Origin of the sequence: uncultured Nostoc sp. (assembly GCF_964247315.1) — a bacterium.
In the GTDB taxonomy this organism is placed as follows: Bacteria; Cyanobacteriota; Cyanobacteriia; order Cyanobacteriales; family Nostocaceae; genus Nostoc.
Genome location: NZ_CAXTTT010000069.1, coordinates 1 through 40422, shown reverse-complemented (window position 1 = coordinate 40422; position 40422 = coordinate 1). Strand labels below are relative to the sequence as shown.

Here is a 40422-nt window from a genome sequence, read left to right as displayed (position 1 = left end):
TGCCTACCTTAATGGATTAATCTTTGCTCCCTAAATAAAAAGTGGGATGCTCCCTGTGCCACGCTACATTAATTACCGTTGTAATATCATGATTGCGAATTGCTTGTGCAACATCATTACTGGAAATTTCTACCTCTTGAGAGCGGATTATTTTCTTGCAAAAAGGCTTTATACCCTCAATATCACTACTCGGACGCACAAGTGCTAATATGACAAAATCTTGTGTTTGAGAAAACCTACGGCATAGCGCTCCGCCAATATAGCCGGCTGCACCTACAATCAAGACATTTTTAACGGAAGAGCTTTTTTCGGATGAAAATTCTTTGTTGTTTGACATATTTGAAAGTTGTAGCTAATCAAGCTTTTTATATTTTTAAAATAGTGGTTAAGACAAATTCAATACCCGTAGTAAACAATAGTACTAGTATAAAAGAAATGCGTGGGGATTTATATGTATGTAACTAACTTACAATCTTTAGGTTCACGATCGCAAGGCCGATAAATGCGAAATATCAAGTTTTACCTTTGCTTTAATCGTTGAATTAGTCAAACATTTAACTTGCAGCATTAATGAGGTTTAGCTAAGAAAATGCTTAACTTAGATCGTGGCTTTGATTACCATAAATACCTGAGAAAAAGCTGAGAATTAACTAAATTTTCTCAAGGGATAAATTTATGAAAATTATGGCTTCGTTTCAGATAGGCTTCAGTCCTAACAGAGATACTTTGGATGTTCGGGATAACTCAAACATCAGTAGTGTTAGAACCGAAGGTTTTATTTGATTTCAATGTAGATGCGATGCCTACGGCGGCAAGCTACGCAGTAGCAAGAATCTGATGAGTTCTCTACAAGAAAGCATCTTCTTTACCCCAATAGCCTTTATGAATCTGCTTGTAACTTAGTTTCCTCCGATCAATCAATACAAAAAGAACTATCCAAAGGACGAAAAAAGACTATGAACTGGAAAACACTTTCTTTAATTGCTGGTTTGATTTTAACTACCAGTCTCACTGCTTGCTCTAGCAGTCCTGCAAGCAAGAATCAAATTGCTCCTGAAGCCTCTCCTGCCATGAGCAAAGATAAAGCTGGTGATGCAATGGGTAAAGATAAAGCTGGCGGTGCAATGGGCAAAGATGCGATGGGTAAAGATAAAGCTGGTGATGCAATGAAGCAATCGCCTGCTTCCACCAAGCCTTAGCCACAACTAGCTTTGCATCTCACTTTTCTTCTACTAGGTACTAGGGACTGGTAAACCAAGAAAATCCTAATTCTAATCCCTATACTTTGGTGCTTTGACATCAACAGGAGAAATTCTGATGAATCACAATCTGCTCCATCGGCGTCAGTTACTTTTTTATCTTGGGTTAGGGGTTGTTGGAATCGGTGCAGCCACAACATTTTCCAACTTCAGAAAAGTGAATGCCCCTTCTATCTCTCCTGCAAAAAGTAATAATACGCAAAACTCGGAAGCTATTGCCGTGAAAACTCCCGCAGGCAAGAGTTTGCCAGAGTTTCAAGGGATAAGTCAGTGGCTTAATTCTACACCTTTGTCAATAGCTGACCTCAAAGGTAGTGTTGTGTTGATACAGTTTTGGACTTTTGCTTGTATTAACTGCCAGCGTACACTGCCCTACATCACTAGATGGCATCGACAGTATGAGTCACAGGGACTCAAGGTGATTGGCATCCACGCACCAGAGTTTGCTTTTGAGCGAGATACGAACAACATTAAAAAGGCGTTACAACAACACCAAATTACCTATCCGGTTCCAGTTGATAACGAATATAAAACTTGGAACGCTTACGAAAATCAGTATTGGCCCCATCTGTTTTTAGCTGACCGTCAGGGTTTGTTGCAATATGACCATATTGGTGAAGGGGCATACGAAAAAATAGAGCAAACTATTCGTCAGCTATTGGGGTAGAAGGAATGATGACGACTTCTACTTTATCAATCAGTCTGGCTTTCTTGGGAGGAGTTTTGAATGTGCTTTCACCCTGTGTTTTACCGATTTTGCCTGTGCTATTGGGGCGATGTCTGACGACAAGCCGCTCTGTGTCTACGTTCCAATCCTATACTTACGGCCCAGTAGCACTGGTAGCAGGATTAATTGCTGGTTTTGCACTGGCAGGTAGTTTGCTAGGTGTAACAGCAAACTGGTTTACAGGCTTGGTTAATTTATTACGGAATGGAGCGATCGCACTGCTTTTATTTTTGGGATTACTGGCAATTTTTCCCACCTGGAGTTACCGAATATTTAGTTATATTCCAGTTGGCAAGTGGGCTAAAAAACCTGCACGAATCGGACTCATGGGAGAGTTTTGGCTAGGGACTCAATTGGGGCTTTTGTGGACTCCCTGTGCTGGGCCGGTTTTGGGAGGAATTTTAGTACTAGCAGCAGTTAATCATCAAGTCACAAGTGCATTTTGGCTACTGGTTGCTTATGGAATCGGAGCAGGTTTGCCTCTGTTGGCGATCGCCTACGGTGGGCGAGTACTCAGCCAAAGAATCCTCAATATCCGCTTCCATAGTGCAGCTTTGCAACGGATTGGTGGCGTGGCGATCGCGGCTACAGCAATTGCGATTCTTCTCGGTTGGGATGTCAAGATACAACTTTGGCTGGCTCCATTCTTTCCTACTCAATCTCTGTAAGACAGCCATGAGGGAATAATTTGTAATTCGTAATTCGTAATTCGTAATTGAAGAACAGAGCAACTAATTTTAGTTATAGAAAATAAAAAAGGCATAGCATCTTTATTTCAGATACAACGGATTTATCCATACGGTTTTTTAACTACGAATTACGAATTATTATGACCTCATCTAAACGTAAAGTCCGCTCAACACCAAGTCAAACTTTCCTATCAAAGACCTTTCACTGGATTAATATCATCAGTCTCATCTTGATGATCGCTAGCGGACTGCAAATCTATAATGCTAATCCGGTATTTGGAGGGCGTGAAGGTTGGCATTTTCCTGACTTTCTGTTGCTAGGAGGCTGGCTAGCAGGTGGCAGAAACTGGCATTTTGCTGCTATGTGGCTGTTTTCGCTAAATTTACTTTGGTATGGACTTTATATCTTTATAACTCGTCGTTGGCAACGTCGGTTTGCCGATCGCGGTGACTTAAAAGCATTGCAAGTCAGCCAGAACCCAAAGCGCAAAAACTACGCATGGCATCGGCTAGTTTATACTGCTATCATTCCAGTGCTACTGTTGGCAATTTTGAGCGGTCTGGCGATGTACAAACCTGCCCAATTGCATTGGCTTTCTGGGCTGTTTGGTAGTTGGCAAACTCTACGCGCTGTTCACTTTATCACTGTTCCCACTGTCATACTGTTTACAGTTGCTCATTCTTTACTTGCCCTGAAGGTAGGAAGCATCCGTTTAGTGAAATCTATGTTTTTGTAGAGGTTTTATGAGTCTGATTCTTCCCAAACGTACCTTATCCCGTCGTCGGTTACTGCAAGTATCTGGACTTTCAGGGGTAGGCTTTCTTCTTAGTGGCTGTGGGACAAATTTATTCTCAGATAATCTGCGGCAAATATCTGAGCCACTGAATGAACGTCTAGAAGCACTTTTATTAACTCAAAAACCTATACCTGAATTTTCTGTCAGTGCCATAGAAGCAGATAAATTGCTGGTTAATACCTTTGACTTCACCCCACAAATCGATCCGGCACAGTTTCGCTTAATAATTGATGGTGAGGTCAATAATGCGATGCAATTGAGCATGGCAGATATTCAAAAACTTCCCTTGACTTCAATGGTGATTCGCCATGTCTGTGTTGAAGGCTGGGCTGCGATCGTTCAATGGGGAGGCGTGCGATTGCGAGACTTAGTAGCGCTGGTACAGCCGAAATCAAACGTCCGCTATGTCTACTTCAAATCTGCTGATGGCTACTATGAAAGCTGGGATATTGCCTCTGCTGTGCATCCGCAAACTCTCATGGCTTATCAAAAGAATGGACAACCTTTATCGGCTGATAATGGTGCGCCCATGCGTCTAGCATCCCCAATTAAACTGGGCTATAAGCAAAGCAAGTGGGTAACTCAAATTACCTTTGTCAGTAATTTGTTACCTATTAAAGGCTATTGGGAAGATCAAGGCTATGAGTGGTTTGCAGGGCTATGAGGCAAGCAGGAGAAGCAGGGGGAGCAGGGGAAGATAGGGGAGATAAGAGAGAAAATTTTACCTTGTCCTCCTTGTTTTGCTTGTCCCTGTGTAATGAGGTTCATTGGAGAACCGAATGCGTTTAATTACTAGAGGTGAATTACTTGTAATATGTGATTGCGATCGCAACAAAGTGGAGTGAATCGTCAGGGTTTGAGATTGCGACGCTGCGATCGCAATTGATTTGTGTTTAACGGCAAATGATATAGCAAGGGACTGGGGAAGGTGGGGCCCCCTCTGGGGATAAGGGTTAATGGGGACTGGGTGAAAAGTCTTTTTGTGTCTAAGTTTTATCATCTATCGATGTCCTAATCACCAAGGCTTTTGCTATAATTACAGCCTTTGAGTACTTGCTCCCGACGGTTGGGCAAAAGGGGCGGTAAATACTGAGCGATATAAATATGTTGTATATCTATTGACGATTCATTGGAAATATTTAACTATTTAAATCCAATGATCAGCAACAAATATACAACATTAACTACTCAATCTGAATGAACATATTTAGTTTGGGTGATTTTGATTGCCAACAAAGGCAAAAAATTAAATGCTCATCCGATCTGAATGACAAAATTCAATGAAAGCAAGTCATCTAAACAAAGTTATTCAGGGAATAACACATTATCAATAACATGAATAACACCATTGTCAGCTTCCACATCCGGAGTCACAATGTAAGCATCATTCACCTTAACATTATTCTCAGTATTAACTTTGATATCTGTTCCCTGGGTTGTTGTTAGCTTTTGCGACTGATTTAGTTCACTTGCATTAATCTTGCCAGAAACCACATGATATTCTAAAACCTGTCTTAACTTAATCACATCCTCTAGGAGTTCTTCTACGGCTCCTGATGGGAGTTTGGAAAAGGCTTCGTCTGTTGGTGCAAAGACAGTAAATGGGCCATCTCCCTTAAGTGCAGTATCAAGACCAGCGGTAGTAATAGCTGTTACTAAGGTGTTGAAAGAACCTGCATTAATTGCAGTATCTATAATATCTGGCATCTGATGTCACCTCAATTGTGTAAAAACTTGATGTTAAGAGATTTAGCACATAAGTGTATGTTTAGACTATAGGTCAATCCTGTGCCACTGCCGACCATCGCGCGCCAACAAATCATCTGCTGCCAATGGCCCCCACGAGCCTGCTGCATAGTTGGGAAAGTTTTCAGGTGGCGTGGTTGCCCAAGCCTCTAGAATAGGAGTGACGACACTCCAGCCCAGTTCTACGTTGTCCGATCGCTGAAACAAAGTCGCATCACCGATCATGCAGTCGTATAGCAAGGTTTCATAGCCAGTACTCTGGATCTTGCCAAAGTAGTCAGTGTAGCAAAAGTCCATTTCTACCGCATCCATTGCCATCGCGGGACCAGGCACCTTTGCACCAAATTGGAGGTGAATTCCTTCCTCTGGTTGAATGCGGATGGTCAAAAAATTAGGCGTGAGACGCTCAATCGAGGTTTGGCGAAATAATAGTGAAGGTACTTGCTTAAACTGAATTGCAATTTCAGTCACACGTTTAGCCAAACGCTTGCCCGTTCGGAGATAAAACGGCACTCCTGCCCAGCGCCAGTTGTCGATGTTCAGCTTTAAGGCAGCATAAGTTTCAGTGGTAGAGTCTGACGCAACTCGTGGCTCTGAGCGATAAGCAGGCACTTGGGTATCCTTCACCGTTGCCGCACCATATTGTCCCCGTACAGTATGAGTTTGCACAGTTTCAGCAGTGAGCGGCACGATCGACTTCAATAGTTTTGACTTTTCATCACGCACCTCATCGGCTGAAAACGAAACCGGCGGTTCCATCGCCGTCATTGCCAGCAGTTGAAACAGATGGTTTTGCATCATGTCCCGCACTGCGCCTGTACCTTCATAGAAGTTGCCTCTGCCTTCGACTCCAACCGTTTCGGCTACGGTAATCTGGACGTGATCGATATGTTCGCGATTCCAAATCGGTTCAAACAAGCCATTACCAAACCGAAACACCAGAATATTTTGTACAGTCTCTTTGCCCAGGTAGTGATCGATGCGGTAAATCTGTTTTTCCTGAAGGACAGCAGCGATAGATTTATTCAGGGCACGAGCCGAGTCCAAATCGTGCCCAAACGGTTTCTCGATGATAACTCGCCGCCAGCGATCGCTCTCTTGGCGCACTAATCCGGCTGCGCCAAGCTGTGTAATGATGTCGCAAAAGAAGTTAGAGCCAGTTGCCAGGTAGAACAAATAGTTTCCCTGAGTGCCACAGTCTCGATCGATTTGAGTTAGTAAGTCTTGTAACTGATGGTAAGTGTCAGCCTCCTGAAACTCACCAGCAAGATAGTACAGTCGCTGCTCAAGCGGTTGCCAGAGCTTCTCGTCTACGGGAACCGTTGCGAACTCATGAATGTCTTGAGCGAGTTTGCTACGAAAATCGTCCTGACTCATTGAAGTGTGTGCGACTCCAACGATCGCAAATTCTTGCGGCAGCAAATTGCTTTGTTTGAGGTTGTAGAGGGCGGGAAGCAGCAGACGTTTGGTTAAATCTCCTGCTGCTCCAAAGATAACGAGCACACAGGGTTCTGCCGGACGGATTGAGGCTTCAACAGAAACCTGGGGCGTGGTGGCAGCCGTCATGATATAAATCTCCGCATGTTCTTCAAGATGTCCACCAAACTATAGCGCATTGCAGACAGCAGTTTATCTGGAAACATTGCAGTGACTTATGCTAAATAGTTATTATCCATCACGGCAGGTCGGTTTGATACATCATAAAGCAGTCCTGATGATCAAACTCTCAGTTCTATTATGATTTAATTGTTTTTGATTAACTTAACACCTTGCAGAACGGGGCAGCATAAATTTCTCGCCCTCTGCTGCAAATTTACCGCGAACCATCAGCACAGTTTCATCAAAAATATGGGTGAATGCTTGCACATCTTTGACATCCAGAAGTTCTGGACTAAAGTAAATCACTACTTCTTCAATGGGTTGAGGTATCTTACTAAGAATATTCTTCAAAGAGCATATCTGCGTTGTAACTAAATCGAAAAGATGAAGTCGGTTATCTTCTATCTCCATGCAGGCGATTAAATCTAAATCTTCTGCATAGTATAAGGGACGACTTCCTTCATTGACAAAAAACACAGGTTTTTCGTTGACTACGCCAACTATATTAGAGACAGGTGCGCGTGTTTCTAAAAGTCTGTGTAGCAATGTATAATCTTTGGTATCTGTAAAATCCAGTATTCTGAAGCTATCAGTGCTACCTGTGAAGTTACACTTAACCTTGAAGATATGTTCTTCGATAACACGAAAGCCAAAAGGTAAGTAAAACTCTGGTTGTGGTGTCGTCAGTACTAGGGTTTCGTAAAGGCGATCGCGATCGCAATACCCTAGCACTTCCTCCATCACTTCACGGTAATACCCTCTTCTGCGAAATTCTGCACGGGTAGCTACTCCATGAATTCCTCCCACAGTGAGCCTTTGTCCCATAATTTGCATAGGAATTTCTAACACTCCCACATGGGTAATAGCTACATCATCATGAAAGCGCATAAACGGAGTTGAAGCTGTTTCCCAGGATGCACCTAGTTTTTTTGCACATTCTGCTAAACTGCTGAGTCCGGGAAATGTAACTTCCACCAAGTCGAAAAGCTTATCGCTTAAGCTGGGATCGTCAGAGAATGACTGTTTGAAACGATACTGGCTCATACTTGAAGTATTACTATCAATTCCAGCAAATCCAGAAAAAGGGAAATTATAAATGGGTAGCAAGGGCGTAAGGTGTTACGCCTCTAACGTTTAACCCAATATTCCTCAAGCCTGAGTCTCTTCAAATAAGACTAAGCCATACTTATTGCCAGTAGGCAAAAAGCCAATTCCTCGATAAGCTGCTTGGGCTGCTTGGTTATTATCACCTGTAAACAGGATGGCACGTTTTACTCCCTGCGATCGCGCATCTAACAATGAGCCTGCTACTACACTTTTGGCGTAGCCTTTACCCCGCAGCGCTGGTGGTGTCCAGACTCCACCGATTTGCACAATATCAGGTAAGCTGGCATTGAAAGCAGAGTAGGAAACTAGGGTATCTCCTGCTACCAAAACCCAATGCATAGCCGTAGCTTGACGTGCTTCAATTACGAGACGGCTAGCTGTTGTTAAACTGGGGATATCTCTTTGTCCTAAAGTTTCTACACTATAAGCAGCACACCATTGAGTGAGTAATTCCAATTCATTTGGATGTGGCAAACGACACTGTACCTTTGCTGATGCTAAAGCTTGAGGTATTTGCAAGTTACGCAGTGCTAAAGATAAGAATATCTCCGGCTCATCAAGCTGAGTTGGTCGGTTGCTAAATCCCAAAATGCTTTTTGTCGCTTCGACTTGTGCTGCTGGGCCACTAATGCCAGAAATAGCACGTCCAGATTGTGCCACAGCTGCTTGCACCACCTCTAGCAAATGTATAGGGGCTTGGACTACTATCATCCCATTCCAAAAGTGGGCTGCAACTGCCACTATATTTTCATCTATGTAAGCTGCTATGTAAGTTCCTTGAAATCTTGCACCTTGGTCAAGCAATCCCGCAGCTCGCCAATTAGAGCGCAAAAACATAGAAGTATCAGTGTGTTGCAAGAGAAATGCTTCTAGCGATACTTCATCTCCAGGTTGCAGAATTCTCAAAATAGGCACAAAAACCTCCTGATAATTGAAAGGGACACAGATTAGGTTGTGTCCCTAAATGAAGCTACTTCAAGATGTTAAGACTGCCGATAACAGGCAAACTCCATTGAAAAAGTAGCCATGCCAGAAGTAAGCGATGTCTGACGACAAGCCGCTTCTCTACGAGAGGCTCCGCCAACGCGTTTACGCAATTGTGTAGAATACTCAAACATTCGCGCTCACGGTACTTCAGCTTGTTCAAGGGACAAACAGTCACCGACTGAGTGGTGACATATTTTGTATTATAAATGTAGTATATAAAAAATAAAAGGTTGATAATAGAGAAAAACCGTTGATATTTGCCCTAGCTGACGTTTAAAATAGGTATTCAAGCGGAGGAAATGAAAGCTTGAAATTGATATTGGTAGCTCCCGACTCTTTGTTGTGTGCAGCCTTTCAACAGAATTTTAATTATTTACCCAATGTAGAAATAGTGAATAACTATTTCGAGTGGTTGCCAGATTTTGATTGTATGGTCAGCCCTGCTAACTCTTTCGGAATGATGGATGGTGGCATTGATGCGGCAATTATCCGTTTTTTTGGTCATTCCTTAATGGCAAGAGTCCAGCAGCGTATTCTTGAGGATTATTTGGGCGAACAGCCTGTGGGAACATCAATGATTGTGGAAACAGGTCATCACAAACATTCTTTTTTGGCTCATACACCGACTATGCGAGTTCCTATGATTATTGCTGGGACAGATATTCCTTATATTGCGATGTGGGCAATGCTGTTAGCAGTTCGCCAGCATAATCAACACGCTGGGCAAAAAATTAACACCATTGCCTGTCCTGGATTGGGTACAGGAATAGGACGAGTGCCATATACTGAAGCTGCTAGACAGATGGCATTAGCTTACGATCATTTTCTCTACCCACCCAAGCATCTTAATTGCATAGTTGCGGCTGAAAGACAACTTCAGATATGGGAAGGAGGAGATTTTAAAACACTAATTCAGTAATCTTGAAAGAACCTCTCCCCAGGGCAAACGCATCTAAATTACTCTTGATCACAACCAAGGTTAAGAACCAACGAAAAAATCAGCATTTATCGTTTGGTTTAGTTTCCCAAGCTCAAAGTGATCGCTTCAACCTGTGTCAATAAGCAACAATTAATGCGACTATTTGGGAGCTTATTGAAAATACAATCCTTTTGTTGACATGATGCGGCCGCCCTGAACCTCTCCCCCTTCCCTCTTGTGTACACACAAGTCTGAAAAAATTTACTCATCTGGGTTGAAGCGTAGGTTTTAACCTTAATTAATAAATAGATAATTGTATAAAAATAAAAAATGACTGGTCAAATTAGTGATGGATTAATTTATAAAAGTCAAATATTCTGCATTGTAGGTGTTGATGGTGTAGGATTATTTGAGCCAACGCAACACGGTTTTTCTCCTCAATCGGTTACAACAGCTTGCTGGCGAGGCTATTGTTGCACTTATAACGTAATAGAAGAAATACTTTACTTAAAAGAATTAATTATCACTCTAAGCTTAAAACAAAAACTTATTGTAAAACACGGGAGAGCAAGAGATTTTCTGGGTGTCTTTCCTTGTCTTCGAGATACACCTGTGGGTCATCCTAGTACTATTTATGATGAACTCAATCATCTTGTTGAATTTACAGGAAGCTTATTAGTAGCCAAGAATTTTATTAAGAGCTTATATGTTCATCTTGGCTTTCAACCTGCTTATAAATATGAGGAAGTTCATGAACTTATCTTTAAGAGTGGTTATCTGATGCAAAGTATTAACCGCTCCAAAGAAATGGCAGAAATTCGCCAAAAAATTATTCCACCATTTAATTTCTATGACCAATGGCATCTTACATGGAGAGGTAAAGACGGTTCGTAAGTAAAATAATCTAAAATTTAAAAATTAAAATCTAAAATTGAATGCCAAATAAACGCTTCTATCACATTGGCTTTGGGCAAGACGATTTAGGTTCGTCGCCTCCCAGTATTGCCTTATTATCCGGCGACCCAGAGCGATCGCACCTAATTGCTGAAACTTATCTACAAGATGTAGGCTTGTTGTCAGAAAATCGCGGACTCAATAGCTATGTAGAATACTTACCGAATGGTCGCAGTATCTTATCAGCTACAAGTGGTATGGGTACGCCTTCATTAAGTATTGTGGTTAATGAGTTGGTACAAGTAAGAATCAGGCAAATTATTCGCATAGGAACTTGTGGTTCCATTCAATCTTATATACCAGTCGGTAGCGTTGTTATTAGCAGTGCAGCATTGTGTCGCCAAGGTGCAGCAAATGATATTGCACCTGTGGAATATCCAGCCGCAGCCGATCCTTTTCTGACACTCGCTTTAGTTAAAGCTGCACGAGAATTAGAGGTTGAACATTACATCGGAATTACAGCATCAGTTGATACTTTTTACGAGGGACAAGAACGCACTGATTCAGCCAATCCAAATTTAATGCGATCGCTGCATGGCATTACAGAAGAATATCGGCGCTTGAATATCTTGAATTACGAGATGGAATGCGGCACACTATTCAAAATGGCAGGAGTGTATAATTTTGCTGCTGCTGCTATTTGCGGTGTAGTTGCTTCGCGTACTGATAGTGAAAATATCATCTTATACCAATTCTTTATAAGCTTGCACTAAATGATTATCTCTCTCTTGCTTGGCGTTCTTGGCTTTCTTGGCGGTTCGTTTTTCAAGATTAAGTGCATCTTCATGGAGAATTGGTATTAGAACAAAGAGATGTCGCTGTTAAAAATGCGATCGCAACTGCTGTAAATGCAGCAGCAAGCTTTGAGTAAGCTAACAAATCTCTTGTATCAACTTCTTAGTATGTTGGATTGAATTTGCTCTAAGTATTTTTATCGTGTCTTTACCTAATCTTTAATTTATTAATCAGTAATTATCGGTAATATATATTAAGTAAGATGCAATTTCAGGTTGATTGAGACATATTATATAAAAACTTTATTAGCTAATTTAAAACTACAAAAATTGCTTAAAAGTATCTCGTTTTCAATAGATAGAATTTGAATTTTTATTTATTAATTAAGAAAAACTCATTTTTATTGGCATTTTCAATCAGGTGAGGTACAAGTATGCAAATAGACCTAACCCCCTTCCCGCTTCGGCAAGGGGGAACAATTCAAAGCCTCTCTCCTTTTAGGAGAGAGGTCAAAATTGTACCTCACTGGGTCGAGAACCGCTATATATTAGAAAACTGTGCTTTTAATATTTTACAGCCGCCATGATGAATTTAGCTATTAAGAGTAATCACAAAAATTGGAGAGCAGTATAACATGAAGAATGCTTGGAGGCGTTGGATTAAGACCGTTAAACTAGCTGCGATTGCACTAATGCCGACGCTGATATTTTTAGCATTCTTTCATCGGGCAACAGCAGACGATCCAGGAGCGTGTTACATGATAACTTCCTCTGGTAAAACCGTTGAATTGGGAAGGATTTGTGGCAATATCATAGCCGCACCTTCAGACAATAAAGTTTTTAGAGTCTCAATCAAACGCCGTTTTGGTGGAACTCCTGTGATTGATGTCACCTTCAACGACAAAAAAACTTTTGAAATGATTATAGATACAGGTGCTAGTGGAACCATTATCACTCAAGATATGGCGAATACACTTAAACTACAGGCTACAGGTACAATGCAAGCCCAAATTGCTGATGGTAGTGAAGTAAAATTCTCAACCAGTAAGGTAGAATCTATTGCAGTAGGTGGAGTTACAGCCAACAATCTTCAAGTGGCGATCGCACCAAAAGCCAGCATCGGCTTATTAGGGCATGATTTCTTTGGTAACTATGATATTAAGATTCTGGAAACCGAAGTTGAATTTCATCACCGCTAAGTTGTAATACCATTCAGATATTTGCGACTTATAAAGATTTTACTTGCTGCATAGAAGATTTCCGAAAACAGCTGATATGACATTGTAGTTAGCCAAGTACTTTTACATACAAGGACAGACAACCTATGTCAGTTGAAGGTATTGACGTTGCTGAATTCAGTGGGAATATTGATTGGGAAAAAGTGAAAAGTCAAGGTATTTACTTTGCTTTTGCTAGAGTCAACGATGGTATCGCCCATCCAGACAAACTATTTACTAATTACTGGCCTGCGATTAAGAAAGCTGGGATTATCCGAGGTGCATATTTCTTCTTTCGTCCCACTAAAGATATCAATCAACAGGTTAGATTTTTTGCCCAAGGCTTAGAAATATAGCGGTTCTCGCTTGGGTGCAGTACACAGTTTTGACCTCTCTCCTTTTAGGAGAGAGGCTTTGAATCTTACTCCCCAACGTTAGAAGGAAAGGGCCTGTTCTTGTTAGGTCTGTATTCCATGCAATTGGGAATCGCTATAGAACCAGGCGATCTCCCTCCAGTTATAGACATTGAACCAGCTTCCAGTTGGGATGAATTGAATCTGACACAGAGGCTTGACCATGTTGCAGAGTCCTTAAATGCAGTGGAAACTGCAACAGGTTACAAGCCGATCATCTACACAGCACCTAACTTTTGGCAAGAGAAGTTGGGAAACACCAAGCGGTTTGCTGACTACGATCTGTGGATTGCACATTTTGATACAGATACTCCTACTATTCCTGGTGGTTGGGAACTTCACACCTTTCACCAATACCGAGAAAACCAAACTGGTTTTCCAGGTATATCGGGTGATGTAGATCGGAATAGATTCAACGGTGCTTTGGATCGTCTCCAGGCTTTAACCGTTCCCGCGGTTCCACTTTTGGAAGGTCGCATCGGCCCGAAGGTGAAGAAGTTACAGCAGGCTTTAAAAAAAGTTGCCCAAGACTCAAGTCACCCAGAATTCGATCCAGGATCGCCAGATGGTATTTTTGGCCAGGGTACCAAAAAGGCTGTTATAGCTTATCAGCAAGCCAACAGTCTCACAGCTAATGGCATTGTTGCCCCTGAAGATAAATTAGCGATCGCTTAAGTTAAGCTTGATTGTCAAAAAAATGTTGATGGCTTGCACTAACGCGATTAATCATGTATCTAAGTTACGTTTAATGTGAATTAAGCTTTGAAACCCTTGTAATTTCTTAGGTAATCCCAAAACTATGATTTTGAGCGAATCTAGAAACCCTTATAGAATAAGCGGCGTTTCTAATTCACATCAGACGTAAGTTATACGAACCCAAAAAAAGCATTTTTGACAACTAAATACTACTATTAAGTAACCGTCAATTAAACTATGGGAGTGGTTTGTAGTTGCATTTCTACAAACTCTCCCCCAAATCAATCTTGACAATCTACTATTCCCGGTTCACATACCCTAATTATCAGCAAGAGATTTCTTTGGCAACGATGACATCAAGATTCTGGAGAAAGAGGGCGAATTTGATCGCCGCTAATGCTTGCAGTTTGTCAATTCTTTAGGTTTGTATATTGAAATTATTTCAGCCTGCCCGTTTCTCTCAAGAGTTACTCAGCATTTCGGAAGCAGCTTAAGAGCGTTATAGAATAGAAATAAACCTTACATAACATTACGCTGATTCAGCAGAATTGCCCATGACCACTTCTAAACGCCACTATCACATCACTACTTTCGGTTGTCAGATGAATAAAGCTGACTCAGAGCGCATGGCTGGCGTTTTGGAAGACATGGGCTTTGAGTGGTGTCAAGACCCGAATCATGCAGATGTGATTCTCTACAACACCTGTACAATTCGGGATAATGCTGAACAAAAGGTATATTCCTATCTTGGCAGACAAGCGAAGCGTAAACACGAGCAGCCTGACTTAACCCTCATTGTTGCTGGTTGTGTTGCCCAGCAAGAAGGAGAAGCGCTGTTGCGGCGAGTCCCAGAATTAGATTTGGTAATGGGGCCACAACATGCCAACCGTCTGAAAGATTTGCTGGAGTCAGTATTTGAGGGTAATCAAGTTGTAGCAACCGAAGCAGTTCACATTATTGAAGATATCACCCAGCCGCGACGGGATAGTACAGTTACAGCTTGGGTGAATGTAATTTACGGCTGTAACGAACGCTGCACCTATTGCGTGGTTCCTAACGTGCGCGGTGTCGAACAATCTCGCACACCGTCAGCTATCCGGGCTGAAATGGAAGAATTAGGACGACAAGGTTACAAAGAAATTACTCTACTCGGTCAAAATATTGATGCTTACGGCAGAGATTTACCTGGAGTCACATCAGAAGGTCGGCATCTACACAACTTTACAGATTTGCTTTATTACGTGCATGATGTGTCGGGGATTGAAAGGCTAAGATTTGCTACTAGCCACCCCCGTTATTTTACCGAAAGATTAATTAAAGCTTGTGCTGAGTTGCCCAAGGTGTGCGAACACTTCCACATTCCTTTTCAATCTGGGGATAATGAACTTTTAAAGGCGATGGCGCGGGGTTATACCCATGAGAAATATCGCCGGATTATCGATACCATTCGGCGGTATATGCCAGATGCCTCGATTAGTGCCGATGTAATTGTCGGTTTTCCTGGGGAGACAGAAGCACAGTTTGAAAATACCCTGAAACTGGTGGAAGATATTGGCTTTGATATGTTGAATACAGCAGCATATTCGCCGCGTCCAGGCACACCAGCCGCTTTGTGGGACAATCAACTGAGTGAAGAAATTAAAAGCGATCGCCTGCAACGGCTCAATCATCTGGGAAACTTGAAAGTAGCAGAGCGATCGCAACGTTACTTTGGACGCATTGAAGAAGTTTTAGTAGAAGACCAAAATCCTAAAGATCCAACCCAGGTAATGGGACGCACTGGTGGTAATCGTTTGACCTTTTTTAACGGTAACATCAAAGAACTAAAAGGGCAGTTAGTGAAGGTAAAAATTACCGAAGTTCGCCCTTTTAGTTTGACGGGTGAACCAGTTGAAGTAAGGCAAACTATTTTGCAGTAAGAACCATTTGAAGATTATACCCCTGACTTATGATGAAGTTACCGCAAACGATTCCAGTTCTTCTTTTTGGGGCTAGCTTGGCTGTAATTTCCCCTCAAAGTGCTGCTTTTAGCGTTCGAGAGGTAGCGATTGTTGCTCAAAAATCAAACGATTTGCCAATGGTCAAATCAGCTGGACTGTCCCCCGATATGGATGTGCCTTGGTCGAAAGCCGTAAGAATTGTTGACCCCTTTGAAGGGGAGTTTGTTGGAGTTTTTGATCGCAATTCTTTAGGTGGCCGCTTGTACCGTGAGGGTTCAAAGCAAGTTATTAGTTTGTGGACTCCTTCGAGCATTCGAGTACTCGTAACAGTAAATTCGGATCAAGCAAGGTCTTCTTTCTATACAGCAGGTCGTGTGTATCCCAGACCTGACTATTTTAGATTTGTCACGACTAAAAAAGTTGATAAGCTTTTGCTCAAGGTCAGAAAAAAAGTTTTTCAATTAGACGGTTCAACTGGCACATTTGCTGTCAGTAAAGAATTAGCCACTACTTTGAAAAATGCTCCAGATGAGAACTTAGATATCAGACTAGTCTTGGAAGGAGGTCAAACTGTTGATAGTGAAATTGGCAAAGGGACAGTAGAAGCTTGGCGAACTATTTATTAAGCGATTACATTTTTCAGCCAAGTATGTTCTATGTTTAATAAAGGAAAAATCTCTCCGTTCTCATCAGAAATTTATTTGGTACAACTTGTTTGTAGATCAATACGCTTGGGTTAAGGATAACTGTAGGTTGGGTTTCACTTCGTTTAACCCAACAAACCACCGAAAATGTTGGTTTACCCTTCTCCTTTGGAGACGCTACGCGAACGGGAAGCAAGCTACGTTCCTCAAACGCCACTTGCTTCAAGTTGCGAAACCACAAGGGCGCAGTGGCTCCCCAACCTACGCAGTTTAAAGTTTTTAGCGCTAACTCAAGCGTATTGGTTTATAGATTTAATGATAACGAACATTGTTAGAAGCAAGACTGATTAATTCTTCTACATTGTTTGAGATTGTATTGCAAATAGTATTTAAAGGTAAGTCATTAGGATCAAACCCAAAAGGTTCTTCAATTTCTGAGCCAATTTGTTCAATACTTAATAATGTAAAACTTACAAAAGCCATTACTATACCAGTCCACCAATTTAAAAAACTCACAATTTCTAAAGGTAATATAAGACAAAACATTAATAAAAGTTGTCTGAGTTTAATAGTATATATTAAAGGCAGCGGCGTTTTTAAAATGCGTTCGCAACCGCCTAAAATATCTACTAAATCATCTACACAATTGTGTAAAGTAGTCAGTTGATAGACATTTAGACAATTTTGGTCATGCTGATATTGCAAGTAATCTCCTATCCAATAAGCAATTTGTAATGGAGGATGATTAGTTTCTTGAAGTTGTAAATATTGTTTTTCAGACATTAATGATGCCAACTGAGTGTCTAAAGGCACTGACCTTAGATGTAACTTCATTGCAACTGCAAAAGCAGTTACTAACCGAAGCATTGCTTCTTTTTCTAATTTGTCTTGTGGTGTCTTTTCTTTAACTATTATCGAAATTCCACGAGTTAAATTACGCGATGTATTTACTAAAGCTCCCCATAGTTGACGACCTTCCCAAAATCTATCATGGGCTGTATTCGTCCGAAAGACTAATAGTAATGTAAAACCAATATTAAAACTTAAAACAGCATTGGTAAGAATATTGCTGGAATCTGAAAATGCTATTGGTAATCCTAAATGATCTAAAAATGATATAAAAATACCATATATGGTACAAAAAATTACCCAAGGAAGAATAATAGAGATAATTGACCTTTCAAGCCGAAGAGTTACTTGAAACCAGTTCAAATTTTCACCTTTGTAAAGATGATACTTTTCTCTTAAAGAGTTTTTAGAATTATTTTGAAAATAGTTAAATTGTTTCATGTTGTTAATACCAATTCTTTAGAAATATGTGCCAAATTATATAAAAAATGAACTGCGTAGACGCAAAGCAGTTTCCCGCAGGGTAAGGCGCATTCGCGTTGCGTCTCGTCAGAGAAGGACACAAAGGAAAAAAGAAAATTTGGCGCAGCCTCACAAAGAAATGGTATAAAGTTTGAGGATTACATTAATTAATAAACTAACTTTTTTAGCTAAATATATCTTGCTTAAGCCAGATATATGCAAGATGTAAGTTTCCATATAGTCACTGTAGTGGAACTATAATAAACACAAGTTATAGTTTTAACATTGAAATTTATTTATGTAAACTATCTTTAGGTAGGGAAATCCAATTATTCACCACAACCTTGATTTTCTGCTTTTATTGATAAAAAATCGTGGTATTTCAGGTAAAAGCGATCTTACTGCTAATAAGGCTGATGGTGTTAAAACTAGGCGCGATCGCATGAGCTAGGCTAGGCAATCTTAACAGTGCAGATACAGACAAAGGACTATTTGACGCGATCAAATTATTTCAATCAATTATTACTGATTGCAGTAATATTAATGGTGATAGATAAGTTTAATCTTTAAACTCTTTTCAACCAGGCAGTAGGTGAAAAAATTTATAGTTTCTGTCCTGCATAAATCGATCGCACTTCGCCATTACGTCGGACGACTGCTTCGCCATTACTGACATCTACTAGCGTCCAACCGCTGGAGCCGATACCTTCACCCATATTGATGCGGCGAGTCACGCCATCAATTTTAAACAAAGCGGCAGATTTGTTGCCCAACTCTAGCAATCCCTCTAAGGTATTACTCGGAACTTCTGCGATCGCAGTTGGCGGATATACTTGTTCCTGGGTAATAGTTGGTTCTGACTCTGGTGCGAGTGCAGCGCGTAATGGAACTACTGGTAATGCAGGCAGAGGCTTAGGTGTTTGGCGCACGGTAATGGGTGCAGTTTTGGCTGCCACAGGTTTGAGTTCGGCTCGGACAGCAGCAGCTAACATATTAACAGTTACAGGTTTGGCAGCTTGTCGCACTGTATTCAGGGCAGTTTTCACAACATTAGGTTGAGATCCCTGCAATACACTGGCAACTTGTGGTAAAAGTGTGGGAGTCCCTGGAATGGCAGGAAGGGCATAGCGCATTGGTGACGGCGCTTGATAAACGGGGACGTAGATGCGCTCAACAACGCTTCCAGAACGGTTGGGTGCTGGTGGTGTATTGTTAGCTAAAAGTGGAAGTGCTGGTAGATTAGCAGTTGCTTGCTGGCCACCAAGGGCTATTTGGTTAGTATTTGCCTGACTGGAGAATCCTGGATTGAAAGATTTTTGATTGCTTTTTGCTTCTTGCTTGTCTATAACTGCCAGTGCTTGGAGCATATAGTCAACTAATTCTGCCTCAATTTCTGTTTTTACGGGCAATCGTGACTGCGGTTGCGGCACTATCAGCGTTGATTCGGGCAATTTGGTATTTAAAAGATATACGACTCCAGACTGCACCAAGTAGATTGTACTAGCGATCGCCACGCCTAAAGTTGTTGCTACAATCAGCAGTTTGCCCAAAACCGAACTAGTTTTCTGACGCTTTCTACTAACTGGTTTAACAGTAGCGGGATCAAATGCAACGGTACTCAATTGCTTGTGATTATCTTGAGTAAATGAATGTACTGCTTGGTTCAGTGTGTTCGGTAAGATAATCTGTGGCATCGTAACTGTTTGCAGAGGCACGTATTCTGGAGGCGATTGGCGTTGAGCTTGGGCGGAAATTCCAGCAACAGAGTGGCTCGAGCTGTTCTGACTACTGTCCCTAACAGTTTGAGAAAGTAAATTACCACTAGCATCCAGAATGTAGTCGATATCGGCAAAGAGTTCATCCATTAAGCCATCAGCATAGTTTTCTATCGACCAAGGCTCGTTGGTGATTAAGTCCTCTGATGGTTCTGGTACTATGAGACGGGTGCTGGCTTCTTGTAACATAGACGTTCTGGGTTGTTGCTTGGAAGAGTAAACGCCACCCCTACTGCCTGAAATTAGGATTATAGAGGAGGTAGCAGGTAGAGGACAGGTTTTACTGACAAAAAATAAGTAGGAATAAAAACTTCGAGTTTGGGTAATTACCCGGTTTAAAAAGAAGAATTGTATTGAAACGTGTTGAGCGAGATACAAAGAGTGGAGCCGCTCCGTCTCCGGTCTTGCTCCAATCCTATGCAGTTGCGCGTGGGTTACTCCTGCCTTTTGCCTCCTAAATAATCAAACATCCAATCCTCCATCTTAATTGAGATAAGTTGATTGAGTGTTGGTATTAAACTCAACTTTCATCTGGGGATTGTTGATGATGCCACTACTAATCTTTATGTCATCTATCATACCAATCTCTCTCTACTACTATACTCAGTCTTTATCAAGCTTGTGTTAAGCTAACGCTGGAAACGCTGACTGGTTCTTGGTTCTACGCAATTCTAAATATAATAATAAGGCGTTAATATCGGCTGGGTTTACACCACCTATACGTGCAGCTTGACCAAGAGTAAGTGGTTTTACGTGAGTCAGCTTTTCCCGTGCCTCTTTAGAAAGAGTATCAATTGTTGTGTAGTCTAAATCCCCAGGTAACTGGCGGTGAGCTTGGCGGGCAATTTGGTCAATCTGATTTTGTTGCCTAGCGAGATAGCCAGAATACTTGATGTCAATTTCTGCACCTTCTTTTTCGGCCCGGTTGAGGTTAGGGTTTCCCAGTCCGAACCTGTCGAGGTCAATGTAATGCAATCCTGGACGGCGCAACAAGTCATTGAGGGTAATTGAACCTTTAATTGCTTGTTGGGTATCAGATGCGATCGCTATGCCAATTTCATCATGTTCTTTAACTCGTATGGTTTGCAATCTTTGTTTTTCTGTGGTGATATTACCCTGTTTTTGGATAAACATATCCCAGCGGCGATCGTCAATTAAACCAATTTCTCGTCCCAAGGGTGTCAAACGTTGGTCGGCATTGTCAGAACGCAATAGCAATCGGTACTCTGACCTACTGGTGAGCATCCGGTAAGGTTCCCGCAGGTCTTTTGTACACAGGTCATCAACTAGCGTCCCAATGTAACTTTGTTCGCGGGCAAACACAATCATTTCTTGAGAGCGAACAAATCGAGCGGCGTTAATTCCCGCCACCAGCCCTTGAGCAGCAGCTTCTTCATAACCTGTAGTGCCGTTAATCTGCCCAGCACAAAACAGCCCCGCAATCTTTTTAGTCATTAGTGTGGGGTAACACTGAGTTGCTGGTAAATAGTCATATTCCACTGCATAGGCGGGACGCAGCATCACACATTTTTCCAAACCGGGGAGAGTCCGCAACATTTGCAACTGCAAATTTTCTGGCAACCCTGTAGAAAACCCTTGAATATAAAGTTCGGGTATATCCCTTCCTTCCGGTTCAATAAAGATTTGATGGCTTTCTTTATCGGCAAAGCGGACAATCTTATCTTCAATACTGGGACAATAACGCGGCCCTTTGGCTTCCACCCAACCGCCATAAACTGGCGACAGGTGTAAATTTTCCTGAATCAGGCGATGGGTTTCGGCGGTTGTGCGGGTGATGTAGCAAGGCATCTGTTCCCGTTCAACCCACACATCTGGGTCAAAGCTAAACCAGCGCACATCTTCATCTCCTGGCTGGATAAGCATTTTACTGTAATCTACCGATCGCTTATCTACCCGTGCTGGAGTTCCAGTTTTCAGTCTGCCGGTTTCAAATCCCAGGCGATTTAGGGTTTGTGTCAATCCTTCAGCCGCAAATTCTCCAGCCCGTCCAGCTGGCATTGATTTGTTACCAACCCAAATTTTGCCTCCCAGGAAGGTGCCAGTTGTTAAGATGACTGCTTTACATTGGAACCCTACACCAAAATAAGTTTCAACGCCGATAACTTCATTGTTAGCGCCCAGCACCAAATCTGTTGCCATACTTTCGCGGATTGTCAAGTTTTCTTGATTCTCGACAATATTTTTCATCACTGCTGCATATTCGCGCTTATCAGTCTGGGCGCGTAATGCCCAAACAGCAGGCCCCCGTGAAGAGTTGAGGATACGTTTTTGCAGATAGGTGCGGTCTGCTACTTTACCAATTTCTCCGCCGAGTGCATCTACCTCATGAGTCAACTGAGATTTGGCTGGGCCACCTACTGCTGGGTTACAAGGTTGCCAAGCGATTTTATCCAAGTTGAGCGTCAATAGCAGGGTACGACAACCGAGGCGTGCAGAGGCGAGAGCTGCTTCGCAACCGGAGTGACCTGCACCGACGACTATGACATCAAAAGCGTCTTGGAATTCAACGGAATTGTGCATGGTCATACTTACAGGATCGGCAAGCTTAGAGTTCTTTTCAATTTTAACTGTTCCAGTGGTTTCATGGATGTAACTTTCTAATAAACAAGTTATCAAACTTATTAGTACTCAATTAAAGGCAAGGTTCTATTTTTTAACTTTAGTAGTAAGTGGAAAATATCATCCTTTTAAAATTTGTGACAACGTTCCGGGTTGTTGAACACAGCTATTGTTCGTATTGTTAGCCAACATAAATTAATTTATGACTGGTATATATTAGATATTTTCTCTAACTTCTATGAAACTATAGCTTAATGCTGATAAATCATCTGTAGTTTTAAGTCATTAATAATAGATACTTTTCAAAATCTTCTTAATTTTATTTTTGAATCGTTAAGCAATTCTTTAAAATGAAACTCACCTTCAGAACTCAAAAAAATATTACTAGGTTTATTAGAAAAATAAGTTTTATCAGTATCGTTATATTGATGATTTTTGTATTAGTAGCTAGCAATGAGATTACCCACCACAAAGTTGCTATAACTGCTCAACCATTACAACAATGCTTGAGTAATGATTCATTACCTTGTACAAATAGTTCTAAAAATACAACATCAGAACCATTTATTCCCGATCCCAAATTAAATCCTCAACAGCGTTTTTTATCTGCGATCGCCAGAAAATTACCCACAATTCCCCAGCCTGGTACTTATGAATATACTTTGCTACGAAGCTATGGTGCAGTATTTGTAAATCCAGATATTGGGATTAAATTACCGCAAAAAGATATCTTTGTTAATGAACAAGAAACCCAAGATTTTCAAGCTACTTTAACAATGGGTCATGTTGATGGTACTAACGACTGCTTTTTACAAAAACCTGCGGCTGATGCTTTAAATAAAGCACGAACTCAGCAACAAATTCCGCTAAAATCTGGTTATGGCTCTGGTGATTGTACTCGCACTTTTAACACGAATTTAAAATTTTGGAATAAATATGCTAATAATCAAGTTTTGGCAAAAGTTCAACAAGGTAAAGAAACAAAAATTCTCGGTTTAGTTGCACCTCCCGGAACTTCACAACATCTTTGGGGATTAGCAATTGATTTACGCGTAGGTAGTAAAGAACAGAGAAAAGCTCTTAATCAAAATGGTTGGTTTCAAACTGTACAAAATGATCTTCCACATTGGACTTATGTGGGTTTAAGTGAAGAGAATTTACCTCTGTTTGGTTTTAACAAACAAGTTGTCCAGGGCATTACTTATTGGATTACGCCACTTTAATTATTAATATCATTTAACACACAATTAGACGTGCTTTAGATTTTTTACGCAATCAAACAGACATGATATAACTCCCTGCACTTATACATAAGCATCAAGTTTTTATAAGTAATTGAATAGATTGAATAAATTTAAAAAGAAAATCCAGTTAGTCTCTACAAAAAGTAGAGGGAGTTTGGCAAATAAAACTTTTTTTATCTTTAGCTCCGTTCTTCAACTCTTGTAAAAGTAGTTTTTACAAGAGTTGAACAAAGAGTATCTTAACGACTGTTATTCATTAGCAATCGTAAAGCCTTCATACTGAACAGGTGCTGTTGCCAAAGCATTTGGTAAAGTAACGTTACCAAGTAAGGTGGCGGTTGCAAAGCCAGCGCCATTAGTACCTGTGGCACTACCTAAACCTAGACCTGATGCAGCAAGTTCATCTTGGTAGCCTGTGATCTCATAAACAGCACCAGTTTCCAGCCAACCGATCAATCTTTGAGAACCTAAGTTAGTAAATGATAAATCAGAATCTGCGTTGACATTCAAAGGTTGCCCTGAAGAATTTCTCAGAGCAATCGGCGCAGATAGCTGACCAGTGAGTAAATCAACTTTATAAAGATTGTTCCCATTTCCATCAGAGGTATGGAAATCGCTAGCAAAAGCGCGAGTGTTACCAGGATTGAGATTGTCGATAGCTAATCCATCGGCAAATTTTCCAGGGTTGGTAGGTTGAGTTCCTTGTATTTGTGCAGCAGTAGTAGGTGCGCCAAAAGCGTCTACAAGGCTAATAGTTCCAGGATTACCTGTAGTAATTTTATAAAGTGAGCTTCCTACTGGTTCTCCACCAAGATTAGCAGTTTTATTTCCTGAAATGTTGTACAGAGCATTTTGTTGTTTACTAAAGTCAGCACCTGACTCAAATCCAAAACGATGTAGGTTAGATGGTGTACGAGTTGGTGAAACCGTGGCTGGAGCAAAAGGCTGATCTACATTATTAACGACAATAACTGCTGGATCAATTGGATTTGGAGGATTAGTAGCCCGTGCTTCGTTAACTGCAATTACCCTTCCGGTAGTAGGGTTAGTTGCCAAACCTTCTAGATCTGCGTTAGTAACAGTACCTGCAATATTGACTGTACCTACTTTTGTAGGGGTAATAGAACCTCCAGGTGCAGAAGGTATCAAAAAGCGGTAAACATCAAGTTGCTTACCATTACTAGCGTTTGAGTCACGATCTTCTCCAATGGTATAGCCGTAAAGAGCCATGAGAATTTTCTCCTTATTGAAACCTGTTAAACTTTTGGGAACACTCCAAATATGCAAACTGCTATCTGACTAAAAGCTTGTACGACACAAACAAAGCTAACCTTCCCAGGTTGAGATTTAAAATTAGTCTGCGTTATCTTACTTTGCTTATATAGCAGAGAAATTTGCAAAACTGAAATACTGCTAAACTTTTGACTGTAAACAAGCTAAGATAACTTAACTCAAGATTGTTGTAATTACTATTTATTTGCTCAATTTCTGAAAGTAGGATATGTAAGAACTTGATGTCAGAGGTAGAAATCTCAAAACTACATCAGGTTACACTCTCAGACATTTTTTGGGAACCAATTATTCCCAAACTAGATTACAATGAGCCGAGGTTAAGCATCTTTAATTTGCTCGTTAAAAGTCAAAATTTTAGGTTGTAAATTGTATTTGGAGTTATCTTACACAAGACTATATTTGACTAATGTTAAGGTTTAATAACATATTGGTTAAGGTTTAGTAGTTGCTGAATGTTTTCACTCGCTGATATACTTATTCCATTATTTCAACAAAAAAAGCACATCGGGGCAAAGTAATATAGAAGTAGGCTTTATGCTTGTGAAACCGCTACCGATTACCTCTGAGGTTGCATAGAGCAATTTACTCAATCTTTTTGTCTTGCCAAGTCTGATTTTGTAGAGTTTCACAAAGAAAGAGAATTTTACTAGATAAAATACCAAAGTTAATTAATACATTTGGCAAAAGTATTAGTACAGGCAGAACTTGATTGATTTAATAGCTATTAAACAATTTATCTTTGCAGGCGATCGCTCTTATCCTGCTTACTTAAAAATTCCTTTATCGAAAAGAATTAAATAAGATTTCAAGGACAAAGTTAAAAAGAAGACTCATCTTTCTAATTTTCACCTTTAACCTGATTCTGCCAGAAAGTTAACGGCTTTTTGTGAAGGACGAAATCAGACTTTTTCTATGGCATAAAAGCACAGCACAAAACCGGAGACATTTCTATTGCTCCGGGCTTTTCTTCATATATTGCAACTTAGATGCAATCGAATTGCTCCTCTAGTTTCAGCAAAATATTAATTAGAAAGTGGATTTATTATTACTTCACTTCACTGGGTTCAAATTTAGTTACCTTACCTTTTTTAATGGCAACAATCACATCGTAATGCACACAATAAGAGAAGGTGATATCATTAGCTTTGTTATAAAGGTTAACTACATGACCTGCACCACCTACCTGGATACCGATTGGTTCCAAGTCACCAAAGAAGAAACGACGTAGTTGATCGCCACTACCAATTTGACCCTTACTCTTAGTAAGCAAGTCTAACTTTTGTGCTAAAGACATTTCTTGGGCTGCTGATGCCTGCACTAATGACGGATTGATCGCCTTTAATGGTACGTCCCAAACTGTGAAAAAACCGACCAAGGCTACACTTGTAAGTAAGGGTGCGAGTTTCATTTGTTACTTCTCTTTTTTGTTTTATCCTGAACATCCCAAGCATCTCAGGTGGCAGTGAAAGCTGATTGAAACTAAGCCACTATTTTCATGAATTTATCCCTTGAGAAAATTTAGTGAATTCTCAGCATTTTCTCAGGTAATCATGGCTGCTCAAAGTCACAGGATAATTTAAGTATTTTCTCAACAAAACCTCATTTTGAAGTGCGTGAGGATAACTTAATATGATCAGCAATGCTTTCATTGCAGTGATGTTATTGTGACTAGATCCAAAAGACCACATCGCCAAATCCATAGAATTTCAGGACAAACATATCTTTGGCTAGCAATGCTAATTTTTGGAGCATCTAGCGCCGTTACTCGGAAGCTAACAGAAATTGGTGCTCAACATCTGATTGGTAATCGCAATCCGATTTCTTTGTGTAATGTTTTATTCGTGGGAAACCTTTGCGCTTTGATACTTCTGATCCTAATCTATGGGCGGCAGTGGAACAAAGCTACTTTGAAGCAGCTCTCAAGGAAGGATTGGGTCAGTCTAACGGCAGTAGCTATTTTATTAGGAGCGTTAGCCCCTGGCTTAATTTTCCAGGCACTGGCACTCACAAGGGTGAACAATGTCATCTTGGTGGGACGCTTGGAACCGCCTCTAACTTTGGCTTTATCAGTCTGGTTATTGAGAGAACGGGTAAATATTTGGGAATTTCTTGGTGCGATCGCAGCTTTTGTTGGTGTTATCCTAACTATTATCCTTCAGCCTCCAACAGAAACCATGATGAACATGGGAAGTTTCGGTTTAGGCATAGGGGAACTTTTGGCCGCAGCCGCATCTGTGGCTATAGCTGCTTCTACGATTATTAGCAAGAAACACCTTTCGCAGATTCCTTTGGGAATCTATAGCATTTTTCGGACTGCACTAGGAACTGTAATCTTTTTCTTTACTGCTTTAATCCTCTATGGCAGGGATCATTTCGCTGGTGTCCTCTCACCATTCTTGTGGCAGTGGATGTTTCTTTATGGCGGGTTGATTGTGGTGCTAGGCCAGTCTTTTTGGATTAAAGGCTTGAAAACTTCTACTGCTTCTATGGCTTCTTTGGTTAGCTCATTTGGCCCAATTGTGGGAATTATAGCAGCCTATCTAATTTTGGGTGAAGCTCCTACCCGACCTCAATATATTGGCGGTAGCTTAATTTTAGTAGGTATATTTTTGAGCCAAGTTGGCGCTAGGCGTCAGACTTCTAGCATTGCGTCTGACAAGGTGAGTTCTACTCCAGCACAGCAACAGGTAGAAACTGGTATGGGATTCAAAGGGATTTGAAAGAGGCGGAGGGTAAAAAAGCTTATATCCTAAGCTTTTGCGTTATTTCTAACTGTACGAGCGTTTGCAGGAGCGTTATTACAAATTAGGAATTCCGCCTTGCAGTACTAGTATGTCAAAATAAAAATACCCGATACATCAAGGTGAGCGATCGCTCCCAAAGCTAGATTAAAGGATTGACCTGAGCAATGGCAGACCCAACCAATCACAATCAAGCGGGAGAAGTAGCTCCCAGCACTGTTGACAAGCAAGCTCCGAGTGTGGCTGAAGAACACGCTCCTAGTACAGACTCACCCGAAGCCACAGATATTCCTACTGCCAACGCGCCAGATCCCAAAGCCGCAAATCCCGAAGATAATCCCAATGCTGCTAAACCAGCTGCTGCATCACCCAAGCGAGAAAAACCCGCCACCGCAGCTAAAGCCGCAAAAGGAGAAAAACCCGCCGCCGACGACGCTAAGGAAGAAAAACAGGCCGCAGCTAAAGCCGCTAAGAAGGAAAAAGCCCCAGCTGTTGAAAATAAGCCATTTGTAGAGTTCATTGAGCAAGACTACTTGCCAGCTTTACAAAAAGCGATCGCTCAAAAAGGCGTACAAGATTTACAGGTGTCTTTTGCCAAGCAAAAAGTGCCAATTACTGGCTTTGAATCCGCCGAAGAATGCTGGCAAATTATCGGCAGTTGGTCAGAAATTGGTAAGCGTCAGTTTAACCTGTATTTCCCAGATGAAGATATTCAAGGGAAAAAAGGATTTTCTTGTAATGAAGGCAAAAAACCTAGCACTTTTGAGTCATTCTTAATCGATGAACGCAAAATTACCCTCGATTTATTGGTATATGGCTTAGTTCAGCGCTTGGACGGTCAAAAGTGGTTAGGTAGAAATTAGTCATTGGTCATTGGTCATTGGTCATTGGTCATTGGTCATTGGTCATTAGTTTTTAACAAATGACAAATGACAAAGGACAAATAACAATTAAAGTTCGTGGAAATGGTAGGTAACGGCTCCAGTATTGGGGTCGTTATCAATTTTTACATAACCTGATTTGTACATCTCTTTGAGAGTAGCTTCCACTTCAGCAAAGCTGGCTCCCGTGAACTTCACCCCTTGAGTGACAGTTAAAATACCACCTTTGCTTTCCGCCGCTTCAATCAGTTTCACCATGAGTTGGTTGCCTGTTGGGCGGTGGACTTGAGAAGCAACCACTGCTTGATTCAACGGCACACCAAAGGGAGATACACCCGCTTTTAATCTCAGGTTGTGTTCGTATTCGTCAACTATGTTGGGGATAAAGAACAAATCCACAAACTGCCCTATACCAAACACACCACCAGTCAACAGCCAAAACAAACCAGTTACGATCCTGCCATTGTAGAAACGGTGCAATCCTCCCACCCCCATAAATCCGACTGCACACAAGATATAAGAGACAAGAAATCGGTCTTTTTGCTGCTGATTGTTTTCAAGATTCATCTTGTTTTCAAACCTTTGGATTTACTCTTGTTGTTTAAGATAGGTTTTTCGGCTTACTTTTTATACTAAGTACTAATAGCTAGATTTACATCATGCATCAATTGCTAGCAAGCAATTTTCTTAGTGGACACTACTGTTCGCTGCAACTCTGATTTGAAGTTGTGAGCATTGTCCAATTTCTAGTTATTAACAAAAGTGCAAAACATCACTAGAATAATTATAATCTTTCAGTAAGTATGCTACTGATTAATTGTTAATTTTAAGCCGATCAACGTACTAATAGAACCCCATGAATTTATTTTAGTAACAACCACAGAAAATTACTGAGATAGTAGTGCTTTCAGAATCAAAAGGTAAGTGCTAGTCCACTCGATCAAAATAATCCTGCTCACTCAATTACATTTATTTGACTACCAATCTGCGATTTTTGATTCCGCTAATATTGAATGATTGTTGCAACTCTTAATGTTTTGCTTACAAATTTCTCACCCGCACCTTGGTAGACTGAACTTTATACAATTGGATTATTGTGGGCTGTTACGGTTTGCCAGAGCATTTCTGGTGAGGCAGTCCGGTCTTCTCCCAAAGGGAGAGGCTAGCGCCAACGGGTTTCCACGCCAGTTGCTTCAAGTCGGCACAGCCGCCCAACGCACTGGCTCCCCATGAGGAACTGCCGTTACCGTGGCGGTAGAGACGTAGGAACGTCACCCGAAAGGTCTACTTAAGATAATAAAGACGAAAGAGAAATCAAGACATGGTAGATTCCCTCAAAAAACCAGGCTTTGAAGAAATCCGGCCAGGAATTAAAGTCCCGGCAAAAGAAACCCTGTTAACACCTCGGTTTTATACTACCGATTTTGATGAAATGGCACGGATGGATATCTCCGTCAATGAAGATGAGTTAAGAGCCATTCTTGAAGAGTTCCGCACTGACTACAATCGCCACCACTTTGTTCGGGATGCCGAGTTTGAACAATCCTGGGATCATATTGACGGGGAAACTCGCCGATTGTTCGTTGAATTTCTAGAACGTTCCTGTACGGCAGAGTTTTCCGGCTTTTTGCTGTATAAAGAACTTGGTCGTCGCTTGAAAGGCAAAAGCCCTGTTTTGGCAGAGTGTTTTAACCTGATGTCACGGGATGAAGCGCGTCACGCTGGCTTTTTGAATAAAGCTTTGTCGGACTTTAATATGTCCCTAGATTTAGGCTTTTTGACTAAGAGTCGCAGTTATACCTTCTTTAAACCGAAATTCATTTTCTACGCTACTTATCTTTCTGAGAAGATCGGTTATTGGCGCTACATCACCATTTATCGCCATTTAGAAGCACATCCCGAAGACCGGGTTTATCCAATCTTCCGGTTCTTTGAGAACTGGTGTCAGGATGAAAACCGTCACGGCGATTTCTTTGATGCAATCATGAAATCCCAGCCGCAAATATTGAATGATTGGAAAGCAAAGCTATGGAGTCGGTTCTTCCTGTTGTCGGTGTTTGCGACTATGTATCTCAATGACATCCAACGCAAGGACTTTTATGCCACCCTGGGATTGGATGCGCGAGAATACGATATCCATGTTATTCAGAAGACTAACGAAAACGCAGGTAGGGTATTCCCACTGATGCTGGATGTAGAGAATCCAGAGTTTTATCAGCGCTTGGATACTTGTATAAGCAATAACCAGAAGCTGGGTGCGATCACTAGCTCCAACACTCCCAAATTCCTGCAATTTTTCCAAAAACTGCCGCATTACATCTCCAACGGCTGGCAGTTATTGCGGCTGTACCTGATGAAACCGATTGATACTGTTTCTGCTCAAGGGGCAGTTCGTTAATTTTTAACAGCTTTGCGAAAGCTTTGGTGGTTCTGCTAATTGCAGAGCCACTTTTTTTGTCCTAAATATTACAAGTCAGCCGATTAGTACTGCGATCGCTAATTTGTTAGCAAACAAAAATCGGAGATAGTTGGTTAGGTGTAGTTTGGTAGTAGATACCTTGAGTTAAGCTGATTTTTCCATTCTGATTACATCTGGAGTCAATGTTTGATGCTTTGCTGCTTCTGCCTCGTAACATCTGAGAATCAGTGATGTCAGCTTATCTAAATCACTGACAGAGGAAATAATTACTTTTGATGCGACATCCCCTAGAGAAGCTGTTACTTGCTGCACTTCAAAGTTTGAAGCTAGCGATTTTACTTCATCTACACTTAGTCGAGTAACAAAACTTTTTTTCTGCGAAGATAGATACAGCCGCAGAAACCACCAAGTACTTTTGCCAACAAGATTGATACCAAAGTATGAAACAGTATCTTTGTATTGGAGTTGATAATTGTAACTCGTTGAGGTTTGCGTAATTGCTTTAATTTTTTCAAAAGCTTCGATTTCTTCAGCAGTTGTTACTACTTTTGATTCTTGAGGATCTGGTTGTATATCTACTTCTCCATTATCTATGTCTATTGGAGGTTCAACAGGCTGATCTATTACTGGAGTAAGTGAGCGAGTCATTAACTCTACTAAACTTCCCTGAATCGACTTTTTAACAATTGGTTTGAATTTATCAATAATTTTACCAGTAATTCGACCTTTAATTTCATAACTAGGAGCAACTGTACCAAGTTCAGTCACTAAAAAGCGAACAAATTCTTCAGAAGGAGAACGTAAAAGATTTCCTAGAAGTTGAGTCATGCCTTTTACATAAACCATTTCCTCAGCATGGTTGGTAATAGCTGTAACCTCAAAATTATCACGGTGAAAGAACTTGAGGTTATCAATATCTTTGGTATCATATTCCAGGATGTTAAAAGTAAAAAATGGCTCCTTGTCCATGACATTTTTATCATGCAAGTCTGTAAAGAAACGGTACTCAACCCCATTAGTGACGATAGCTACTTTTGTTGTCAAAAGTCCATTAAAATAGCGACTCAGTTGCCCATCATGTGCTTCAGCTTTTTGACCACGAGCTTTTGCCTCTACGAGCATAACTATATTATTGTTAATAGCTAAAGCGTAATCTACTTTTTCAAACTGCCCTGCTTTTTTAATAGCAAAATCTGCCACGTATTCCGGCATTACTTCACTAGGATCATAGACATCGTAGCCAAGAACACTCAAAAAAGGAACAATCAGTGCCATCTTAGTAGATTCTTCGCCAACAGCTTGGTCAGCCCGCTTACGCACTTGTTCAGATAGCTTGGTAATATCTTCAGTGAATGCCATCTTGCTTGCTCCTGGTAGATTAGTAAGTATTGATACGTCTTTTTTATAAAATAAGAGTGATTATTAGGTGACGTAGTACATTTGAATTGAAAGTGTTAGTGCGATCGCCTTTTTTATCACTCCTATAAAAGTATTCCCAAATAAGTACCAGCCTGTAACACTCATGACTTGTTCACAGGTGCAATGGCATCGGTAATGAATAAAAATAAATCAGAATGATTTTTTATGAAGCCTCAGCCTATAGTGATTCTCAAAATAAAAATGCTCAAGTTAATTATTAAAGCCCACTAATTTATCCGTGGGCTTTTTAATGCAAGCTAACTTGTCGTTGCTGCTTTGTTTCCATTCTGGTTGCCATTTTTGCTGCCGTTACCGTTCACATCGGCAATAAATGACGGTTGCTGTAAATTAGAAACAGGTGATTCGCCTCGCAGTCCCTTACGGCGCTGGTTTTTAGGAACACCTCCCGCCATACCGTACTCCACACTACTTTTGCCATACTGAGTAGCAACTCCTAAGAGCATGTGCTCTGCCATATCTGCCAACTCGCGCTCTGTTTGGAGCATTTCCTGGTACAACTTATCCAGGTTGGAAAGAGCAGTGTTATATAAATTCTCTCTAGTTCGCATCGTCTCAATTAGGGTTGAGAAGGCCGGTAGAGTAAGTCCATTGCCTAAATTTAAAGTGGGATTAATTGAGTTGATGCTAGCAGCACGACGCACTGCTTTTTCTAACACCTGAGAGGTTCTTTTTCTCCGAGCCATGATATGAACCTTGTAATACAGTACGGTTAATATTCTTTACTTTAAAAAACTTCCATATTGATTGGCTTGAGAGAACTCCGGCAATTCTCCAATGATTTTTGTTACATAGCGATGTTGTTATCAATACGCGATATACCGAAATGAGAAAGCAATCAAGCTTTTGAGAAAGCAATATGTCTTTTTGCTTGCTAAATCTACCGAAATGAGAAAGCAATTAAGCATTTTGAGAAAGCAATATACCTTTTTGCTTGCTGAATTTACCGAAATGAATGCGCGATATACCGAAATGAGAAAGCAATTAAGCATTTTGAGAAAGCAATATACCTTTTTGCTTGCTGAATTTACCGAAATGAATGCGCGATATACCGAAATGAGAAAGCAATTAAGCATTTTGAGAAAGCAATATGCCTTTTTGCTTGCTGAATCTACTGAAATAAGAAAGCAATATGCCTTTTTGCTTATTGAAATCGACTTGATCGGGTATTAAAAACTTAATAAGTTTAAGTAAGATATTTTACTTTGAGTTAAATGTGTTGAAACTCATCGATACATTTCAGCCGAACCTTAAAAACCCCATACAGCAGATTGCAACTTGGTGAAGCAGTGCGGTCTTCTCCCTTGGTGTTAGCCTCTCCCTTTGGGAGAAGGGGAGACGCCAAGGGCAATAGCGCAGCGTAAAGCCTTCTCTTCTCTTTCAGAGACGCTAACGCGAACGAGAGACTTGTCTGCGACACGCTACGCGAACGCCAACGGCATGGCAACTCTTAGAGAGGCTGCGCCAACGCTTAAAGCGAGTCATCGAGCGTCTGGGGGTTTCCCCCATGAGCGACTGCTTTTAGCGCAGCGTTAGCGACGCAGGAGCGTCACCCGCAGGGTGAGGTACAGATAATCGTAGGGGCACAACATGTTGTGCCCCTATCGGTGTATTTCATTCACCTGAAATACGCTGTAATTACCTTGAGATGCGTCGATTTGGGGGTCTGAAACCCTCTCCTTTTAAGATTTACAAAAGGTAACTCTTTACATAACCACTTTCCCTAACGGGGATAAAAGCAAACTAAGAACTTTAGCGATCGCATTACTTTGAAGTTTAGTTCTCATAATAAAAACTTGTAATTAATATTCTGATTTAACAGTTCGAGGCTGGTTTACCTCTGGCCTGAAACCGTACATGAAACTTTCGCTTCACACGGTTACTCATATTCTGCTGCTTTGAAATGGAAATCTTTGCTCTTTCTTCTCTGCCAGACGCGCAATGGGCAGACCAAAATATTGCTGAGTCAATGAATTTTACTTTTTACTCAGCAATATTTTGGTGAGAAAGGTTTTCGTGAGTTTCTACGGTTATAACAGAAGCCGACATTAGGATACACTGGCATTTGAATACACCGGAAGTTCATCAGCGACTTAGTTTGTCGCTTCTGGTGACTTCCTTCCTAGTATCCTATCGCTTTTGGCTGTATGAAACTTACTCCAATCTCCGGTAAGTCTCCCTGAAGAAGGTTTTTAGCATCTAAAACGACTGCCACTGTTTTGAGGCTATAGCCTTAGAATATTTACAAGCTTTACTTACGAATTAGCTTTCTCTAGATAAAAATACCGTTTTTGCTGTGTAAGCTGACATTCTACCTGTTTCATCCAGATTTGTGTAGCTTATTAACAAATCAGCGGATTCATTAATATTAAGCCTGTTTTACTATTTAGTTTCCTACCCCGACCTATTAGACAGCTAGAGTGTTCATTTCATTTTGTTCAATAGCTTTTAGCCCTTATCGCTCCCATGCTGACCCATCACCGCAAGCCCGTGTGCTTATCACTTATTTCTACTGACCTACCAATCTGGTCTGTTGTCGAAACTGCCGCGACATTGTATCAAAAAGATACCGATCGATTTCATTTACTAATGACCGCACCACCCTTAATTAGCTGCGAAGTAGAGAGTGTCATAAGTCCAGAAGACACACTTCCTCAAACTAAGAGCAAAGCTTACGCCCCTAACAGTCCCAGAATTTTGTGGCTGGAGATTTCCCCTTACCGAGTCATTATGACTATGCAAGGTAATGCTCAAGTGAGTTACCGTCACTTTTGGGAACAGGGTGTTTATGGCATTAGTCGCTATTGGTTGCCAACTGAGTTATTGCAACCTAACGATCCCATTCGCTTACGAAATTTTACTCGTAGCTTAACTCTCAACGGACATCCCTTGCCAGAGCATTTGCGGCTGGAATATGAATTGTGGGCAGAAAAAGTCCAATTAGGATGCTACATACTAAATTTGGAAATTAAACATTAATAGCCATGGGCAGTAGGGAGTAGGGAAAAGTTTTTACAATGCCCAATGCCCAATGCCCAATGCTCCATGCCTAATCCTTCTTAACCAAAATAACTGGGTTGGTTTCCAGGTTTCCATTTAATATTGCAACCAACACTCGGCTTTTGCTCGCTTGTAACAGGTTTACCCGCTAGCACTGCTTCAATGGCTGCGCGCAAATCTGCACCTGTTACAGGTTTACCATTACTGGGGCGGCTATCATCTAATTGTCCCCGATAAACAAGTTGGCGTCGATCGTCAAATACAAAAAAATCTGGTGTGCAAGCTGCTGTGTAAGCCTTGGCTGTTTCTTGGCTCTCGTCGTAACATAAGGTAAAATTAAAACCTTGTTCTGTAACAAATGCTTGTAACGACTCTGGCGCATCATCTGGGTAATTCTTTGCATCGTTAGCACTGATGGCAACGATCGCTAAATCACTTGTAAAATAATCTCTTCCTAACTGCACTAATTGTTTTTGGACATGTTTTACAAACGGGCAATGTCGACAAATAAACATTACTAACAGTGCTTTTTTATCTGCAAAGGTAGAAAGTGAAGTTGCCTTTCCAGATACTACTTCCGGTAGATTAAAATCTGGCGCTTTAGTGCGTAGCGGCAACATAGTTGAAGCAGTTAAAGCCATAGTTCACCCAATATTTTTACGCTGATAACTAACGGCTTTTGTTATCAGTATATTTTCACTCTAGCACTAAGTTTTCCATAAATTAAGAGACGGTAAAATTACCGTCTCTTATCATTTTTTGAGAGTTATTTTAAATAAATTAGTTTTTACAAACTTGCCAAAACACCAACAATACCGTGTCCTGTGAATACTTCTAATGCTATCAGAGAGACAAAACCAATCATTGCTAAACGACCGTTGAGCATTTCTGCATAGGGAGTGAAACCAGTGCGATCGCCTTGCTCATCTATATAAACTTTTGGCTCGATCGCAAAGTTGTTCAGTTTGCCTTGGTCGTCAATGATAGCAGTGCTTGTACGCATGGATTTTCCCCTGTCTTCTCTTTATGTAAATAACTGTAACAAACTTGTTAATATTTGTAAAGGATTTGAATCCGATCGAGTAGAAGTCCAAGCCAGAGATATGATGATGGATCGAGTTCAAAGCTATGTCTAACAAACAGGCTCCGCTCGTTCTGTGTAAGCATTTTCAGTCATCAATCCATTCCCAAAAACTAATGCATCGATTTCGAGTAGAGGTTATTGCCAAAACACCAAACCCGCAGCAGGTGATTTATGCCGCGATGCACCAGGACTATACTGATGGGTTTGTGTTTGATGAGCGCGACTCCTGGCCCTTGGAGTCACAAAGCGGTGAAGTTATTGTTAAGCGGCTTTTAGCGGGTGAGAGGGGACACTATGGGCCTTTAGAGCATCCGCAAATTGTGTTTAACTGTGGTTACTTTCCCCACAGTGTGATGCAGCAGGCGCGGACTCATCGTGTTTCTGTATCATTTGATGTACAATCTTTTAGGTACACAGGCAACCAATTTATTGATGTAGTAGAAGGTAAGAAAGATATAGAAGATGTTTTTTACCTACGTCCCGTTGGTTATTACACTGATAGACAAGGCAAAAAGTACCACTATTCACCGGAGCAACGAGTAGCAGATTTGGAGTGGTGTTTAGAAGCAGCTAAACGATATAAAGCTGATTTTGAAGCGGGAATGTCTGAAGAACATGCTAGAGGTAAAGTACCTTTTGATTATCGCCAGCATTTTGTAGTTAGTTTTAATTTAAGGTCTTTCTTGCATTTTTGTGACCTGAGAAATAAGAAAGATGCTCAACTTGAAATTCAAAAGTTATGTGAAATGATGTGGCCTCATTTTGAAGATTGGGCACCTGCGATCGCACAATGGTATGAAAAGCAGCGTCTAGGTAAAGCCAGGTTAGCACCTTAAATAATGGCTTACCTTGCTCTTTATATACGAGAGTTGACATAATTTGCGGTAGGATAAAGCGACGCAACTATCCTTAGATTTATTGGGTTTGATTTAGGGCGATCGCATCTATTTTTTTGATGAACAAAGCTGCCGATATTAGCACTAAAAAATTAATCAGCCTTGCACCAAATAATTGGGCAAAATGGGTGACAGGAATTCCCGACATTGTTACAGGCGAAATCTTAAATACAGAATTTCAATGGATTAGCCGACAAAGTGATGTTGTAATTCCGGCTGAAAGTCCCCAATACGGAAAATTTCTTATCCTCAATGAGTTACAATTGCGCTACACATCAGAAATGCCGCGTCGGATGCGTGCTTATGCTGCTCTTGCGGAAGAGAAATATAAACTACAAACCTACCCTGTACTGATTAATATTCTCAAAATCAGCAACAGTGAAATACCTACAAGCTTTGCATCAAATTTTATCGGGTTAAGGGCAATTCAAGATTACCGCGTAATTAACCTTTGGGAGGTCGATGTAAATATTGCTTTTGAGACGCCGTTACCGTCGCTGCTTCCCTTTGTACCAATTCTCAAAGGCGGAGAAAACGAGTCTACAATTAGGGAAGCATTGCGAATGCTGCGTGCTGATGAGCAATTAAATCAACTTGAGACAGTTCTGGCATTTTTTGCAACCTTTGTATTAGAAAGTACTTTAGTTCAGGAAATCATGAGGTGGGATATGACAGTCTTAAGAGAGTCACCTTGGTATCAAGAAATTTTACGTGAGGGACAAGTACGAGGAGAAGCAGAAGGAGAAGCACGAGGAGAAGTACGTGGAATAATCTCTAGCATCGAAACAAGTTTAGAGGCGAAATTTGGCAGCGATGGTTTTGAGTTGATGTCGCAAATTTCGCAAATTTCTGATTTAGAGCAATTGAAAGAGATTTTACGCAGAATTGTTGTAGCCAATACAATTCAAGATTTAGAGAATGTTTTGTAGGATAAAGCGATCGCACTCTAATTTTTGGGTATGATTTAGAGCGATCGCACAATAGTAAGCAAAGCAGCATCTAAGTAAGGCAAGATTAGTTCCTTGTTGCTCAGACTTTAGCTAGAGTTACAATCTCTAGCTGATCCTGATATTTACCCTGTCTTGCTTCATAACTAATAGCGCAGGGTTCACCTTCTAAAAATAGCAATTGCACCACGCCTTCCCCCGCGTAAATACGACAGTCTGCGCTGGAAGAATTGGAAAATTCTAAAGTTAAATGACCTCGCCATGCAGCCTCAGCAGGCGTTAGGTTCGCTATTATGCCACAACGTGCATACGTAGATTTTCCAATACAAATTACAGTAATATTCTCAGGAACCTCTAGTTTTTCTAGAGCAACCCCAAGTCCATAGGAATGAGCAGGTAAAATAAAGTAACTGCCATTAACATCTGTATGCAGTGCTGTTGGCTCCAGATTTTGAGGATTAAAGTTTTTGGGATCGACTACAGTTCCGGGAATGTGGCGAAAAATGCGGAACTCGGCCGAAGAAAGGCGTATATCGTAGCCATAAGAAGATAAACCGTAGCTGATTACATGTTTAACTGCCACTGATTCATCTTTTTGCACTTTTCGGATTAAACTTGGCTCAAAGGGGGAAATTAGACCCTGTTGAGCCATTTCAGTAATCCAGATATCGTTTTTAATCACAACTTCACAGCTAATTCAAACGGAATTACTAGGATATCCTGAATTGAGTATTTTGTTTAAGGTCGATAACTCCGACGGATTTCTGTAATTTGATCTGCTACATCCAGAAGAGATTTTGGCATCTCTGGCCCTGTGAGAATGATATCGATGTGGGGAGGGCGTTTTGCCAAAAAAGCTAAAACTTCCGTTTCAGGAATTAAACCAAAGTTAATCGCTAAACTTAACTCATCTAACACCACGAGAGAATACTTGCTCGCACACACAACTTGTTGTGTATATTGCCACAACTTTTGTAAGGCTTGATTTTCTGTATCGTCTAAATGTGGTGTATCGATACAACGAGGCAAATCACAGCGAATCCAATCTAAATTTTGTCCTAATTGTATAGGTCGATCTTGTCCTTGACGAATACCTCCTTTGAGAAATTGCACTATTAATACTGGCGTTCCTTGTCCAGCTATTCTCAGTGATTGAGCGATCACGCTCGTAAAAAAGTTGCGATGGGAACTAGTGAAAACTTGCACTAGTCCTTCAACTGGATATGGTAGGGTTAGGGTTGAATTGATACTTTGAGTTTCTAGTTGGGCAACCATAAAGTTAAGTACAAAAAAAATACAATAAGTCAAGGGTTATTACTGGCGGTGAAACTGACAAATTTGCCTGTATAATCAATCTGTTTTTCACAAGTGTGGTGGATTTGGCAAATTGCATTCTTAGTCAAACACTAGGTTTGTATTGAAGTCAAGAGTCCTGTTTGATTTACAGCATATTTTAGATAAATGAAGTACATAGACAAAACCCGAAAGCTTGTAGAGACGTTGCATGTAAAATCTCTAGATGTATTTTATAAAACCGCTAACCGCTGTAAATTTTCGTCTTTTCTCTGAAATAAGTTGTAAAAATGAAAACATCAGAGTTACAGTTCCAATTATTTAAAAAAGCTAGGCAGAACGCCTGAAAATCGCTAAATGTTAGATTTGTCGGTTGTTTAGGCAAAACAGACTTAGCAAGTAGGGAATTTGACAGGATGAGGAGTAAATTGTTGTGAGATTGGTGATTCTGGGAGGTTCAGGATCGGGGAAAAGCACTCAAGCACAAAGGCTTTGCAGATACTTTGATATTCCTCTGATTTCTACAGGTGAGATTTTACGGTCAGCAATATCTGGCAATCAGCCCCTGCCAGAATTTCGATGCTTGGAAGCCGATCCCCGGACTTCTCTTTCGGTTTACGCTAGCTTGAGTGAACTAGGCTACCATGCACAGCCCTATATGCAAAAAGGGGAGTTAGTTCCAGACGAAATGATTATTGAATTGATCCGAATACGGCTCAGACAACCAGACATTAACTGCGATTGGGTGTTAGAAGGCTATCCTCGTACTGCCTTCCAAACTGAAGAATTAGATTTTTTATTGGATGATTTAGGGCAAAAGCTAGATTGGGCAATTTATCTCCAAGTCCCGGAAGCCGTGATGGTTAGTCGATCCTTGGGGCGATCGCTACCAGATGACCAACCAGAAATCGTGCAGCGCCGTGTAGAATTATTCTACGATCGCACCATTCCCATCCTAGAATATTACGACCGTCGTCGCTGCTTGTTGACCATCAACGGCGACCAATCACCAGAGATGGTACAGCAAAATATTTTGACTCTGCTTTCAGTTCCTTAGAAGCAGGCAGGGGACAGGGGGCAGGGAGCAGGGAGC

Annotated in this window: 41 protein-coding genes and 1 pseudogene; 22 read left to right on the top strand and 20 right to left on the bottom strand. The window is 40.9% G+C overall.

The window, feature by feature from the left end; all coding sequences use genetic code 11:
- Window positions 1–16: 16 nt before the first annotated feature.
- A complete protein-coding gene (locus ACFE93_RS20395; protein ID WP_375475628.1) occupies window positions 17–337 on the bottom strand; it encodes an NAD-dependent epimerase/dehydratase family protein in 321 nt (106 codons plus the stop codon).
- Between the two features lie 619 nt (window positions 338–956).
- Here ACFE93_RS20395 and ACFE93_RS20390 point away from each other — a divergent pair.
- From ACFE93_RS20390 to ACFE93_RS20370, 5 genes are all read left to right on the top strand, one after another.
- Entirely contained in the window at window positions 957–1199 is a 243-nt protein-coding gene (locus ACFE93_RS20390) for a hypothetical protein (protein WP_375475626.1), read from the top strand.
- A gap of 118 nt (window positions 1200–1317) precedes the next feature.
- Window positions 1318–1926 (top strand): redoxin domain-containing protein, encoded by a 609-nt coding sequence (locus tag ACFE93_RS20385; protein ID WP_375475624.1) that lies wholly within the window; start codon window positions 1318–1320, stop codon window positions 1924–1926.
- Window positions 1927–1931: 5 nt separating this feature from the next.
- On the top strand, window positions 1932–2654 hold the full coding sequence (locus ACFE93_RS20380; RefSeq protein ID WP_375475622.1) for a cytochrome c biogenesis CcdA family protein: 723 nt from the start codon (window positions 1932–1934) through the stop codon (window positions 2652–2654).
- A gap of 161 nt (window positions 2655–2815) precedes the next feature.
- Window positions 2816–3412, top strand: coding sequence for a cytochrome b/b6 domain-containing protein (locus tag ACFE93_RS20375; protein ID WP_375475620.1), 597 nt, complete (start codon window positions 2816–2818; stop codon window positions 3410–3412).
- 7 nt (window positions 3413–3419) lie between these two features.
- Window positions 3420–4136 (top strand): molybdopterin-dependent oxidoreductase, encoded by a 717-nt coding sequence (locus ACFE93_RS20370; protein ID WP_375475618.1) that lies wholly within the window; start codon window positions 3420–3422, stop codon window positions 4134–4136.
- 57 nt (window positions 4137–4193) lie between these two features.
- On the opposite strand, the gene ACFE93_RS20365 is transcribed toward ACFE93_RS20370, so the two are convergent.
- The 6 genes from ACFE93_RS20365 to ACFE93_RS20340 form a co-directional block, all read right to left on the bottom strand.
- Complete coding sequence (locus ACFE93_RS20365; protein WP_375475616.1) at window positions 4194–4472, bottom strand: hypothetical protein; 279 nt, start codon at window positions 4470–4472, stop codon at window positions 4194–4196.
- A 305-nt stretch (window positions 4473–4777) separates the two neighbouring features.
- On the bottom strand, window positions 4778–5179 hold the full coding sequence (locus tag ACFE93_RS20360) for a fasciclin domain-containing protein (RefSeq protein ID WP_375475614.1): 402 nt from the start codon (window positions 5177–5179) through the stop codon (window positions 4778–4780).
- Window positions 5180–5245: 66 nt separating this feature from the next.
- Window positions 5246–6784, bottom strand: a complete 1539-nt coding sequence (gene zwf / locus ACFE93_RS20355; RefSeq protein ID WP_375475612.1) for a glucose-6-phosphate dehydrogenase — start codon at window positions 6782–6784, stop codon at window positions 5246–5248.
- 195 nt (window positions 6785–6979) lie between these two features.
- Complete coding sequence (locus ACFE93_RS20350) at window positions 6980–7861, bottom strand: GNAT family N-acetyltransferase (RefSeq protein ID WP_375475610.1); 882 nt, start codon at window positions 7859–7861, stop codon at window positions 6980–6982.
- 105 nt (window positions 7862–7966) lie between these two features.
- Window positions 7967–8839 (bottom strand): GNAT family N-acetyltransferase, encoded by an 873-nt coding sequence (locus tag ACFE93_RS20345; RefSeq protein WP_375475608.1) that lies wholly within the window; start codon window positions 8837–8839, stop codon window positions 7967–7969.
- A 68-nt stretch (window positions 8840–8907) separates the two neighbouring features.
- Window positions 8908–9042 carry a hypothetical protein gene (locus ACFE93_RS20340; protein ID WP_375475606.1) on the bottom strand — a complete coding sequence of 45 codons (135 nt, stop codon included), beginning with the start codon at window positions 9040–9042 and terminating at the stop codon, window positions 8908–8910.
- Window positions 9043–9218: 176 nt separating this feature from the next.
- Between ACFE93_RS20340 and ACFE93_RS20335 the strand changes: the two genes are divergently transcribed.
- The 8 genes and pseudogenes from ACFE93_RS20335 to ACFE93_RS20300 all read left to right on the top strand — a co-directional run bounded on the left by ACFE93_RS20335 (window position 9219) and on the right by ACFE93_RS20300 (window position 16410).
- Window positions 9219–9830: a macro domain-containing protein gene (locus tag ACFE93_RS20335; protein WP_375475603.1), complete on the top strand. Its 612-nt coding sequence runs from the start codon at window positions 9219–9221 to the stop codon at window positions 9828–9830.
- Between the two features lie 330 nt (window positions 9831–10160).
- The gene (locus ACFE93_RS20330; RefSeq protein ID WP_375475601.1) at window positions 10161–10724 is read left to right on the top strand and encodes a hypothetical protein; all 564 of its coding nucleotides are present in this window, start codon (window positions 10161–10163) and stop codon (window positions 10722–10724) included.
- Window positions 10725–10765: 41 nt separating this feature from the next.
- Window positions 10766–11497 (top strand): nucleoside phosphorylase, encoded by a 732-nt coding sequence (locus tag ACFE93_RS20325; RefSeq protein WP_375475599.1) that lies wholly within the window; start codon window positions 10766–10768, stop codon window positions 11495–11497.
- A gap of 656 nt (window positions 11498–12153) precedes the next feature.
- Window positions 12154–12717, top strand: a complete 564-nt coding sequence (locus ACFE93_RS20320) for a TIGR02281 family clan AA aspartic protease (RefSeq protein ID WP_375475597.1) — start codon at window positions 12154–12156, stop codon at window positions 12715–12717.
- 125 nt (window positions 12718–12842) lie between these two features.
- A pseudogene (locus tag ACFE93_RS20315) lies at window positions 12843–13505 on the top strand (glycoside hydrolase family 25 protein); the annotation flags it as partial.
- 132 nt (window positions 13506–13637) lie between these two features.
- Window positions 13638–13823: a peptidoglycan-binding protein gene (locus ACFE93_RS20310; RefSeq protein ID WP_375475634.1), complete on the top strand. Its 186-nt coding sequence runs from the start codon at window positions 13638–13640 to the stop codon at window positions 13821–13823.
- Between the two features lie 575 nt (window positions 13824–14398).
- On the top strand, window positions 14399–15763 hold the full coding sequence (miaB, locus tag ACFE93_RS20305) for a tRNA (N6-isopentenyl adenosine(37)-C2)-methylthiotransferase MiaB (protein WP_375475595.1): 1365 nt from the start codon (window positions 14399–14401) through the stop codon (window positions 15761–15763).
- A gap of 29 nt (window positions 15764–15792) precedes the next feature.
- On the top strand, window positions 15793–16410 hold the full coding sequence (locus tag ACFE93_RS20300) for a hypothetical protein (protein ID WP_375475593.1): 618 nt from the start codon (window positions 15793–15795) through the stop codon (window positions 16408–16410).
- Between the two features lie 330 nt (window positions 16411–16740).
- Here the strand turns inward: ACFE93_RS20300 and ACFE93_RS20295 are convergent, their stop codons facing one another.
- The 3 genes from ACFE93_RS20295 to mnmG form a co-directional block, all read right to left on the bottom strand.
- Complete coding sequence (locus tag ACFE93_RS20295) at window positions 16741–17718, bottom strand: bestrophin family protein (protein WP_375475591.1); 978 nt, start codon at window positions 17716–17718, stop codon at window positions 16741–16743.
- Between the two features lie 623 nt (window positions 17719–18341).
- Entirely contained in the window at window positions 18342–19703 is a 1362-nt protein-coding gene (locus ACFE93_RS20290) for a hypothetical protein (protein ID WP_375475589.1), read from the bottom strand.
- A gap of 435 nt (window positions 19704–20138) precedes the next feature.
- The gene (mnmG, locus tag ACFE93_RS20285) at window positions 20139–22061 is read right to left on the bottom strand and encodes a tRNA uridine-5-carboxymethylaminomethyl(34) synthesis enzyme MnmG (protein ID WP_375475632.1); all 1923 of its coding nucleotides are present in this window, start codon (window positions 22059–22061) and stop codon (window positions 20139–20141) included.
- A 383-nt stretch (window positions 22062–22444) separates the two neighbouring features.
- On the opposite strand from mnmG, the gene ACFE93_RS20280 reads away from it, so the two are divergent.
- On the top strand, window positions 22445–23317 hold the full coding sequence (locus ACFE93_RS20280) for a D-alanyl-D-alanine carboxypeptidase family protein (RefSeq protein WP_375475587.1): 873 nt from the start codon (window positions 22445–22447) through the stop codon (window positions 23315–23317).
- Between the two features lie 270 nt (window positions 23318–23587).
- Here the strand turns inward: ACFE93_RS20280 and ACFE93_RS20275 are convergent, their stop codons facing one another.
- A complete protein-coding gene (locus ACFE93_RS20275) occupies window positions 23588–24568 on the bottom strand; it encodes a water stress protein WSP1 (RefSeq protein WP_375475585.1) in 981 nt (326 codons plus the stop codon).
- Window positions 24569–25676: 1108 nt separating this feature from the next.
- The gene (locus ACFE93_RS20270) at window positions 25677–26039 is read right to left on the bottom strand and encodes a hypothetical protein (RefSeq protein WP_375475583.1); all 363 of its coding nucleotides are present in this window, start codon (window positions 26037–26039) and stop codon (window positions 25677–25679) included.
- Between the two features lie 256 nt (window positions 26040–26295).
- Between ACFE93_RS20270 and ACFE93_RS20265 the strand changes: the two genes are divergently transcribed.
- Window positions 26296–27351 carry a DMT family transporter gene (locus tag ACFE93_RS20265; RefSeq protein WP_375475581.1) on the top strand — a complete coding sequence of 352 codons (1056 nt, stop codon included), beginning with the start codon at window positions 26296–26298 and terminating at the stop codon, window positions 27349–27351.
- 188 nt (window positions 27352–27539) lie between these two features.
- A complete protein-coding gene (locus tag ACFE93_RS20260) occupies window positions 27540–28235 on the top strand; it encodes a DUF2996 domain-containing protein (protein WP_375475579.1) in 696 nt (231 codons plus the stop codon).
- Between the two features lie 87 nt (window positions 28236–28322).
- Here ACFE93_RS20260 and ACFE93_RS20255 read toward each other — a convergent pair whose 3' ends face one another.
- Both ACFE93_RS20255 and ACFE93_RS20250 read right to left on the bottom strand, forming a co-directional pair.
- Window positions 28323–28820 (bottom strand): TM2 domain-containing protein, encoded by a 498-nt coding sequence (locus ACFE93_RS20255; protein ID WP_375475577.1) that lies wholly within the window; start codon window positions 28818–28820, stop codon window positions 28323–28325.
- A 537-nt stretch (window positions 28821–29357) separates the two neighbouring features.
- Window positions 29358–29528, bottom strand: a complete 171-nt coding sequence (locus ACFE93_RS20250) for a hypothetical protein (RefSeq protein ID WP_158680325.1) — start codon at window positions 29526–29528, stop codon at window positions 29358–29360.
- 46 nt (window positions 29529–29574) lie between these two features.
- Between ACFE93_RS20250 and acsF the strand changes: the two genes are divergently transcribed.
- Window positions 29575–30651, top strand: coding sequence for a magnesium-protoporphyrin IX monomethyl ester (oxidative) cyclase (gene acsF / locus ACFE93_RS20245; protein ID WP_375475575.1), 1077 nt, complete (start codon window positions 29575–29577; stop codon window positions 30649–30651).
- 165 nt (window positions 30652–30816) lie between these two features.
- Here acsF and ACFE93_RS20240 read toward each other — a convergent pair whose 3' ends face one another.
- Window positions 30817–32031, bottom strand: a complete 1215-nt coding sequence (locus tag ACFE93_RS20240; RefSeq protein WP_375475573.1) for a type I restriction endonuclease — start codon at window positions 32029–32031, stop codon at window positions 30817–30819.
- A gap of 317 nt (window positions 32032–32348) precedes the next feature.
- Complete coding sequence (locus ACFE93_RS20235) at window positions 32349–32795, bottom strand: hypothetical protein (RefSeq protein ID WP_375475571.1); 447 nt, start codon at window positions 32793–32795, stop codon at window positions 32349–32351.
- Between the two features lie 181 nt (window positions 32796–32976).
- Between ACFE93_RS20235 and ACFE93_RS20230 the strand changes: the two genes are divergently transcribed.
- Entirely contained in the window at window positions 32977–33282 is a 306-nt protein-coding gene (locus tag ACFE93_RS20230) for a hypothetical protein (RefSeq protein WP_375475569.1), read from the top strand.
- Between the two features lie 1293 nt (window positions 33283–34575).
- The gene (locus ACFE93_RS20225) at window positions 34576–35088 is read left to right on the top strand and encodes a hypothetical protein (protein WP_375475567.1); all 513 of its coding nucleotides are present in this window, start codon (window positions 34576–34578) and stop codon (window positions 35086–35088) included.
- An 80-nt stretch (window positions 35089–35168) separates the two neighbouring features.
- On the opposite strand, the gene ACFE93_RS20220 is transcribed toward ACFE93_RS20225, so the two are convergent.
- Window positions 35169–35750 (bottom strand): thioredoxin family protein, encoded by a 582-nt coding sequence (locus ACFE93_RS20220; protein ID WP_375475565.1) that lies wholly within the window; start codon window positions 35748–35750, stop codon window positions 35169–35171.
- Window positions 35751–35896: 146 nt separating this feature from the next.
- Entirely contained in the window at window positions 35897–36112 is a 216-nt protein-coding gene (locus ACFE93_RS20215) for a chlorophyll a/b-binding protein (protein ID WP_094348273.1), read from the bottom strand.
- Between the two features lie 194 nt (window positions 36113–36306).
- Between ACFE93_RS20215 and thyX the strand changes: the two genes are divergently transcribed.
- Window positions 36307–37029: an FAD-dependent thymidylate synthase gene (gene thyX, locus ACFE93_RS20210; RefSeq protein WP_375475563.1), complete on the top strand. Its 723-nt coding sequence runs from the start codon at window positions 36307–36309 to the stop codon at window positions 37027–37029.
- Between the two features lie 119 nt (window positions 37030–37148).
- Window positions 37149–38018 (top strand): Rpn family recombination-promoting nuclease/putative transposase, encoded by an 870-nt coding sequence (locus ACFE93_RS20205; protein ID WP_375475561.1) that lies wholly within the window; start codon window positions 37149–37151, stop codon window positions 38016–38018.
- Window positions 38019–38118: 100 nt separating this feature from the next.
- On the opposite strand, the gene dcd is transcribed toward ACFE93_RS20205, so the two are convergent.
- Both dcd and ACFE93_RS20195 read right to left on the bottom strand, forming a co-directional pair.
- On the bottom strand, window positions 38119–38688 hold the full coding sequence (dcd, locus tag ACFE93_RS20200; protein ID WP_375475630.1) for a dCTP deaminase: 570 nt from the start codon (window positions 38686–38688) through the stop codon (window positions 38119–38121).
- An 86-nt stretch (window positions 38689–38774) separates the two neighbouring features.
- Complete coding sequence (locus ACFE93_RS20195; RefSeq protein WP_375475559.1) at window positions 38775–39311, bottom strand: P-loop NTPase family protein; 537 nt, start codon at window positions 39309–39311, stop codon at window positions 38775–38777.
- A 451-nt stretch (window positions 39312–39762) separates the two neighbouring features.
- On the opposite strand from ACFE93_RS20195, the gene ACFE93_RS20190 reads away from it, so the two are divergent.
- Window positions 39763–40386: an adenylate kinase family protein gene (locus ACFE93_RS20190; protein WP_375475557.1), complete on the top strand. Its 624-nt coding sequence runs from the start codon at window positions 39763–39765 to the stop codon at window positions 40384–40386.
- Window positions 40387–40422 lie beyond the last annotated feature (36 nt).

What these genes read in the sequence shown, in the direction of transcription:
- acsF (WP_375475575.1), top strand. Translation starts at nt 29,575, where the DNA reads ATGGTAGATTCCCTCAAAAAACCAGGCTTTGAAGAAATCCGGCCAGGA.
- ACFE93_RS20260 (WP_375475579.1), top strand. Translation starts at nt 27,540, where the DNA reads ATGGCAGACCCAACCAATCACAATCAAGCGGGAGAAGTAGCTCCCAGC.
- ACFE93_RS20370 (WP_375475618.1), top strand. Translation starts at nt 3,420, where the DNA reads ATGAGTCTGATTCTTCCCAAACGTACCTTATCCCGTCGTCGGTTACTG.
- mnmG (WP_375475632.1), bottom strand. Translation starts at nt 22,061, where the DNA reads ATGACCATGCACAATTCCGTTGAATTCCAAGACGCTTTTGATGTCATA.
- ACFE93_RS20385 (WP_375475624.1), top strand. Translation starts at nt 1,318, where the DNA reads ATGAATCACAATCTGCTCCATCGGCGTCAGTTACTTTTTTATCTTGGG.
- ACFE93_RS20360 (WP_375475614.1), bottom strand. Translation starts at nt 5,179, where the DNA reads ATGCCAGATATTATAGATACTGCAATTAATGCAGGTTCTTTCAACACC.
- ACFE93_RS20195 (WP_375475559.1), bottom strand. Translation starts at nt 39,311, where the DNA reads ATGGTTGCCCAACTAGAAACTCAAAGTATCAATTCAACCCTAACCCTA.
- ACFE93_RS20235 (WP_375475571.1), bottom strand. Translation starts at nt 32,795, where the DNA reads ATGGCTCGGAGAAAAAGAACCTCTCAGGTGTTAGAAAAAGCAGTGCGT.
- ACFE93_RS20350 (WP_375475610.1), bottom strand. Translation starts at nt 7,861, where the DNA reads ATGAGCCAGTATCGTTTCAAACAGTCATTCTCTGACGATCCCAGCTTA.
- ACFE93_RS20205 (WP_375475561.1), top strand. Translation starts at nt 37,149, where the DNA reads ATGAACAAAGCTGCCGATATTAGCACTAAAAAATTAATCAGCCTTGCA.
- ACFE93_RS20220 (WP_375475565.1), bottom strand. Translation starts at nt 35,750, where the DNA reads ATGGCTTTAACTGCTTCAACTATGTTGCCGCTACGCACTAAAGCGCCA.
- zwf (WP_375475612.1), bottom strand. Translation starts at nt 6,784, where the DNA reads ATGACGGCTGCCACCACGCCCCAGGTTTCTGTTGAAGCCTCAATCCGT.
- ACFE93_RS20325 (WP_375475599.1), top strand. Translation starts at nt 10,766, where the DNA reads ATGCCAAATAAACGCTTCTATCACATTGGCTTTGGGCAAGACGATTTA.
- ACFE93_RS20275 (WP_375475585.1), bottom strand. Translation starts at nt 24,568, where the DNA reads ATGGCTCTTTACGGCTATACCATTGGAGAAGATCGTGACTCAAACGCT.
- ACFE93_RS20365 (WP_375475616.1), bottom strand. Translation starts at nt 4,472, where the DNA reads ATGATAAAACTTAGACACAAAAAGACTTTTCACCCAGTCCCCATTAAC.
- ACFE93_RS20390 (WP_375475626.1), top strand. Translation starts at nt 957, where the DNA reads ATGAACTGGAAAACACTTTCTTTAATTGCTGGTTTGATTTTAACTACC.
- ACFE93_RS20270 (WP_375475583.1), bottom strand. Translation starts at nt 26,039, where the DNA reads ATGAAACTCGCACCCTTACTTACAAGTGTAGCCTTGGTCGGTTTTTTC.
- ACFE93_RS20215 (WP_094348273.1), bottom strand. Translation starts at nt 36,112, where the DNA reads ATGCGTACAAGCACTGCTATCATTGACGACCAAGGCAAACTGAACAAC.
- miaB (WP_375475595.1), top strand. Translation starts at nt 14,399, where the DNA reads ATGACCACTTCTAAACGCCACTATCACATCACTACTTTCGGTTGTCAG.
- ACFE93_RS20295 (WP_375475591.1), bottom strand. Translation starts at nt 17,718, where the DNA reads ATGAAACAATTTAACTATTTTCAAAATAATTCTAAAAACTCTTTAAGA.
- dcd (WP_375475630.1), bottom strand. Translation starts at nt 38,688, where the DNA reads ATGGCTCAACAGGGTCTAATTTCCCCCTTTGAGCCAAGTTTAATCCGA.
- ACFE93_RS20280 (WP_375475587.1), top strand. Translation starts at nt 22,445, where the DNA reads ATGAAACTCACCTTCAGAACTCAAAAAAATATTACTAGGTTTATTAGA.
- ACFE93_RS20375 (WP_375475620.1), top strand. Translation starts at nt 2,816, where the DNA reads ATGACCTCATCTAAACGTAAAGTCCGCTCAACACCAAGTCAAACTTTC.
- ACFE93_RS20290 (WP_375475589.1), bottom strand. Translation starts at nt 19,703, where the DNA reads ATGTTACAAGAAGCCAGCACCCGTCTCATAGTACCAGAACCATCAGAG.
- thyX (WP_375475563.1), top strand. Translation starts at nt 36,307, where the DNA reads ATGCATCGATTTCGAGTAGAGGTTATTGCCAAAACACCAAACCCGCAG.
- ACFE93_RS20225 (WP_375475567.1), top strand. Translation starts at nt 34,576, where the DNA reads ATGCTGACCCATCACCGCAAGCCCGTGTGCTTATCACTTATTTCTACT.
- ACFE93_RS20320 (WP_375475597.1), top strand. Translation starts at nt 12,154, where the DNA reads ATGAAGAATGCTTGGAGGCGTTGGATTAAGACCGTTAAACTAGCTGCG.
- ACFE93_RS20395 (WP_375475628.1), bottom strand. Translation starts at nt 337, where the DNA reads ATGTCAAACAACAAAGAATTTTCATCCGAAAAAAGCTCTTCCGTTAAA.
- ACFE93_RS20300 (WP_375475593.1), top strand. Translation starts at nt 15,793, where the DNA reads ATGATGAAGTTACCGCAAACGATTCCAGTTCTTCTTTTTGGGGCTAGC.
- ACFE93_RS20330 (WP_375475601.1), top strand. Translation starts at nt 10,161, where the DNA reads ATGACTGGTCAAATTAGTGATGGATTAATTTATAAAAGTCAAATATTC.
- ACFE93_RS20340 (WP_375475606.1), bottom strand. Translation starts at nt 9,042, where the DNA reads ATGTTTGAGTATTCTACACAATTGCGTAAACGCGTTGGCGGAGCCTCT.
- ACFE93_RS20240 (WP_375475573.1), bottom strand. Translation starts at nt 32,031, where the DNA reads ATGGCATTCACTGAAGATATTACCAAGCTATCTGAACAAGTGCGTAAG.
- ACFE93_RS20255 (WP_375475577.1), bottom strand. Translation starts at nt 28,820, where the DNA reads ATGAATCTTGAAAACAATCAGCAGCAAAAAGACCGATTTCTTGTCTCT.
- ACFE93_RS20380 (WP_375475622.1), top strand. Translation starts at nt 1,932, where the DNA reads ATGATGACGACTTCTACTTTATCAATCAGTCTGGCTTTCTTGGGAGGA.